Origin of the sequence: Mesorhizobium ventifaucium (genome assembly GCF_935822925.1) — a bacterium.
GTDB classification, from domain to species: Bacteria; Pseudomonadota; Alphaproteobacteria; order Rhizobiales; family Rhizobiaceae; genus Mesorhizobium; species Mesorhizobium ventifaucium.
Window position 1 is genome coordinate 55,711 of the sequence record NZ_CAKXZS010000026.1, and the last position, 54,690, is coordinate 110,400.

51 protein-coding genes, 1 tRNA gene and 2 pseudogenes (1 of these 54 only partly in view) are annotated in these 54,690 nt (G+C 63.5%); 31 read left to right on the forward strand and 23 right to left on the reverse strand.

The window, feature by feature from the left end:
- From NMG70_RS23170 to NMG70_RS23185, 4 genes and pseudogenes are all read left to right on the forward strand, one after another.
- Nucleotides 1-174: the end of a YggS family pyridoxal phosphate-dependent enzyme gene (locus NMG70_RS23170; RefSeq protein WP_254026673.1), read on the forward strand. The gene continues 489 nt to the left of window position 1, outside the view; the window shows 174 of its 663 coding nt (coding positions 490-663); its start codon lies beyond the left edge, outside the window; its stop codon occupies nucleotides 172-174.
- 89 nt (nucleotides 175-263) lie between these two features.
- Nucleotides 264-516 (forward strand): annotated as a pseudogene (locus tag NMG70_RS23175) (type II toxin-antitoxin system Phd/YefM family antitoxin).
- Nucleotides 516-917, forward strand: coding sequence for a type II toxin-antitoxin system VapC family toxin (locus NMG70_RS23180; protein ID WP_254026674.1), 402 nt, complete (start codon nucleotides 516-518; stop codon nucleotides 915-917). Before NMG70_RS23175 ends, NMG70_RS23180 begins: the two are co-directional and overlap by 1 nt.
- A gap of 135 nt (nucleotides 918-1,052) precedes the next feature.
- Nucleotides 1,053-2,102 (forward strand): aldo/keto reductase, encoded by a 1,050-nt coding sequence (locus NMG70_RS23185; protein WP_254026675.1) that lies wholly within the window; start codon nucleotides 1,053-1,055, stop codon nucleotides 2,100-2,102.
- Between the two features lie 66 nt (nucleotides 2,103-2,168).
- On the opposite strand, the gene NMG70_RS23190 is transcribed toward NMG70_RS23185, so the two are convergent.
- Nucleotides 2,169-3,077, reverse strand: coding sequence for a LysR family transcriptional regulator (locus NMG70_RS23190; protein WP_254026676.1), 909 nt, complete (start codon nucleotides 3,075-3,077; stop codon nucleotides 2,169-2,171).
- 137 nt (nucleotides 3,078-3,214) lie between these two features.
- Here NMG70_RS23190 and NMG70_RS23195 point away from each other — a divergent pair, with 137 nt between their 5' ends.
- Nucleotides 3,215-4,390 (forward strand): MFS transporter, encoded by a 1,176-nt coding sequence (locus NMG70_RS23195; RefSeq protein WP_254026677.1) that lies wholly within the window; start codon nucleotides 3,215-3,217, stop codon nucleotides 4,388-4,390.
- A gap of 39 nt (nucleotides 4,391-4,429) precedes the next feature.
- Nucleotides 4,430-5,464: an aldo/keto reductase gene (locus NMG70_RS23200; protein ID WP_254026678.1), complete on the forward strand. Its 1,035-nt coding sequence runs from the start codon at nucleotides 4,430-4,432 to the stop codon at nucleotides 5,462-5,464.
- Nucleotides 5,465-5,554: 90 nt separating this feature from the next.
- Here NMG70_RS23200 and NMG70_RS23205 read toward each other — a convergent pair whose 3' ends face one another.
- From NMG70_RS23205 to NMG70_RS23215, 3 genes are all read right to left on the reverse strand, one after another.
- On the reverse strand, nucleotides 5,555-6,439 hold the full coding sequence (locus NMG70_RS23205; RefSeq protein WP_254026679.1) for an NAD(P)-dependent oxidoreductase: 885 nt from the start codon (nucleotides 6,437-6,439) through the stop codon (nucleotides 5,555-5,557).
- A 187-nt stretch (nucleotides 6,440-6,626) separates the two neighbouring features.
- Nucleotides 6,627-7,223 (reverse strand): NADPH-dependent FMN reductase, encoded by a 597-nt coding sequence (locus NMG70_RS23210; RefSeq protein WP_254026680.1) that lies wholly within the window; start codon nucleotides 7,221-7,223, stop codon nucleotides 6,627-6,629.
- Between the two features lie 8 nt (nucleotides 7,224-7,231).
- Nucleotides 7,232-8,269 carry an aldo/keto reductase gene (locus NMG70_RS23215; RefSeq protein ID WP_254026681.1) on the reverse strand — a complete coding sequence of 346 codons (1,038 nt, stop codon included), beginning with the start codon at nucleotides 8,267-8,269 and terminating at the stop codon, nucleotides 7,232-7,234.
- 106 nt (nucleotides 8,270-8,375) lie between these two features.
- On the opposite strand from NMG70_RS23215, the gene NMG70_RS23220 reads away from it, so the two are divergent.
- Together NMG70_RS23220 and NMG70_RS23225 are read left to right on the forward strand one after the other, a co-directional pair.
- Nucleotides 8,376-9,347, forward strand: coding sequence for a LysR substrate-binding domain-containing protein (locus tag NMG70_RS23220; RefSeq protein WP_254026682.1), 972 nt, complete (start codon nucleotides 8,376-8,378; stop codon nucleotides 9,345-9,347).
- A 185-nt stretch (nucleotides 9,348-9,532) separates the two neighbouring features.
- Entirely contained in the window at nucleotides 9,533-10,357 is an 825-nt protein-coding gene (locus NMG70_RS23225; protein WP_254026683.1) for an SDR family NAD(P)-dependent oxidoreductase, read from the forward strand.
- 316 nt (nucleotides 10,358-10,673) lie between these two features.
- Here the strand turns inward: NMG70_RS23225 and NMG70_RS23230 are convergent, their stop codons facing one another.
- On the reverse strand, nucleotides 10,674-10,946 hold the full coding sequence (locus NMG70_RS23230) for an usg protein (RefSeq protein WP_065011174.1): 273 nt from the start codon (nucleotides 10,944-10,946) through the stop codon (nucleotides 10,674-10,676).
- Between the two features lie 305 nt (nucleotides 10,947-11,251).
- Between NMG70_RS23230 and acs the strand changes: the two genes are divergently transcribed.
- Together acs and NMG70_RS23240 are read left to right on the forward strand one after the other, a co-directional pair.
- Nucleotides 11,252-13,207: an acetate--CoA ligase gene (acs, locus tag NMG70_RS23235; RefSeq protein ID WP_254026684.1), complete on the forward strand. Its 1,956-nt coding sequence runs from the start codon at nucleotides 11,252-11,254 to the stop codon at nucleotides 13,205-13,207.
- On the forward strand, nucleotides 13,207-13,953 hold the full coding sequence (locus tag NMG70_RS23240; protein ID WP_254026685.1) for an MOSC domain-containing protein: 747 nt from the start codon (nucleotides 13,207-13,209) through the stop codon (nucleotides 13,951-13,953). Before acs ends, NMG70_RS23240 begins: the two co-directional genes overlap by 1 nt.
- Nucleotides 13,954-14,016: 63 nt before the next feature.
- Here NMG70_RS23240 and NMG70_RS23245 read toward each other — a convergent pair whose 3' ends face one another.
- The 3 genes from NMG70_RS23245 to NMG70_RS23255 all read right to left on the reverse strand — a co-directional run bounded on the left by NMG70_RS23245 (nucleotide 14,017) and on the right by NMG70_RS23255 (nucleotide 18,287).
- The gene (locus tag NMG70_RS23245; RefSeq protein WP_254026686.1) at nucleotides 14,017-15,285 is read right to left on the reverse strand and encodes a class I SAM-dependent methyltransferase; all 1,269 of its coding nucleotides are present in this window, start codon (nucleotides 15,283-15,285) and stop codon (nucleotides 14,017-14,019) included.
- Nucleotides 15,286-15,714: 429 nt separating this feature from the next.
- A complete protein-coding gene (locus NMG70_RS23250; RefSeq protein WP_254026687.1) occupies nucleotides 15,715-17,076 on the reverse strand; it encodes a pilus assembly protein in 1,362 nt (453 codons plus the stop codon).
- A gap of 341 nt (nucleotides 17,077-17,417) precedes the next feature.
- Nucleotides 17,418-18,287, reverse strand: coding sequence for a transglutaminase-like domain-containing protein (locus NMG70_RS23255; protein ID WP_254026688.1), 870 nt, complete (start codon nucleotides 18,285-18,287; stop codon nucleotides 17,418-17,420).
- Between the two features lie 163 nt (nucleotides 18,288-18,450).
- Between NMG70_RS23255 and NMG70_RS23260 the strand changes: the two genes are divergently transcribed.
- The gene (locus NMG70_RS23260; protein WP_254026689.1) at nucleotides 18,451-19,116 is read left to right on the forward strand and encodes an HAD-IA family hydrolase; all 666 of its coding nucleotides are present in this window, start codon (nucleotides 18,451-18,453) and stop codon (nucleotides 19,114-19,116) included.
- A 7-nt stretch (nucleotides 19,117-19,123) separates the two neighbouring features.
- On the opposite strand, the gene NMG70_RS23265 is transcribed toward NMG70_RS23260, so the two are convergent.
- A complete protein-coding gene (locus NMG70_RS23265; protein WP_254026690.1) occupies nucleotides 19,124-19,363 on the reverse strand; it encodes a DUF1674 domain-containing protein in 240 nt (79 codons plus the stop codon).
- 121 nt (nucleotides 19,364-19,484) lie between these two features.
- On the opposite strand from NMG70_RS23265, the gene htpX reads away from it, so the two are divergent.
- The 4 genes from htpX to purH all read left to right on the forward strand — a co-directional run bounded on the left by htpX (nucleotide 19,485) and on the right by purH (nucleotide 25,448).
- Nucleotides 19,485-20,492, forward strand: coding sequence for a zinc metalloprotease HtpX (htpX, locus tag NMG70_RS23270; RefSeq protein WP_254026691.1), 1,008 nt, complete (start codon nucleotides 19,485-19,487; stop codon nucleotides 20,490-20,492).
- A gap of 50 nt (nucleotides 20,493-20,542) precedes the next feature.
- Nucleotides 20,543-21,883 carry an RsmB/NOP family class I SAM-dependent RNA methyltransferase gene (locus tag NMG70_RS23275; protein ID WP_254026692.1) on the forward strand — a complete coding sequence of 447 codons (1,341 nt, stop codon included), beginning with the start codon at nucleotides 20,543-20,545 and terminating at the stop codon, nucleotides 21,881-21,883.
- A 132-nt stretch (nucleotides 21,884-22,015) separates the two neighbouring features.
- The gene (locus NMG70_RS23280) at nucleotides 22,016-23,740 is read left to right on the forward strand and encodes a heparinase II/III family protein (protein ID WP_254026693.1); all 1,725 of its coding nucleotides are present in this window, start codon (nucleotides 22,016-22,018) and stop codon (nucleotides 23,738-23,740) included.
- 91 nt (nucleotides 23,741-23,831) lie between these two features.
- Nucleotides 23,832-25,448 carry a bifunctional phosphoribosylaminoimidazolecarboxamide formyltransferase/IMP cyclohydrolase gene (purH, locus tag NMG70_RS23285; RefSeq protein WP_254026694.1) on the forward strand — a complete coding sequence of 539 codons (1,617 nt, stop codon included), beginning with the start codon at nucleotides 23,832-23,834 and terminating at the stop codon, nucleotides 25,446-25,448.
- Between the two features lie 166 nt (nucleotides 25,449-25,614).
- Here the strand turns inward: purH and NMG70_RS23290 are convergent, their stop codons facing one another.
- Both NMG70_RS23290 and NMG70_RS23295 read right to left on the reverse strand, forming a co-directional pair.
- Entirely contained in the window at nucleotides 25,615-26,994 is a 1,380-nt protein-coding gene (locus NMG70_RS23290; protein ID WP_254026695.1) for an MFS transporter, read from the reverse strand.
- 93 nt (nucleotides 26,995-27,087) lie between these two features.
- Complete coding sequence (locus NMG70_RS23295; RefSeq protein ID WP_254026696.1) at nucleotides 27,088-31,896, reverse strand: NAD-glutamate dehydrogenase; 4,809 nt, start codon at nucleotides 31,894-31,896, stop codon at nucleotides 27,088-27,090.
- Between the two features lie 135 nt (nucleotides 31,897-32,031).
- On the opposite strand from NMG70_RS23295, the gene NMG70_RS23300 reads away from it, so the two are divergent.
- Both NMG70_RS23300 and NMG70_RS23305 read left to right on the forward strand, forming a co-directional pair.
- A complete protein-coding gene (locus tag NMG70_RS23300) occupies nucleotides 32,032-32,595 on the forward strand; it encodes a peroxidase-related enzyme (protein WP_254026697.1) in 564 nt (187 codons plus the stop codon).
- A 128-nt stretch (nucleotides 32,596-32,723) separates the two neighbouring features.
- The gene (locus NMG70_RS23305) at nucleotides 32,724-33,047 is read left to right on the forward strand and encodes a YciI family protein (RefSeq protein WP_254026698.1); all 324 of its coding nucleotides are present in this window, start codon (nucleotides 32,724-32,726) and stop codon (nucleotides 33,045-33,047) included.
- A 9-nt stretch (nucleotides 33,048-33,056) separates the two neighbouring features.
- On the opposite strand, the gene NMG70_RS23310 is transcribed toward NMG70_RS23305, so the two are convergent.
- Nucleotides 33,057-33,671 (reverse strand): LysE family translocator, encoded by a 615-nt coding sequence (locus NMG70_RS23310; protein WP_254026699.1) that lies wholly within the window; start codon nucleotides 33,669-33,671, stop codon nucleotides 33,057-33,059.
- Nucleotides 33,672-33,978: 307 nt separating this feature from the next.
- A complete protein-coding gene (gene typA, locus NMG70_RS23315; RefSeq protein WP_254026700.1) occupies nucleotides 33,979-35,808 on the reverse strand; it encodes a translational GTPase TypA in 1,830 nt (609 codons plus the stop codon).
- Between the two features lie 200 nt (nucleotides 35,809-36,008).
- Here typA and NMG70_RS23320 point away from each other — a divergent pair, with 200 nt between their 5' ends.
- Entirely contained in the window at nucleotides 36,009-36,290 is a 282-nt protein-coding gene (locus NMG70_RS23320) for a hypothetical protein (protein ID WP_254026701.1), read from the forward strand.
- Between the two features lie 166 nt (nucleotides 36,291-36,456).
- On the opposite strand, the gene NMG70_RS23325 is transcribed toward NMG70_RS23320, so the two are convergent.
- A complete protein-coding gene (locus tag NMG70_RS23325) occupies nucleotides 36,457-38,025 on the reverse strand; it encodes an alkaline phosphatase D family protein (protein WP_254026702.1) in 1,569 nt (522 codons plus the stop codon).
- Nucleotides 38,026-38,305: 280 nt separating this feature from the next.
- On the reverse strand, nucleotides 38,306-39,589 hold the full coding sequence (locus NMG70_RS23330; RefSeq protein ID WP_254026703.1) for an MFS transporter: 1,284 nt from the start codon (nucleotides 39,587-39,589) through the stop codon (nucleotides 38,306-38,308).
- Nucleotides 39,590-39,670: 81 nt separating this feature from the next.
- Here NMG70_RS23330 and NMG70_RS23335 point away from each other — a divergent pair, with 81 nt between their 5' ends.
- The gene (locus NMG70_RS23335) at nucleotides 39,671-40,276 is read left to right on the forward strand and encodes a TetR/AcrR family transcriptional regulator (protein ID WP_254026704.1); all 606 of its coding nucleotides are present in this window, start codon (nucleotides 39,671-39,673) and stop codon (nucleotides 40,274-40,276) included.
- Between the two features lie 43 nt (nucleotides 40,277-40,319).
- Nucleotides 40,320-40,913 carry a hypothetical protein gene (locus NMG70_RS23340; protein WP_254026705.1) on the forward strand — a complete coding sequence of 198 codons (594 nt, stop codon included), beginning with the start codon at nucleotides 40,320-40,322 and terminating at the stop codon, nucleotides 40,911-40,913.
- Nucleotides 40,914-41,162: 249 nt separating this feature from the next.
- Here NMG70_RS23340 and ppa read toward each other — a convergent pair whose 3' ends face one another.
- From ppa to NMG70_RS23365, 5 genes are all read right to left on the reverse strand, one after another.
- On the reverse strand, nucleotides 41,163-41,696 hold the full coding sequence (gene ppa, locus NMG70_RS23345) for an inorganic diphosphatase (RefSeq protein ID WP_023800478.1): 534 nt from the start codon (nucleotides 41,694-41,696) through the stop codon (nucleotides 41,163-41,165).
- 112 nt (nucleotides 41,697-41,808) lie between these two features.
- Entirely contained in the window at nucleotides 41,809-42,315 is a 507-nt protein-coding gene (locus NMG70_RS23350) for a GNAT family N-acetyltransferase (RefSeq protein ID WP_254026706.1), read from the reverse strand.
- A gap of 117 nt (nucleotides 42,316-42,432) precedes the next feature.
- Complete coding sequence (locus NMG70_RS23355) at nucleotides 42,433-43,071, reverse strand: TPM domain-containing protein (protein ID WP_254026707.1); 639 nt, start codon at nucleotides 43,069-43,071, stop codon at nucleotides 42,433-42,435.
- Nucleotides 43,072-43,079: 8 nt separating this feature from the next.
- Nucleotides 43,080-43,883 (reverse strand): TPM domain-containing protein, encoded by an 804-nt coding sequence (locus NMG70_RS23360; RefSeq protein ID WP_436798446.1) that lies wholly within the window; start codon nucleotides 43,881-43,883, stop codon nucleotides 43,080-43,082.
- Between the two features lie 218 nt (nucleotides 43,884-44,101).
- Nucleotides 44,102-44,734 (reverse strand): LemA family protein, encoded by a 633-nt coding sequence (locus NMG70_RS23365; RefSeq protein ID WP_254026708.1) that lies wholly within the window; start codon nucleotides 44,732-44,734, stop codon nucleotides 44,102-44,104.
- Nucleotides 44,735-44,896: 162 nt separating this feature from the next.
- Between NMG70_RS23365 and NMG70_RS23370 the strand changes: the two genes are divergently transcribed.
- From NMG70_RS23370 to NMG70_RS23395, 6 genes are all read left to right on the forward strand, one after another.
- On the forward strand, nucleotides 44,897-45,139 hold the full coding sequence (locus tag NMG70_RS23370; protein WP_254026709.1) for a hypothetical protein: 243 nt from the start codon (nucleotides 44,897-44,899) through the stop codon (nucleotides 45,137-45,139).
- A 7-nt stretch (nucleotides 45,140-45,146) separates the two neighbouring features.
- Nucleotides 45,147-46,031, forward strand: coding sequence for a pyridoxal kinase PdxY (gene pdxY / locus NMG70_RS23375; protein WP_254026710.1), 885 nt, complete (start codon nucleotides 45,147-45,149; stop codon nucleotides 46,029-46,031).
- Complete coding sequence (locus NMG70_RS23380) at nucleotides 46,028-46,783, forward strand: DUF429 domain-containing protein (protein ID WP_254026711.1); 756 nt, start codon at nucleotides 46,028-46,030, stop codon at nucleotides 46,781-46,783. The genes pdxY and NMG70_RS23380 overlap by 4 nt, the downstream gene beginning before the upstream one ends.
- A gap of 172 nt (nucleotides 46,784-46,955) precedes the next feature.
- Complete coding sequence (locus NMG70_RS23385; RefSeq protein WP_254026712.1) at nucleotides 46,956-47,600, forward strand: carbonic anhydrase; 645 nt, start codon at nucleotides 46,956-46,958, stop codon at nucleotides 47,598-47,600.
- Nucleotides 47,601-47,609: 9 nt separating this feature from the next.
- Entirely contained in the window at nucleotides 47,610-48,020 is a 411-nt protein-coding gene (locus NMG70_RS23390; RefSeq protein WP_254026713.1) for a nuclear transport factor 2 family protein, read from the forward strand.
- A 95-nt stretch (nucleotides 48,021-48,115) separates the two neighbouring features.
- On the forward strand, nucleotides 48,116-50,170 hold the full coding sequence (locus tag NMG70_RS23395; protein ID WP_254026714.1) for a M3 family metallopeptidase: 2,055 nt from the start codon (nucleotides 48,116-48,118) through the stop codon (nucleotides 50,168-50,170).
- Between the two features lie 84 nt (nucleotides 50,171-50,254).
- On the opposite strand, the pseudogene NMG70_RS23400 reads toward NMG70_RS23395, so the two are convergent.
- Both NMG70_RS23400 and NMG70_RS23405 read right to left on the reverse strand, forming a co-directional pair.
- Nucleotides 50,255-50,570, reverse strand: a pseudogene (locus NMG70_RS23400) (DUF167 domain-containing protein).
- Between the two features lie 10 nt (nucleotides 50,571-50,580).
- Entirely contained in the window at nucleotides 50,581-50,871 is a 291-nt protein-coding gene (locus NMG70_RS23405; RefSeq protein WP_023800489.1) for a YggT family protein, read from the reverse strand.
- A 162-nt stretch (nucleotides 50,872-51,033) separates the two neighbouring features.
- Here NMG70_RS23405 and NMG70_RS23410 point away from each other — a divergent pair.
- Nucleotides 51,034-51,109, forward strand: a tRNA-Ala gene (locus NMG70_RS23410).
- 90 nt (nucleotides 51,110-51,199) lie between these two features.
- Here the strand turns inward: NMG70_RS23410 and NMG70_RS23415 are convergent.
- Complete coding sequence (locus NMG70_RS23415; RefSeq protein WP_254026715.1) at nucleotides 51,200-51,343, reverse strand: hypothetical protein; 144 nt, start codon at nucleotides 51,341-51,343, stop codon at nucleotides 51,200-51,202.
- Nucleotides 51,344-51,457: 114 nt separating this feature from the next.
- Between NMG70_RS23415 and NMG70_RS23420 the strand changes: the two genes are divergently transcribed.
- The 4 genes from NMG70_RS23420 to NMG70_RS23435 all read left to right on the forward strand — a co-directional run bounded on the left by NMG70_RS23420 (nucleotide 51,458) and on the right by NMG70_RS23435 (nucleotide 54,651).
- On the forward strand, nucleotides 51,458-51,613 hold the full coding sequence (locus tag NMG70_RS23420; RefSeq protein ID WP_254026716.1) for a hypothetical protein: 156 nt from the start codon (nucleotides 51,458-51,460) through the stop codon (nucleotides 51,611-51,613).
- 23 nt (nucleotides 51,614-51,636) lie between these two features.
- Nucleotides 51,637-52,419: an SDR family oxidoreductase gene (locus tag NMG70_RS23425; RefSeq protein ID WP_254026717.1), complete on the forward strand. Its 783-nt coding sequence runs from the start codon at nucleotides 51,637-51,639 to the stop codon at nucleotides 52,417-52,419.
- 211 nt (nucleotides 52,420-52,630) lie between these two features.
- Complete coding sequence (locus NMG70_RS23430; RefSeq protein ID WP_254026718.1) at nucleotides 52,631-53,545, forward strand: sugar phosphate isomerase/epimerase family protein; 915 nt, start codon at nucleotides 52,631-52,633, stop codon at nucleotides 53,543-53,545.
- 71 nt (nucleotides 53,546-53,616) lie between these two features.
- Nucleotides 53,617-54,651, forward strand: a complete 1,035-nt coding sequence (locus tag NMG70_RS23435) for an ABC transporter substrate-binding protein (RefSeq protein WP_254026719.1) — start codon at nucleotides 53,617-53,619, stop codon at nucleotides 54,649-54,651.
- Nucleotides 54,652-54,690: the final 39 nt, after the last annotated feature.

A 54,690-nucleotide genomic window follows, 5' to 3' on the forward strand; every position in this document is an offset into this window, starting at 1 on the left:
TGCATCCCGCCGGCCGACGAGAATCCCGGTCCGCACTTCGCGCTGCTGGAGAAACTTGGGCTTGAGGCCGGCGTCGAAAAGCTCTCGATGGGCATGTCCGGCGATTACGAAACGGCGATCGCCTTCGGCGCAACGAGCGTCAGGGTTGGCTCGGCGATCTTCGGCAGCCGTTAGCGGACATTTCGTAGTGGTAATTGAGCGATCAGCCTTGAGTGTCGGGCGCGTCAGGCCTATGCGTAGCCAAGCTAGCTAGGAGCAGACCAATGAACTGGCATCTTCAGGATGCGAAAAACAACTTTTCCAAAGTGATCCAGCGCGCGCAGCGAGGGACCGCAGACGGTGACCCTGCGTGGCGAGCGCGCGGCAGTGGTGCTTTCTGCCGAAGACTATGACCGCTTGTCGGGAAAAAAGAAGTCACTGGCAGAATATCTTCTGACCGGCCCGGTCTGGGATGATGATTTCGCCGAGGAGGTCAACCGTCGCTCGGATACGATGATCCGCGACATCGACTTCTGATGTACCTGCTTGATACGAACATCGTTTCGGATGTGCAGAGGCGTCTGCCCAAGCCTACCGCCTGGCTGGCTTCAGTGGATCCGGCTTCGGTCAATGTCAGTGTCATCACGCTCGGGGAGATCGAACGCGGGATCGTCAAGCTGCGCAAGGTCGATCCCGAACGGGCAACGCGCCTCGATCTGTGGCTGCGAGAGCTTCGGCGGGACAATGCCGACCGCATCCTTGCGGTTACTGAAGATGTCGCGTTGTCGTGGGGTCGCGTCTCGGCTGGCCGCACACGGGGCAGCGCCGACACGCTGATCGCCGCCACCGCGGTCGTCCACGACCTCATTCTGGTTACGCGCAACGTCGCCGATTTCGACGATACCGAGGTGACGGTCCTCAACCCTTGGACAATCTGACCTGTTCCCCACTGCGCCAGAACGTCAGGCCGCGGAACTTGGTCCAAAACCATCAGGCCGTTACGCCAACAATTGAAACGAAACGTACCGTTCCTATATTGGTCGTGTCATTCCAAAACGTCCGGAGCTTGCACCATGCGCTACAATCAACTTGGAAACACGGGGATGTTCGTCTCCGAACTTTGCCTCGGCACCATGACCTTCGGCGCCGCCGGCGAAAACGCCCAATGGGGCCTGATCGCCAGCCTCGACCAGAAGGGCGTGGACGAGATCGTGCAGCGCTCGCTCGCCGCCGGCGTCAATTTCTTCGACACGGCGGACGTCTATTCCTTCGGCGCATCGGAACGGCTTCTCGGCCAGTCGCTGCGCAATCTCGGCATCAAGCGGCAGGAGGTGATCATCGCCACCAAGGTCCATGGCGCCATGGGCGACGGCCCCAACCAGCGTGGCTCCTCGCGCGGCCACATCATGGATTCGGTCGAGGGCAGTCTCGAACGGCTGCAGCTTGACCATATCGATCTCTATCAGTTGCACGGCACCGATGCGGTGACGCCGATCGACGAGACGCTGCGGGCGCTCGACGATCTGGTTGCCAGCGGCAAGGTCCGCTATGTCGGGGTCTCGAACTGGGCGGCCTGGCGTATCGCCAAGTCGCTGGGCATCGCCGAACGCAAGGGTTTTGCCCGTTTCGAAACCGTGCAGTCCTACTATTCGATCGCCGGCCGCGATCTGGAGCGCGAGATCGTGCTGCTGCTCAACGAGGAGAAGCTTGGGCTGATGGTCTGGTCGCCGATGGCGGGCGGGTTGCTTTCCGGCAAATACGGACCCGGCGCGCCCGGCAATGGCGAGGGCCGCCGCGCCAGCTTCAATTTCCCGCCGGTCAATGAAGACCGCGCCTGGGCGGCGGTCGCCGTCATGCGCGAGATCGCCGGCAAGCACGGCGTCAGCGTCGCCACGGTGGCACTCGGCTATGTGCTGGCAAAGCCCTTCGTGATGAGTGTCATCATCGGCGCCAGCCGCATGGAGCAGCTCGAACAGAACCTTGCCGCCACTGCATTGAAGCTCGACAGCGACGATCTTGCTCGTCTCGACGAAGTCAGCGCGCTGCCATCCGAATATCCGGGCTGGATGCTTGAACGCCAGGCGGCTGGCCGGCGTCCGGCGCCCTTTGCACCGAAAAAGTAAGTCAATCTCATCTTCGATTTCGGGAGCCGGCGGGCTCTCGATCTTTTTGGGCTCCGATCTTCAGGCTCAGGTCAGCCGGACCGTCTCGACCAGAAAGTTGAGAAAGGCCCGCACTCGCGCCGGCAAATGTTTGCCCTGGCCGACGTAAACAGCGTGGGTAAGCTCCTCGTCCCCGGGGTTGAAATCCTCCAGAAGCGGGATCAGCCGGCCGTCGGCGATGTCGGGCTCCACATGCCAGCGCGCCAGCCGGGCGATGCCAGTGCCCGAGAGCGCCATCAGCCGCATCGCCTCGCCGTCGCTGACCAGCGCATTTCCGGTGATCGGGACGAGAACGGCCTCGCCGGCCGCACCGACGAAGGGCCAGCCGTCGACATGGCGCACGAAGCAGAATCCCATCCGGTTGTGACGATCGAGATCGGCCGGCGTTCGGGGCGTGCCATGCGTCCTGAGATAAGCTGGCGCGGCGACGACGATCACCCGGCTCTGCCCTAGCTTGCGCGCCACCAAACGTGATTCGCCGAGCGGCCCGGCGCGGATGGCGACATCGGCGCGCTCCTCCATCAGGTCGATGACATTGTCGGTCAAAACCAGATCGATGGCGATTTCCGGATAGCGTTCGAGAAACCGCGGCATGAGCGGGATCAGCCGGTGCTGCCCGAACGGCACGTAGCTGTTGACCCGCAGCCGGCCGCGCGGCGCAGCACCGGCCGCCGCCTCGCGCTCGGCTGTCGCCATGTCGGCAAGGATGCGCACGCCGCTGTCGAAGAAGGCCGCGCCTTCTGGAGTCAATTGGAGCTTGCGCGTCGAACGGCTGACCAGCCGCGCGCCGAGACGGGCCTCCAGCCGCGCAATCAGCTTGCTCACCGCCGACGGCGTCATCCGCAGCATCCGCGCCGCAGCCGAAAAACTGCCCGCTTCGACGACGCGGACAAATACTTCGATCTCGCCGGAGCGGTTGATGTCTGGTCTCGCCATTCGTGAATCTATTTCACAGACAATGTGCCCGACGCAAGGCTGGTTCACATTACATCGCGACACGATCTTCCGGGGCGGGGCGTGGGAGGACACGACGTCCCGTCGTCAAAACTGGCTGTCATCGAAGTGGGAACCGCATGCCTCTTGCTCTTTATGCTCTCGCCGCCGGTGCGTTCGGCATCGGTGTCACCGAATTCGTCATCATGGGCCTGCTGCTCGACGTCAGCACCGATCTCGGCGTCTCGATCTCGGCCGCCGGCCAGCTGATCTCCGGCTATGCGCTCGGCGTCGTTGTCGGCGCGCCGCTGCTGACGATTGCCACCGGCCGCTGGCCGCGCAAGACGGTGCTTCTGGCGCTGATGGCGATCTTCACCCTGGGCAATCTCGCCTGTGCACTGGCCCCCGACTACTGGACGCTGATGGGTGCCCGCGTGCTCACCGCCTTTGCCCACGGCACCTTCTTCGGCGTTGGTTCGGTCGTTGCGACCGGGCTGGTGGCGCCCAACAAAAAGGCCTCGGCCATCGCCCTGATGTTCACCGGCCTGACCATCGCCAACATCCTCGGCGTGCCCTTCGGCACCTGGCTCGGCCAAGCCTTCGGCTGGCGGGCGACCTTCTGGGCTGTAACCCTGGTCGGCATCGTCGCCTTCGCTGTCATTCTCCTGCTGGTGCCGCGCAGCCAGGCGCCTGAGAAGAGCGACCTGCGCGGCGATCTCGCTGTGCTCGGCCGCGCGCCGGTTCTGCTTGGCTTCGCCACCACTGTGCTGGGCTATGCCGGCGTCTTCGCCGTCTTCACCTATATCGCCCCCTTGCTGACCGAGATCACCGGTTTTGCGGAAGCAGCGGTGTCGCCGATCCTGCTTGTCTTCGGCGGCGGCCTCATCGCCGGCAATCTCGCCGGCGGCAAGTTCGCCGACCGCTGGCTGGTGCCTTCCGTTCTCGGCAGTCTCGTCGTGCTGGCGCTGGTGCTCGGCACGATGACCCTCGCCCTGCACAGCCGGGCGATCGCCGTCATCTATGTGGGCCTGCTCGGCGCCGCCGCCTTCGCCACCGTGGCGCCGCTGCAGATGTGGGTGCTGGAAAAGGCTGAAGGCGCCGGCCAAAGCCTCGCCTCGTCCTTCAACATCGCCGCCTTCAACCTCGGCAACGCCGCCGGCGCCTGGCTCGGCGGCATGGTCATCGCCCATGGCCCCGGCCTTGGCGCCGTCACCTGGGTCGCCGCGCTGCTGCCGCTCTCGGCGCTCGCCGTGGCGTGGCTGGCGCTGCGCCTCGGTCGTCCGACGCTCGGTGAACCGGCATCTGCCCGATCGTAGCAACCCGACGAACCCCTTAGACATCACAGGAGAAAAAAGATGGATTATCGACGTCTTGGCGCCTCGGGCCTGAAGGTCCCGGCGCTCTCGTTCGGCGCTGGAACCTTCGGCGGTTCGGGGCCGCTGTTCGGCGCCTGGGGCAACAGCGACGCGACGGAAGCGCGGCGGCTGGTCGACATCTGCCTGGAGGCCGGCGTCAACCTGTTCGACACCGCCGACGTCTATTCGAACGGCGCCTCCGAAGAAGTGCTCGGCGCGGCCATCAAGGGCCGCCGTGATGCCGTGCTGATCTCGACCAAGACCTCGCTGCCGATGGGCGACGGAGCCAACGATGCCGGCTCCTCCCGTTCGCGCCTCATCAAGGCGGTCGAGGACGCGCTCAAGCGGCTCGGCACCGATTACATCGACCTGCTGCAGCTGCACGCTTTCGACGCCGCAACGCCGATCGAGGAGGTGCTGTCGACGCTGGACGGTCTCGTTCGCGCCGGCAAGCTGCGCTATGTCGGCGTCTCCAACTTTTCCGGCTGGCAAGTGATGAAATCGCTCGGCCTGGCGGACAAGCATGGCTACCCGCGCTACGTCGCCCATCAGGTCTATTATTCGCTGGTCGGGCGCGACTATGAATGGGAGTTGATGCCGCTCGGCCTCGACCAGGGCGTTGGCGCGCTGGTGTGGAGCCCGCTCGGCTGGGGCCGCCTGACCGGCAAGATCCGCCGCGGCGAGCCACTGCCTGAAAAAAGCCGGTTGCACGACACCGCAAGCTTCGGGCCACCGGTCGAAGACGAGCAGCTCTACAGGGTTGTCGATGCGCTCGACACCGTCGCCAGGGAAACCGGCAAGACCGTGCCGCAGATCGCCATCAACTGGTTGCTGCAGCGGCCGACCGTCGCCTCTGTCATTATCGGCGCGCGCAACGAGGAACAGCTGCGCCAGAACCTCGGCGCCGTCGGTTGGTCATTGACATCAGACCAGATGAAGAAGCTCGACGCGGCAAGCGCCGTCACCGCGCCCTATCCGTATTTTCCGTATCGCCGGCAGGAGGGTTTTGCCCGGCTCAGCCCGCCAGCGGTTTGACCCCCGCGAAGGCCAGAAGCGCGGGAAACCGCCATTCGCAGGCCAGCTTCACCTGAATATCGACATGCACTAGTCTAGATCATTAGTCCTTCAAGGTGCGTCCGCGCCGGCATCCCTGGCGGCAAGCTGGCCGATGGCCGACCAATCGAGCTTTTCGCCGCCGGTGGCGAGCAGGGTGAGGAAGCGGTCCCGCAGGAGGCTCGCTAGCGGGAGCGGCACGCGCAACTCCTCGGCTGCTGCCAGCGTCAGCCGGATATCCTTCTGACCCAACGGCGCAGCGAAGCCAGCAGGCTCAAAGTTGCCATTCGCAATCAGCGCGCCATAGGTCTTGTAGACGGGTGCCGAAAACAGGGTCGACGTCAGGATTTCGAGATACAGTTGCTTGTCGACGCCGCCTTTGCTAACCAGCGCGATGGCTTCGCCGAGCGATTCGATCACCGAGGCGATCAGGAAATTGCCGCTAAGCTTCACCAGATTGGCGGCTTTCGGCGTCTTGGATACGACGACGGTCTTCTGGCCCACCGCATCGAGAATCGGTTGCACGGCGGCCATGGCATCCGGCGCTCCGGCCGCGACGACGAACAGTTTGCCGGCCGCTGCCGCATCGGGCCGGCCGAACACCGGTGCTGCAACGAAGCGCTGTCCAACTGCGGCATGATCGGCTGCGAGGCGCTCCGACAGAGCGACACTGATTGTGCTGCAGGAGATGTGCGTCGCTCCCTTCCGAAGGCTCGAGAGCAAGCCCCCATCGCCATAGACCACGCTTTCGACGGCGTGATCGTCTGCCAGCATAGTTATGACAGCCTCGCCGCGGCAGGCGTCTGAAAAATTGGCCGCCGATCGAGCACCCTTGTTGACGAGGCTCTCGGCCTTGCCGCGCGTCCGGTTGTAGACGGTCAGGCCATGCCCGGCTTCAAGAATGTTAGTGGCCATTCCGGCGCCCATGTGTCCCAGGCCAATCAAGCCGACGTCCATGATGGTCTCCTTTCAATGCGGTTCTGAGATCCGCGTTTCTCACTTGTGCCAATCCCGATCCAGAAGCTTGGAAAGGCCGGTTGGATCTTCCCCCGCGTAAAGCCCGCGACGCTCGGCCTCCATTGGAATGTGCTCCGTTGCCGCGCGGTTCCCATCGTAAGTGAACTTTTGTTAGAATGTCCCGACCTCAACCCAACGACTGGTCCGCATACTCAGCCCGACGAACAGCCGGGCAAAGGGCGATCAGGCGATCGATCGCCGACAATGCGAAGCGCAGGCTCGGTTCGTCAGTCAATCGTCCATCCCTGATCTTGTTGGTGACGTTGCCAATAACGACCTGCGGACCAAGAACGGGACGTGACTGGATGGCGAGCAGCGTCTCGTTGGCCTGCGCCTGAGCACGAACGCCGCCGGTGAAGGCCGGCGACACAGAGATGACGAGCACAGCTTTGCCGGTCAACGCCGAGTGGCCTAGCGGCCTCGATGCCCAGTCAAGCGCGTTCTTGAGAACGCCTGGGATGCCGTGATTGTACTCCGGCGTCGCGATCACGAGCCCATCGCTTTCCGCAACGGCTTGCCTGAACGCCTGCACTGTCTGCGGTGTCGAAGGTCCATCCTGGTCCTGGTCGTAAAGAGGCAGCCGCAGGTCGCCGATCTGGAGATCAACCGCCGGACTGAGCGCCGGCTGCAGGCCTCTGAGAACGGCAAGGGAGTAAGAACCTTGGCGCAGGCTCCCCGGCAAGCCGAGGAGCCGCACCTGTGTTCGTGTTTCCAACATCATCATCGGTGCAATTACTTTCCGGGCTGCAACGGGCCTGAACCGGTGCCAGTCGCTTCGATGGCGGCGGCGATCTCGGCCAAATCCTGCCCCGTCAGTTCGAGGCTTGCCGCATCCAGCCAGCCGTCCACCTGAGCCGGGCTGCGGGCACCGACGATCGCACCCGTCACCCCCGGCCAGGCGAGAGTCCAGGCAATCGCAACTGCTGCAACGCTCGTGCTGTGACGGTCCGCGATTGGTGCCAAGGCGTCCGCGAACCTCAGGTTGCGAGTAAGCTTTTCGCCGGTGAACTCCGCGTTGCGGGATCGCCAATCGTCTTTCGGCAAGGCTTGGGCACGCTCGACGGAGAAGCCGCCGGTGAGGAGGCCGGATTGCATGGGACTGTAGACGATGACCCCGGTCTGATGGGCGTGACACCAATTCAGTTCGGCCTTGGCGACCTCGCGACGAATCGCGGAGAACGGCGGTTGCAGCGTGTCGACATCGCCCAGGCTTTCGGCCGTTTCCAACTGCGCGGCACTATGATTGGAAAGGCCGACGGCCCGTACCTTGCCCTCCTTCTTCAGGTCGAGCAGCGTTTGCCAATATTCTTCCAGCGGCGTCCCATCCTCGGCCGGCCAGTGCATTTGGTAGAGGTCAATGCGCTCAACGCCAAGGCGCTTCAGTGAGGCTTCCACCTCGCGGCGGACACTTGCGGGCGCGCCGACTTTGCGGGGCAGCGCCTGGCGATCGTTTTCATCCCAGACGAGGCCACATTTGGTGAAAATGTAGGGTTGCTCGCTGGTCGGGATCTCTGCAAAGGCTTGCCGCACGACTTCTTCCGAGTGGCCGAGGCCGTAAATAGCTGCCGTGTCGATCCAATTGATGCCGCGTTCCACCGCATGACGGATCGCAGCGACCGACTCACGATCATCTTGAGTACCCCACCCCACGGCCCAATCGGCACCGCCGATCGCCCAGGCGCCGAACCCGACGCGGGTGATCTCCATGTCGGTTCGGCCCAGCCGGCGGGTCGGGAGGATCTTTTCGATATTTTGTTGAGTTGCGTCCATTAGGTATGTCCTGTCCTGTCACATAACATGCGCCCGGCTTATGCATCTTTCCAATGGATTATTCAGATGCTATTGATCTTCTCTGTAGCTTAATAGCGAGAAGATCATGGAACTCCGACAGTTGCAGCATTTCGTGGCGGTGGCCGAGGAGAACCACTTCACCCGGGCCGCACAGCGGGTGAACATCGTCCAATCAGCTCTTTCGGCCTCGATCCGAGCGCTCGAAGATGAACTCGGCGCAAAGCTCTTCATTCGCAGTACGCGACAGGTGCGCCTCACGACCACGGGCCGTGTCTTCCTCGACAAAGCGCGAGCCGCGCTTGAGGCGGTGCGCGAGGCGCGGAACACCGTCGCGGCGATGAACGGGTTGGAACAAGGCACGCTCTCCATTGGAACCGTCCAAAGCCTCCCGGCCTTTCTGGATTTGCCATCGCTGCTTGCGAGGTTCCACACGCGGCATCCAGGTATTGAGGTCCGGCTCTGCCAGGGGAGCACGACCCATCTGCTGGAAAAGATAAGAAGCGGGCGAATTGACCTAGCGTTTTTGCCTCTGTGCGAGCCTCCAGTCGGCATCACGACAACCATGATCGCCTGTGAATCACTCGTCATGATCTGCGCACTCGATCATGACCTGGCAGGCCGTGACGAGGTGTCGCTCTCTGCGTTGAAAGACGAACCATTCGTCGATTTCGAGCCGAATTGGGGGACGCGGAAACTAGTCGACCGCGCCTTTCTGGAAGTTGGCGTCGAGCGTCGTTCCGTCTTCGAGGTCAGTGACCTCGAAACACTTCTGGAACTGGTCGCGCGTGGCCTTGGGATCGCCCTTGTCCCGGAAACCATCGCTGAGGCAAGACGCTCCTCGCTCAACATCGCCCCCATAGGGCAAACGGAGATCTGCTGGGAGCTGGTCGTAGCCTACGCAGCCGGCGACGGCACGAGCCCTTATCCCCCAGACAATGCGCCAAGGGCCTTTCTGGAACTCCTGGCAAGCGCGAATAGCTTTGGCGGCGGCCTGCAGCACCAAGTCAATAAAGGTCATGCTTTTGAAACCGGCAACTCTAGCGTGTCCCTGTCTTAGCATTCGAAGTCTTAGCATTCGAAAGGCACCCAGCCCATCAATGCCCAATCCTTGGTCCGCTGTGGTTCATGCCGATTTGAATGACGAGATATATCCTGGTTTCGTTCACCGCTCCTCTGCGGAAAGGTGATCGGAGAGGCCGCTGCTGGTGCGCGTCTGCGCCGGTAACCACCAGGAGATGACCCATGCGCTTCAAAGGCAAAGACGTCCTCGTGACCGGCGGGAATTCGGGGATAGGACGCGGAATCGTCCACTATTTCCTGAAAGAGGGAGCCAGAGTTGCTTTCGCTGGCCGTGATCGCGAGAAGGGTCGCGCCGTCGAAGCGGAAGCAAGGGCAATCAGAGGCGAAGCGCGCTTTTTTCTATGCGATCTTTCCGAGGAGCATCAAGTCGAGGATCTGATCGGCCAAATCGGTCAATGGGGTCGTCGACTGGGGGTCGTGGTCAATAACGCAGGTGCTGGTTCGCGCCGGAGCGGCATCGAGCCAGGCGATGGTCCGGGAGTGAGATGGGACAAGATGCGCGGCGCCAACCTGGACTCCACCTATTTTGTGTCTTCCTATGCCATGCCGCTGATACGGGATTCTGGCGGAGGCGCGATTGTGAACATATCGTCCACGGCCACATTGCACGGCAATTGGGGGCTATACTGCGTCGCCAAAGCGGCCGTCGAAGCTCTTACGCGCTCGCTGGCAATAGAAGGCGCCCCCCTCGGGATCAGGGCGAACTGCGTCAGCCCTGGTTGGATTGCGACCGCAACCGATATGGAGGCGCCAGCTTCGGATAGAGCCGGCGATTGGACGGTGCCGCCAAGCATATTCGGCCGGATGGGCACGCCGGCCGAAATCGCAGCAGCTGTTGCCTTTCTGGCGAGCGATGAAGCTTCGTTCATCACAGGCCAGACCTTGGTCGCCGATGGGGGACTCTCGATCGTGGACTACACGTCGCATTCGCTTCTCGAGCAGCGCGGTTCAGTGCTGTTCTCAGGGATGGTCGGGAACACCGCGTAAGCAGGTCTGACGAAACAGACCCAAAGCCGACTGCCGGCCTTTCCCCAAGGCGGGTGCGGCGCTGGCAGCGCCGCCACGACCTCCACGGGAACGAGCTGCGGCCCGGACGGCGATGAGATCTGGCAGAGCTCCTTGTGCCACCGCAAAAGCCGGCTCACAACCAGCCGATCGCACAATCTCACACTCGCCCCAGCCTCAAAGACTCAAACGTCGCCGTAACCAGCCGCTCCTTCTCCTCCCGCGCCGACCGCCGCTCGACTGGCGTGATCACGTCAATCTGATGCTTCGTGATAGCACCAGTCCTAGTGCTTGCCCTTTAATGCAGCACGAACTCGCCGTCGACCTTGTGCCATTCGTTGGGCGCGATCAGCTTCTGGTGCGTATAGCTCACCGAATGCAGCGGGCCATCGAGCTTGGTCTGCCAGAACTCGATGAACCGAATCAGCACCGGAAATTTGGGAGCGATGTCGTAGTCCTGCCAGATGAAGCTCTGCAGCAGATGCGGATGATCGGGAAAGTGATAAAGAATCTTGGCCGTGGTCAAGCCATAGCCTTTGAGCATCAGGTCCATTTCGGAATGGTCACGCATCGCGGTTCCCCTGGTTGATTCTCCTTTCCTCCCAATTTGAAATTGTGCGCGCTATTTGCTTAATCGTCTATTGATATTTCGTAGTTAGAGGCCAGATTTACGACGCAAAAACATGCGGTTAGCAGCGATCGTAGTCGAGTGCTGATAGCGGCGAAAACGACGTCTGCGGCATCCCGCCGCGCGAATCCAACGTCTAATGTTGCCGTCGCCGCGGAACTGTTAATAATGCGCGCGAATTCGCGGCCGCTGCGCCGCGATGCTGCTCGGCGGCAAGCTGGCAGTTGGTCTTGGGAGGGAATGGAAAAATGTCCGAGGTTCATGTCCATCGCGTCCAGCCGGCGTGGAAGAAGAATGCGCTGATCGACAATGACACCTATTTGAAATGGTACGCCGACAGCCTGAAAAACCCGGACAAATTCTGGGGCAAGCACGGCAAGCGCATCGACTGGTTCAAGCCCTACAGCAAGGTCAAGAACACCTCCTTCGACGGCAAGGTCTCGATCAAATGGTTCGAGGATGGCGAGACCAACGTTTCCTGGAACTGCATCGACAGGCATCTGAAAAAGCGCGGCGATCAGACCGCCATCATCTGGGAAGGCGACAATCCCTACGACGACAGGAAGATCACCTATAACGAGCTCTACGCGCATGTCTGCCGGCTCGCCAATGTGATGAAGAAGCACGGCGTTAGGAAAGGTGACCGCGTCACCATCTACATGCCGATGATCCCGGAAGCCGCCTATGCGATGCTTGCCTGCACGCGCATCGGCGCCATCCATTCGGTAGTCTTCGGCGGTTTCTCACCGGACGCGCTGGCCGGCCGCATCGACGACTGCAAGTCAAGCTTCGTCATCACCGCCGACGAGGGCCTGCGCGGCGGCAAGCCGATCCCGTTGAAGGATAACACCGACAAGGCGATCGAGATCGCCGCCAAGGCCGGAACGAAAGTCGAAAAGGTCGTCGTCGTGCGCCGCACCGGCGGCAAGACCGGCTGGGTGGCCGAACGCGACGTCTGGTACCATGAAGAGATCGCGACGGTTAAGGCGGAATGCAAGCCGGAGAAGATGAAGGCCGAGGACCCACTGTTCATCCTCTACACATCGGGCTCGACCGGCAAGCCGAAGGGTGTGCTGCACACCACGGCCGGCTATCTCGTCTATGTCTCGATGACCCACCAATATGTCTTCGACTACCATGACGGCGATATCTACTGGTGCACCGCCGATGTCGGCTGGGTCACCGGCCACAGCTATATCGTCTACGGGCCGCTCGCCAACGGCGCCACCACGCTGATGTTCGAAGGCGTGCCCAACTATCCGTCGCAATCCCGTTTCTGGGAGGTCATCGACAAGCACAAGGTCAACATCTTCTACACCGCGCCGACGGCGTTGCGCGCGCTGATGGGCGCCGGCGACACCCATGTCACCAAAACCTCGCGCAAATCGCTGCGCGTGCTCGGCACGGTCGGCGAGCCGATCAACCCGGAAGCCTGGGAGTGGTATTTCAACGTCGTCGGCAACGGCAAGGTGCCGATCGTCGACACCTGGTGGCAGACCGAGACCGGCGGCATCCTGATCACGCCGTTGCCCGGCGCCACCCCGCTCAAGGCAGGTTCCGCGACGCGGCCGTTCTTCGGCGTCAAGCCGCAACTGGTCGACGGCGACGGCAAGGTGCTGGAGGGCGTAGCCAGCGGCAACCTCTGCATCGCCGATTCCTGGCCGGGCCAGATGCGCACCGTCTATGGCGATCACGAGCGCTTCGTGCAGACCTATTTTTCCACTTACAAGGGCAAGTATTTTACCGGCGACGGCTGCCGCCGCGACGCCGACGGCTACTATTGGATTACCGGCCGCGTCGACGACGTCATCAACGTCTCCGGCCACCGAATGGGCACGGCCGAGGTCGAATCCGCGCTGGTTTCGCACGAGAAAGTCTCCGAGGCCGCCGTCGTCGGCTATCCGCACGACATCAAGGGCCAGGGCATTTACTGCTACGTCACATTGATGGCTGGCGAGAAGCCGAACGAGGAACTGCGCAAGGAACTTGTCGCCCACGTCCGCAAGGACATCGGCGCCATCGCCACGCCCGACAAGATCCAATTCGCTCCTGGCCTGCCGAAAACCCGCTCGGGCAAGATCATGCGGCGCATCCTGCGCAAGATCGCCGAGGACGATTTTGCCGCACTCGGCGATACCTCGACGCTGGCCGACCCGGCGGTCGTCGACGACCTCATCGCCAACCGGCAAAACAAGCGGGCCTGATGTCCACCTCGACGGAGATCGGCACTGTCATCGAGCTCTGGCGCTATCCGGCGAGTTCGCTCGCCGGCGAACGCCAGGATGTAATTTCCGTCGGCCTTGAGACCATCGACGGCGACCGCCTGTTCGGCCTTGTCGACGCCTCTGACGGTGAGATCGCGCGGCCTGACCGCGAGGCGAAATGGCACAAGGTGCCACTCATTCGGACCCGGTTGTCGCAGGCCCGCCAACTCGAGATTGCTACACCGCAGGGCGATTGGCTGCCAGCGCCCGGAGCCGAATGTGACCGAGCCGTTTCCGCCTTTCTCGGCTTCGCAGCCTCGATTCGGCCGTTTCGCCAGAACGATGCGCCGGACTACGCCGGCCTTCTGACCGCCGAGCGTTACCGCAAGGCGCCCATCCACCTCCTGACCACCGCTTCGCTGGCGCGCCTGAAGGCGTTGCATCCGGAAGGCGCCGCCAACCCGCGCCGCTTCCGCCCGAACATCGTCGTCGACGTAGCGGCGATCGAGGAATCATTCCCGGAGACGGAATGGATCGGACGCAAGCTGGCGATCGGCGATCTGCTGCTGACCATCTCCGAACCATGCCGCCGCTGCGGCTTCACCATCATAGCCCAGGACGGCTTCGACCACGACGCGGCGATCCTGCGCAATCTGATCCGCCACAACGCGCACAATTTCGGCGTCTATTGCACGGTCGACCGGCCAGCCAGTGTCGGGGTGGGCGAGATGATGCGGTTCATTTAGGCGGTGCAGAACATTTGAGAGGGGGGTGCGAAGGATCTCGGCAGAACGCAATACGCATGCTGATCATCGATAAAGGTCCGCCCGCGTCGGCGGCAGGCCGCTTGGACCCCGCGCGCGCTTGGTGACGACGGTCTGGAAAATCTGCGCCGAGGCGCGTTCGAAAGTGATCGAACAGCCGGTGAGATAGAGCAGCCAGAGACGCGCCTTGGCTTCGCCGACCTCGGCGATCGCCTCGTCGAAGCGAGCGTGGAGGCGCTCGGCCCACAGGCGGCAGGTGCGGGCGTAGTGCTCGCGCAAATTCTCGACATCGTAGACGAGGAAGCCGTGCGCTTCGAGATTGCCGAGCGTCATGCCGATCGTGTCGAGCTCTCCGCCGGGAAATATGTATTTGATCAGCGCCTTGAATTCCGGGCCCTTGCGCAAGGTCTTCTTGATGCTGCCCTTGTCGCGCCGGGTGATGGCGTGGTGCAGATAGATGCCGCCCGGCTTGAGCAGGCGACGAATGGTCGAGAAATAGGCGGCGTGGTTGGCCAGCCCGAGATGCTCGAACATGCCGATCGACGAGATCTTGTCGAAGGAGCCGGACAGCTCGGCATAGGACTTTATCTCGATGGTGATGCGATCCTCCAGTCCCTCAGCACGGATGCGCTCGCGGGCGAACTCAGTCTGGGCTTCCGACAGCGAGACGCCATGGCCGACGACGCCGTAATTTTTCGCGGCATGGATGAGCATCGCTCCCCAGCCGCAGCCGATGTCGAGCAGCCTTTCGCCGGGCTTCAGCCGGAGCTTGCGGCAGATATGGTCGAGCTTGTCCTTCTGCGCCTGGTCGATGCCATTGGCGAAATCGGTGAAATAGCCGCAGCTATAGACCATGCGTTCGTCGAGGAAGAGCCGGTAGAAGGCGTTCGAAATGTCGTAGTGGTGCTGGATTGCTTGACTGTTCGACCCGCTGACGAAGGGATTGCGCCCGGAAAGGTCGGTCCGCGCCGTCATCTGCTTTCGCGAAAACAGCACGGCCGGCAGGTCGCGCAGGACCGCGAGCTTGGGCAACGACTTGAGCTTCGTCCTGAGCTTGCCGTGCGCAGGCAGAGCGTAGAAATCGAACAACGACCCGTCTTCCACGTCGATGGTCTTGGAGATCCACATTTCGATCAGCGTCGAGAGGTTGGGCCGGCGCATCACCTGCCAGACGATGTCCTGGTCGTTGATGGTGACCACGGGGCCGGTGGCGGGGCCGATCCGCTCGCCATTCCACAGCTTGACCGCGAAACCCGGCTTCAACGTCTCGATAACCGTTCGAACGATCCGTGCGGCTCTGTCGGCTGCCTCCATCCCCAATCCTTCCTGCCCGCTGGTGTTCCGAGAACGACTTTGCCTGTCCGATAGGATAGCCGCAAGCAGTTAGCGGCAAACGCGCACCGCATTTTCACGATGGCGCCTTGCCATTTGCAGATCGACACCCCATCATGAGCGCGTGTTCAACAAATCGAAAGGAGGTGATCCGATGTCGAGTGATTTCGTTTTCCAGAACGTGGCCTCAGCGGATTGCACTTTCGGGAAGCAGTCTTCCCGTTAAGGCGCGCGATGCGCGGCAGGCGACGCCTGGAGCGCCGCGGGTCCTTTGGACGCGCAAAGGACGCTCCAGCACTTTAAGTCACGTCGCTGCCATGGGCCGCGCCATGGACGGAAACACGGAAGGCCGCCGGCTTCGAAAGAAGCGGCGGCCTTTTCCTTGTCCGGATCCTCTCTGGTCAATGCCCTCTATTTGGTCAATGCCAGCCTTTCGATGTTGCGCGCTATGTCCTGGAAAGCCTGGTTGAGTTCCGTCCCGTTCGCGGCCTGATAGAAGTGCTTGATCTTGCCGGTATCCGGGCTCGCGCAATTCTGCAGTGTCGCCTGGGCATTCTCCTCGTTGAGATCGAAACCGATGGTGAAGATTTCGATGCCCTTGTCGCGCATGGCGGTGCAGAGCGTCTTGGCTGCCGTGCGGGTCGGTTCCTTGCCGGCATCATTATAGACGTCACCGACAGTGCTGGCATCGAAATAGGACAGGTTGAACTCGCCGTCGGTCATCAGGATCGCGATTTTGGCGACCTTTTTCGGATCCGCTTTGGCCGGCCGCTGCGACGCGTTCATCACACTGCCCCAGTTTTCCGAAAGCATGTACCAGGTCCACTGCACGCCGATATGGCCCGCGGTGCCGCCCGATGCGACAAAGTTCTTGATGACGTTCTTGAGCGCCGCGGCGTCCGCCGTCAGCGGCTTCAACGCGGCGACCGGGCAGGCAGCCGTGCCGGTCGGCCAGGCGAAGAACGACAACAGGTAATCGCGATTGACCATGCTGATGTCGGGCCCTACATCCGAATATTGATAGGTGCCCTTGCGCTCGGCGGCGCAATTGTCCGGACGCGTTAAGCCGGAGACATACTGTATAGCGCCATTGCCGGGCGCCTGCTTGCGCTGGCTGGTCGAGGCTTCGACGTAGACGCTGCTGCCGGCAAGCGCGCCGGCATTCACCGAATTGGCGTAGGGCACGATGGAGACTCGCACTCGGGGGTTGGCGGGGTCCTGACCGCCCAGGAAGCTGTCGACCGCGTTCGCTGCGGCCGTTCTCAGGTCGATTATTTTCTGGCCGGCCATTGAACCTGTGACGTCGAGCATCATCGCCACTTCGATCGTCTTGTCCGAATAGAATGCCGTCGTCGATGCGGCAATGCGCTTCATATCGCCCATGCCGAAGATTGAAAAATAGAGGCCGAGATCGACATGGATCTCCGCCTGAACCGTCTTGGCGGTCCTGTCGACGGTCAATTTGTCGAGGACGATCCGATCAGCCTGCAGGATGCCCGCTCGGCTGTTGGCATCGAAAAACGCCTGCACCGACTCGTTGGCGTCGGCCTCCTTGATCACGCCGGTGGTCAGGTCGCGTGCCGTCGAGGTCACCGCCGCATCGACCACGCCCTGCAAACTCGACTTGACGTTGTAGAGCTGGGAAACGTTGACGGCAAAGCCGACGCCCAGCGCCAGCACCGACGCGACCATGCCGAACAGAACCGCTAAATTTCCGCTGCGATCTCTGGCAAAGCCGCCGATCGCGTGAAAAGGACCCCCAAAACGCCGCATGCTTTCGCCTCCATTCGCCACGACCTCGAAGCCGTTCGAAGGCCGCATTGCAGGATTCCGGCCGGAATGGCCCCGCCAACGGATCAACACCGGCGGCTCATCGTCAAATCATTGTTTTTGCTTGGTTTCGAAATGCGGCAAGGTAAACAGCCTGTAAACGACAAGCCGCTGCCGGCAGTTTCGTTACGAAGCGCTTACCATGATCCCGAAGTCTGCCGTGGGGCACAAGAACCCGATCCCGATCCGGCACAGAGGTTCTGTGCCGAAGCGGATCAGGGACATCATATCCATGGACAGCCCGGTGATCGTAACAGCCGGACGCGTAGTTTGCGCTTGCCCTTCTATGCCAGCATTTGCGCGCTGGCGGTCCTGTCGACGCCGTGATGGGGCGGGTTGAACAGATTGCTTTCCTGCTCGTAGGTCCAGACCTTGAACAGGCTGAGCCGGTGCGGGCCGAAACTGTGCAGCAGCGGCACGTCGGTCGCGTCGCGGCCACGCGCAATGACCACGCGGCCGATCCTCGGCATGTTGTGGCGGGGGTCGAACGTGTACCACTTGCCGTCGAGGAACACTTCCAGCCACGCCGAAAAATCCATCGGCGCCGGGTCGACCGGTACGCCGATGTCGCCGAGATAACCGTTCACGTAGCGGGCTGGGATGTTCATGCAGCGGCAGAGCGTGATCGCCAGATGAGCGAAGTCGCGGCAGACGCCGACGCGCTCCTCATGCGCCTGCGCCGCCGTGCGGGTCGGGCGCGCATAGCCGTAACCGAACGACAGACGGTTGTGGACATAGTCGACGATCGCCTGCACCCGGGCCCAGCCGGATGGAACAGACCCGAAAAGCTGCCAGGCCAGATCGCTGAGATGATCGGTTTCGCAATAGCGACTGCCGAGCAGATAGCAGAGCACATCGTCGGGCAACTCCGCCACCGGCACTTCCCTGGCCAGCGTGTTGACCTCGTCGGTCTCGCCGCTGTCCTCGACGACGGCGTCGTAAAGAATGCGAAAGCCTCCCCCAGGCGCGATGAAGCGGCGGCAAGCGTTTCCATAAAGATCGTGATAGAGCCTGGTTGGCACGGAAGGCGAGGTCAGCACGCGCGTCTGCCGTTTGATGTCGGCCTGGCGCTGCTTGTGGATCTCGAGCAGCGAAATCACCGGGGTGGCTTCAGCACAGTCGATGGCGATTTCGTAGCCGAGCCGAATCAGCATCGGGCTTCCCCTCTTTTGAGTGACGGTTGGATTAACGCGAGATGGCCGGCCGTGGTTCCCTGGTCTGTCGAAAAAGGCGATCTCGCGCCTTCCCATGCCGCCGATGCGACGTTACGGTCGGTCGACAAGCTTTGGCTCCTTCCGAAACAACCTGGGATTGCAGATGTTCGCAGGCAGAAAATTCGCAGCCTTGCTGCTCGACATGGACGGCACGGTGGTCAATTCGATTGCCGCGGCAGAAAGGGTCTGGGCAGATTGGGCGCGCCGGCAAGGTCTCGACGTTGCCGCCTTCCTGCCGACGATCCATGGCGTGCGGGCGATCGAGACCATCGCTCGGCTGGCGCTTCCAGGCGTCGACCCTATGCGTGAAGCCGACGCGCTTCTGCAGGCCGAGGCGGCCGACATCGACGGTATCCTTCCGATCGCCGGCGCCGCGGCGTTTCTGGCGTCGCTGCCATCCGAGCGCTGGGCTATCGTCACTTCGGCGCCGCGCGAACTGGCTCTGCTGCGAATCGCGGCCGCCGGCATCCCGCTTCCCGCCATCCTTGTCGCGGCCGAGGACGTTTCCCGCGGCAAGCCGGCGCCGGATTGCTTCCGGCTGGCGGCCGAGCGGCTGGGCGTCGACGCGCGCGACTGCCTCGTTTTCGAAGATGCGCCCGCCGGAATAGCGGCGGCCGAGGCCGCAGGAGCCACCGTCGTGGTCATCAGCGCCACGCACCAGTATCCGTTGCAAACGCCGCATGCTGCGATCGCTGGTTATGACGGGATCGGCGTCACCGTCGACGACCGCGGCTGGATTGTCCTCGCGGCGGAGCGGGCTGCGGCTTAGGACGCCCTTAGAAATCGCTGGTCAGGCCCTTGACCTCCCAATCACCATAGCGGCCGGGTTCCCTGCCGCCACGGCCGCCGACCTCCCGGGGCATCGCGGCTTCCTGCTGGCGATAGTGTTCGCGCCGTGCTTCCGCTTCCGCCAAAGCGCGGCGGGCTGCCGGCGTCAGCGTCCTTTGCGGCGCGTCGCGACTGAGGCCGGCGTTTGCGTTGCTGGTTTCGCCTGTTTTATTGGTTTCGTCGATCATGCGATATTCCCGGATTGAAACATGGCCCAATTGAAACAAGGCCACACGTTTCCCATCATATAGCGATGAGCCGACGAGGATCGACCCTTTTTCCGGAAGGCCGGCAGAAACGGAGCAGACAATGAACACACTTCGCACCGCCATGCTTTTGGCAGCGATGACCGCGCTGTTCATGGGTGTCGGCTATCTGATCGGCGGATCGGGCGGCATGATGATCGCCTTGCTGATTGCCGCGGCCATGAACCTGTTCAGCTATTGGAACGCCGACAAGATGGTGCTGTCGATGAACCGCGCCGTCGAGGTCGATGAAAGGAACGCCCCGGAATATTACGCCATCGTGCAGAGCCTCGCCAGACAGGCCGGCCTGCCGATGCCGAAAACCTACCTGATCGACAACCCGCAGCCCAACGCTTTCGCCACCGGCCGCAACCCGCAGAATGCCGCGGTCGCCGCCACCACCGGGCTGTTGCAGCAACTGTCGCATGAGGAGGTCGCGGCCGTCATGGCGCACGAGCTCGCCCATGTCGAGCACCGCGACACGCTGACCATGACGATCGTCGCCACGCTTGCCGGCGCGATCTCGATGGTCGGCAATTTCGCCTTCTTTTTCGGCGGCAACCGCGACAACAACAATTCCCTCGGCATTATCGGTGTTCTGGTGGCGATGATCGTGGCGCCGTTCGCCGCCATGATCGTGCAGATGGCGATCAGCCGTACCCGTGAGTACGAGGCCGACCGGCGCGGCGCCGAGATCTGTGGACAGCCGCTTTGGCTTGCCTCGGCCCTTGACAAGATCGCCCGTGGCGCCGAACGCATCCGCAACCCTGATGCCGAACGCAACCCGGCGACCGCCCACCTCTTCATCATCAATCCACTTTCCGGCGAGCGCATGGACAGCCTGTTTTCCACCCATCCGAACACCGACAACCGCATCGCGGCCCTGCAGGCAATGGCGCAGGACATGGCCGGTGGCGCATCCGCGCGGCAGCCTATGCCGCGGCAGGCGGACGGGCAGAGGCCATCAGGCCCGTGGGAGAGAGCAGCCGAGCAGCCTGAGCAGCCGCCGGCCAGGCCGAGATCCAATCCCTGGGGCCGCAATCCGACCGGACCCAAGGGTCCGTGGTCGTGAGCGAAGCGAAACGCCGACACCAAATTTCAGGCGATCATGAAAACAAGGCAGTGAGCCCCGGCGAGCCCGTTGCCGGCCTCGCCGCGCGCAAGGCGGCTGCCCGGCTGCTCGCCGCCGTCATCGATGCCAAAACGCCGCTCGACGGGCTGACCGATCACGAGAACGGCCATCCGCAGTACAAGGCGCTCGACCTGCGCGACCGGGCGCTGGTGCGCGCCATACTGGTCACTGCGCTGCGCTTCCGCATGACCATTTCAGGGTTGCTGGCCCGCCGCCTGGAAAAGCCGCTGCCGCCCAACGCCACCGCGCTTTCGCATATTCTGCATGTAGCAGCGGCGCAGATCCTGTTCCTCGATATTCCCGACAGCGCCGCAGTCGACCTTGCCGTGACCCACGCCAAGTCCGATCCACGCACGGTGCGCTTCTCCGGTCTCGTCAATGGCGTGCTGCGCACGCTGGCGCGGTCCAAGCAGGCCGAACTGGCTGCAGCGCTTGCCGCCACCGACGAAGCGCCGAAATGGTTTTCCGACCGGCTGAAAGCCGCCTATGGCGTCGACAAAGCCAGGCAAATTCTCGCTGCCCACAGATACGAGGCGCCGGTCGACTTCACGGTCAAGACCGATCCTGCGCTGTGGGCCGAGCGGCTCGGCGGCATCGTGCTGCCGACCGGCACTGTGCGCGTCGAGAAACTCAGCGCCTCGGTCACTGAACTGCCCGGCTTTGAAGACGGCGCCTGGTGGGTCCAGGATGCCGCCGCCAGCCTTCCGGCCCGGCTTTTCGGCGACGTCAGGGGTTTGCGCATCGCCGATCTCTGCGCCGCTCCCGGCGGCAAGACCGCTCAGCTCATTCTCGGCGGCGCCACGGTCACCGCGATCGATTCATCGAAGAACCGGTTGGGGCGGCTCTCGCAGAATCTCGAACGGCTTGGTCTGTCCGCAGAAATTGTCCAGGCCGATCTGCTCAAATACGAGCCGGAACAACTGTTCGACGCCGTCCTCCTCGATGCCCCGTGCTCTTCGACCGGCACGGTGCGGCGGCATCCCGACGTGCCCTGGACGAAGACGGCGGCCGACATCGAAAAACTCGCCGATCTGCAGCGAAGGCTGCTCGCCCGCGCCGTCACCCTGGTCAGGCCCGGCGGACGGATCGTCTTTTCCAACTGTTCGCTCGACCCGCTCGAAGGCGAGGCGCTTCACCGCGCCTTCCTCACCGGGACGGCTGATATTGTCGACGATCCGCTCCGCCCGGGCGAGATCGCCGGCATCGATCCGTTCCTGACGCCGCAAGGCACGCTGCGCACCACGCCCGCAGATCTGGAGCTCGGCTCACCGGAACGGTCCGGGCTGGACGGCTTCTTCGCCGCCCGCATGCGCAGAGCCGGCCAACGCTGAGAATTTGAAGACTGTTTGAGAAGAATCCTGCGGAAAACAGGCTGAACTTCAACGCCGCGGTGGAATTCGCCTTCGCATAAGTTCTTGAATCATATAAGCTTGTCTTCGGATTGGGCGCTATGAGGAGGGCTATTGGCGATCGCTGCCGTCAGCACGACGCGTCTATGGACGCTTGTCGCGAAGGAGTTCTGGCGCAAGACGCGCCGGCGCCTGCGTGCCGGGCCGATCCATCGCTGGCGCTACTCCGGCCGCACACCGGAACGCGTGTTAATCGCTCCGCCGGACCTGCGCCTGGCCGACCGGCAGATCGCGCTCGAGATTTATTATGGCCGCTATCCGCTGTCGGGACATCTGGTCGAGACCGGCGGCAAGTCGCCCTTCCAGATCGCCGTGGCCAATCCCGGCTGGCAAAAGGCCCTGCACGGCTTTCGCTGGCTGCGCCATATGCGCGCCGCCGGCACCGAGCTTGCCGCCGCCAATGCCCGCGCGCTGGTCTCCGACTGGATCACTATCCATGGCAGCAATATTTCCGGTGTCGCCTGGGAGCCCGGCACGACGGCCAAGCGCGTCATTGCCTGGCTGCAGCATTCCTCGGTGGTGCTGCAGGGTGCTGAATTTCCCTTCTACCGGGCCTTCCTGAAGTCGCTGGCCATGCAGATCCGCTATCTCAGGGCGATGGCACGCGAGATGCCGGACGGCAAGGACAGGCTGCGCGCCCGCATCGCGCTTGCCTTTGCCGCTCTGTCGCTACCGGCGCCGGCATCGGCGCTGCGCGGCGCGACCCGCAACCTCGCCGAGGAGCTCGACCGTCAGATTCTGCCGGATGGCGGCCATATTTCCCGCAATCCGATGGCCGTGCTTGAAATCCTCGCCGACCTTCTGCCGCTGCGCCAGACCTATGCCAATCAGGCCGAAACGCCGCCGGCGGCGCTGATGGGCGCCATCGATCGCATGCTGCCGGCGCTGCGTTTCTTTCGCCACCAGGACGGCAGCCTCGCCCGCTTCAACGGCATGGGCGCGACCATCCACAACCGCATCGCCACCATTCTGCGCCACGACGACACCGCTGGCGCGCCATTGCTGCACGCACCGCATTCGGGCTACGAGCGCCTCTCCATGGGCGACGTCACCGTGATCGCCGATACCGGCCCGCCACCGCCGATCGCTGTTTCCAACGCGGCGCACGCCGGATGCCTTTCCTTCGAGCTGTCTTCCGGCCGCCGCCACTATGTCGTGAACGCCGGCGTCGACACCTATGGCGCCGCCGAATTCCGGCCGCTTGCCCGCGCCACGGCCGCCCATTCGACAGCCACCATCAACGACACCTCGTCGGCGCGTTTCAGCCACTCGCTGCGCGTCAACGACTTGCTCGGCACGCCGCTGATCGGCGGCCCGCAGCATGTGCCTTGCAAGCGCACCGATCAGCAAGGCATTCAGGGTTTTCTGGCTCGCCACGACGGCTATGTCGCGCGCTTCGGCTTGCTGCATGAGCGCGAACTGAAATTGTCGACGAACGGCAATGTGCTCGCCGGCAGGGATCGCCTTCTGCGGCCGGGCAATGCTGCGATCCGCAACAACGGCCGCGATTTCGTCACCGTGCGCTTCCACATCCATCCCGACATCGGCCTGCTCCAAGACGAGCACGACCGCCTGGTGCTGACCGCCGATGAAGCCGACACATGGGTGTTCACCTGCACCGAGGTGGCGCCCGAGGTCGAGGAATCCATCTATTTCGCCGGTCTTGGCGGCCCGCGCCGCAGCCGGCAGATCGTGCTGGCCTTCAAGGCATCGGAGGTTTCCGAAGTCCATTGGCAACTGACGCGGACGGCCATCGCCGGTCATTCGGCAAAAAGCTGACACTGCGATTAGCGCTGCAGTTTGATTTCCAAGCCTCATGTGCTACGGCGCGCGGACACTTTCCCAACCAGCCGTGAAAGGCCGCCAGCCCATGGCCGTCGCCGCCAAAAACATTCCCGCGCCCGACCTCGTTCCCGTTCGTCGCGCGCTGCTTTCCGTTTTCGACAAGACCAGGCTCATCGAATTCGCCAGGGCGCTGGCGGCGGCCGGCGTCGAGCTGGTCTCCACCGGCGGCACGGCAAAGGCGATCGCCGAGGCAGGCATGGCTGTGCGCGACGTCTCCGACCTGACCGGCTTTCCCGAGATCATGGACGGCCGCGTCAAGACCCTGCATCCGTCCGTGCACGGCGCGTTGCTTGGCGTGCGCGACGATCCCGAACACGCCGCGGCGATGCGCGATCATGGCATTGAGCCGATCGATCTCGTCGTCTCCAATCTCTACCCTTTCGAGGATGTCCGCCGCTCCGGCGCCGCTTACGCCTCGATCGTCGAGAACATCGACATAGGCGGCCCGGCGATGATCCGCGCCGCCGCCAAAAACCACGCCTATGTCGCCATCGTCACAGACCCCGAGGACTATGCCTCGGTGCTCAACGCGCTTGAGATGAATTTCGGCTCGCTCTCGCTGGATTTCCGCAAGAAGCTGGCGGCCAAGGCCTTCGCCCGCACCGCGACCTATGATGCGGCGATTTCCGGCTGGTTCGCCGAAGCGCTGGAGATCGAGCATCCCACCTGGCGCGCCTTCGGCGGCAGGCTCGACCAGGTGATGCGCTACGGCGAAAACCCGCACCAGAGCGCCGGCTTTTACGTCGATGGCGACAAGCGGCCGGGCGTCGCGACGGCGCGCCAGCTTCAGGGCAAGCAGCTTTCCTACAACAACATCAACGACACCGACGCTGCCTTCGAACTGGTCGGCGAGTTCGATCCGGCCCGCTCCGCCACCGTCGCCATCATCAAGCACGCCAACCCGTGCGGCGTCGCCGAGGGCGCTTCGCTGAAGGCGGCCTACGCCAAGGCGCTTGCCTGCGATCCGGTCTCGGCCTTTGGCGGCATTGTCGCGATGAACCGCACACTCGATGCCGAGGCCGCCGAAGAGATCGTCAAAACCTTCACCGAGGTCATCATCGCGCCTGCCGCTTCCGAAGAAGCAATCCGCATCGTCGCTGCCAAGAAGAACCTGCGCTTGCTGGTCACCGGCGGCCTGCCCGATCCGCGCACGGCCGGCGCCACTGTGAAATCCGTTTCCGGCGGGTTGCTCGTGCAGGGCCGCGACAATGCGGTGGTCGACGACCTCGACCTGAAAGTAGTGACCCGGCGCGCGCCGACGCCGGCCGAAACGGCCGATCTGAAATTCGCCTTTCGCATCGCAAAGCACGTCAAGTCGAACGCCATCGTCTATGTCAGAGACGGTGCCACCGTCGGCATCGGCGCCGGCCAGATGAGCCGGGTCGATTCCGCGCGCATCGCCGCGCGCAAGGCGCTCGACGCGGCCGAGGCAGCCGGCCTGGCCGAGCCTCTGACCAAAAGTTCTGTCGTCGCCTCGGATGCCTTTTTCCCGTTCGCCGACGGGCTTTTGTCTGCGATCGAAGCCGGCGCTACCGCCGTCATCCAGCCGGGCGGCTCGATGCGCGACGACGACGTCATCGCCGCCGCCGACGAGCACGGCATCGCCATGGTCTTTACCGGCGTCAGGCATTTCCGGCATTGAGCGCTTCTTGCCTTCTCCCCTTGTGGGAGAAGGTGGATTGGCGCGCAGCGCCAAGACGGTTGAGGGGTGTTGGACGGATCGCCGTCCGTGCCAAGCTGGAACACCCCTCATCCGACCGAGCTTCGCTCGGCCACCTTCTCCCACTAGGGGAGAAGGAAGAGCGCCCCTACTCCGCCGGCCGATTATCCGCCGGATACGGCGTGCGGATCAGGATCGCCAGGCCGACGCCGAGGAACAGCACGATTGCCGCCATGCCTAGCCGCGACGAGCCGCTGGCCAAGGTGATGGTGGCCACCATGAATGGCGCAGCAAAACTGGTCGCCCGCCCGGCCAGCGCATAGATGCCGAAATAGCGGCCTGATTCGGCAGCTGTGACACTGCGCGCCATGTAGGAGCGCGACGATGCCTGCACCGGCCCGAAGGCAAGCCCGATCAGCAGACCGAAAAAGATGTAGGTTTTTTCGGCCGGTGTACCGAACAACCCGCCGCTATCGACTCCGGGCATCATCCAGGCACCGAACAGCGTGTAGCCCGGCCCGGTCGAGACGATGCCGATCGTGGCAATGCTGAGCAGGACAAGCGAAATCATCACTATGGTCTTGGAGCCGAGCGCCACGTCGAGGCGTGCGGCAACCAGGCAGCCGACGATGGCGACGACATTGAGGATGATGCCGAACAGGCCGATCTCGGTGATCGACCAGTGGAACATCGCCGCCGCAAAGGCACTGCCCAACGCAAGCAACGCGTTGACGCCGTCCTGGTAGATCATGCGGGCGAGGAGAAAGCGGAAGATGCCGCTGCGCTTGCGTACTTCGCCCAGCGTCGATTTCAGTTCCGACAGCCCCTCGCGCACCGCCGGGCCAAGGGGAATGCCCTTCGCCGCATCCGGTGTGAAAAAAAACATTGGCAGGATGAACAGGAAATACCAGGCCGCCGATAGCGGCCCTGTCGCCCGTGCGTCCTCACCGAATTTCGGATCGAGCCCGAGGACCGGGTCGAGGCCGACGATCGTCTTGCCGGTTTCCGGCGAACTGGCCATGAAGGCGACGACGACGATCAGCGCGATCATGCCGCCGAGATAGCCAAGACCCCATGCCATGTTCGAGATTCGGCCGATTTCGCTCTTGGGCACCAGACGCGGCATCATCGAATCGTTGAAGACGGTCGAGAATTCCGCCGCGACCGAGGCCAGCGAAAAGAACAGCACGACCAGAAAAATGTTCGAACCGGGAGCAGCGAACCATAGCAGGCAAAGACTGGTGATCTTGATCGCGGCGAAGAGTGCGATCCACGGTTTTCGTGGGCCGGTCTGGTCGGCGATCGAGCCGAGGATCGGCGACAGAACGGCGATGGCCAGCCCCGCCGCGGCGATGCCGTAACCCCATGCCGCCTGTCCAGTCTCCGGATCGCTCGCCATACGCGAGACGAAATAAGGGCCGAAGATGAAGGTGGTGATGACCGTGAAGAACGGCTGCGCCGCCCAGTCGAACAGCATCCATCCCCAGATGCCGCGTTCCGGCGCTCGCTGCACTGCTACCTCGGCCATATGCCCTCCCACGAACGGTGCCCCCGAAGCGGGGAACCGTTTCGCTCTATAGCGCAGTTCCTGCCGGCAATCGCGCGCGATTCGGAAGACTTCTCACAGCGCCGTCAGGTCATTGATCAGCCCCGATGCCACCGACAGCCGCGACACGGTGATATCGCCGCCCTCGGTCAACGCCTGCAGCCGCTCGCGGATGCGCCCGACTCTCTCGCCGCCGGCCTCCAGCCATGCCGCCACCGGGTCCGCCGCTTCGGCATGGCCGGTGAGCGCCGCCACGGCGATGCCGCGCCTAGCTGCGCCGATCGTGTCGATGGCGCGGGAAAGCGCCAATTGATCATAGTAGTCGGACGGCGCGATCGAGCGCGCCGCATCCTCGACGCGCGGAATGCGGAAGGCATCGCTGACCGCGAAAAACGCCTTCGCGGCGGCGATGATGTCGGCATTCGCCGTTCGGGCCGTCAGCGCGATGTCTGGCACGACGCCGGCCACATCGGTCAGCGCCAGATGTTCTGCCAGCTGTTCGGGCGCGCCGCCCTTGGCCAGACCATGCCGCCGCTCCTCGATCCGCTCGCGCGAGAAGGCCGGCAGCAGCGACGTGAGCTTCGGCTCCAGTGCCTTGCGAGCGTCCTGCAACTCGGCGATCCGTTGGCGGAGCGGAGCGGTGCTGGAATCGTTCTTGAGATACCAGCCGCTGGCGACATAAGTGAGCCGACTGACGGCTTGATAAAGGTCGAGCTGCACCTGTCCGTCGATCTGGTTGTCGAGCGCGTCGATCTGGCGATAGAGCGCCGGCAAGCCAAAGCCGTCGCGCACCACTGCGAAGGTCCGGACCACGTCGGCCGCGCTGCGGCCGGTTGCTTCCTGCAGCCTGTTAACGAAGGGTGGGCCGCCGCGATTGACCAGATCGTTGGCGACGACACGGGCGATGATTTCGCGGCGCAGGCGGTGGTCATGGATTTCGGCCGCGAATTTCTTCGCCATACGGTCCGGAAAATAGCCCATCAGGTCACGGTCGAAATGCGGATCGTCCGGCACGTCGCTGGCCACAATGTCGGAAAACAGCACGATCTTGGCATAGGCCAGCAGCACGCCGAGCTCGGCCCTGGTCAGCGGCTCGCCACGCGCCTCGCGCTCGGCAAGGGCTACCGGCGACGGCAGAGCTTCGACATTGCGGTCGAGCAGGCCGCGCGCCTCGAGTGCTGCCATGAAACGGCTCTGATGGGCGATATCGGCAAGGCCGCGCTTGCGGGCAAGCGACAGCGCGAGCGTCTGCTCGTAATTGTTGGACAGCACCAGCGCGCTCACCTCGTCGGTCATCTCGGCCAGAAGCTTGTTGCGCGCTGGGCGGGTCAGCGCTCCCTTGCGCATGGCGGAAGCCAGCGCAATCTTGATGTTGACCTCGACGTCGGAGCAGTTGACGCCGCCCGAATTGTCGATGGCGTCGGAATTGCAGCGCCCGCCATTCAGCCCCAACTCGATGCGGGCCCGCTGCGTCGCGCCGAGATTGGCGCCCTCGCCGATAACCTTGGCACGCACGTCGAGCGCGGTCACCCGAATGGCATCGTTGGCGCGATCGCCGACATCCTGGTTGCTTTCTGTCGATGCCCTGAGATACGTGCCGATGCCGCCGAACCACAAAAGGTCGACCGGCGCCTTGAGGATGGCACTCATGATCTCGACCGGCGAGGCGGTCGTCTTGCCGAGGCCGATCGCCGCGGCCGCGGCCGGCGGCAGCGTGATCGACTTCTGGCTGCGCGAGACGATGACGCCGCCTTCGGACAGTTTTGTCTTGTCGTAGTCCTGCCAGCTCGAACGGGCGAGGGCGAACATGCGTCGGCGCTCGGCCATCGAAGCCGCCATGTCGGGATCGGGATCGATGAAGATGTCGCGATGATCGAAGGCGGCGATCAACCGGGTCTGCTCGGACAGGAGCATGCCGTTGCCGAACACATCGCCCGACATGTCGCCGACGCCGACAACGGTGAAGGGTGTGGTCTGGATGTCGCGGTTCATCTCGCGGAAATGCCGCTTGACCGCTTCCCAGGCGCCCTTGGCGGTGATGCCCATCTTCTTGTGGTCATAACCGGCCGAGCCGCCGCTGGCGAAGGCGTCGTCGAGCCAGAAGCCATGCTTCTCGCTGATGGCATTGGCGGTGTCGGAAAAGGTCGCCGTGCCTTTGTCGGCGGCGACGACGAAATAGGGATCGTCCTGGTCGCGCCGTACCACACCGGCTAGCGGAATGACGCCGTCCAGGCCGATATTGTCGGTGATCGACAACAGGCTGGAGACGTAATTCTTGTACGCGGATGCGCCGGCTTCGAAGATGGCGTCGCGGCCGCTGCCCATCGGCAGCTTTTTCGGATAGAAGCCGCCCTTGGCGCCGACCGGCACGATCACCGCGTTCTTGACCTGCTGCGCCTTGACCAGGCCGAGCACCTCGGTGCGGTAGTCCTGGGCGCGGTCCGACCAGCGCAGGCCGCCGCGGGCGACCGGGCCGAAGCGCAGATGCACGCCCTCGACCTCGGAACCGTAGACGAAGATCTCCCGCCACGGCCGCGGCGCCGGCAGGCCGTCGACCGCTTGCGAGTCGAGCTTGACCGCCAGCGACTGGCCCTTCTCCTTCAGATCGGGAACGAAATGATTGGTGCGCAGCGAGGCTTCGATCAAATTGAGGTAGCGACGGATGATGGTGTCGTCATCGATGTTGGGAACCTCTTCCAGCGCATCCCTGATCTTGGCCTTGAGGTGCTTGGCCGCGACCACCCCTTCAATCTGCGCCGTCGGTCCGAGGCGGGCGACGAACAGCTCATGCAGGCCACGAGCGATCTCCGGATAGCGGTTGAGCGCGGCGGCAATGAAATCCTGGCTCTGCGGGATGCCGGCCTGCTGGAGATAGCGGCCATAGGCGCGCAGGATGGTGACCTCGCTCGACCACAGGCCGGCGGTCTGGGCAAGGCCGTTATAGCCGTCATTGTCGATGTCGCCGCGCCAGACGGAAAGGAACGCGTCTTCGAACAGCGCGCCGCGGTCGCCAAGGTCGATTGGCTTGCCGTAGCTGTTTTCGAGCTCCATGTCGTGGATGAAGACCATGCCCGGCTGATCACTATTGATCATGCCGGAAGCCTCATCGCCGACCTCGAAGGTGCGCTCGCTGATAACGCGGAAACCGATGTTCTCCAGCACCGGCACCCGCCGCGACAGCGCCACCGGGCTGCCATGGTAATAGATCTTCAGCGCCGCCTGATGCGGTTCCTGGTTGGCGTGACGGTAATAGTCGATGGCGATCGGATTGGCCGCGCTGATCCTGGCGATGCGCCCGGCATCGGCCAAGGCCTCCGCCGGCGAGAAGCTGTCGCGATAGCTCCCCGAGAAGCGCGAGGCGATCGCCGTCAGCGCCGCATCGGCGCCGGTCTCGGCCGCGGTCTCGCGCAGCACGTCGTCCCAGGTCCGCACGATGGCGCGGATCGCTGCCTCGATCGTCGACTGGTCGACCTTCGGCGTCTTGCCGCCGGAACGGCCGATGATGAAGTGGACACGAGCCAGCCCGCCTTCCGGGAAGGCCGGGTAGTAGGCCGACAGCCGGCCTTCGAACACCGTCTTCAGATAGGTGCCGATCTTCTCGCGCACGACGCTGTCATAACGGTCGCGCGGCACGAAGACGAGGATCGAGACGAAGCGGTCGAACTGATCGGCGCGCACCAGCGCTCTGACGCGTGGCCGCTCGACCAGCCCCAGAATGGCTTCGGCGTGCTTGCGCAGGATCGGCACCGGAACCTGGAACAGCTCGTCACGCGGATAGCTCTCCAGCACGTTGATCAGTGCCTTGCCGGAGTGGTCTTCAGGGTTGAAACCGGATTTGGCGATGATGGTTTCGGCTTTCGACCTGAGATAAGGGATCTTCATCACCGAGCGCGTGTAGGCGGTCGAGGTGAACAGGCCGACGATGCGCAACTCGCCGGCGAGCACGCCCTTGGCGGTGTAGGTCTTGACGCCGATGTAATCGAGATAGATGCGGCGGTGCACCGACGATTTGGCGTTGGCCTTAGTGACGATCAGCGGTTCCGGCCCGTGCAGAAAGGCGCGGATTTCCGGCGTCGTCGTCACCGCTTCGGTGCCGCGCCGCAGCACCAGCACGTCGGGATCGGAGAGGATGCCGAGGCCGGGCTTTTCGGTGCGCTCCAGCGTGCCGCTCTTCTCGCCGCCGGTATATTTGAACTCGCGCATGCCGAGGAAGGTGAAATTGTCGTCGCGCAGCCATTCGAGAAAGGCGATCGCTTCAGTGACATGGGCCTTGTCGAGCGGCACCGGAGCGTAGCGGAACTCCGAGATCGCCTGGTCGAGGCGGGCCAGCATCGGCTTCCAGTCGGTGACAGCGGCGCGCACCTGGCTTAATATTTTCTTCAACCGCTCGGCCAATGCCTCGGCCTGATCGGCCGAAAGACGGGCGATATGGACGTGGATGACGCTCAGCCGCTCATGACTGTGATCGCCCTTGGCAAAGCCGCCATCGCCGAGGATTTCGTCGACGCCGCTCTTGCCGTGTCTGACGACGATGACCGGGTGGGTAACCAGCAGCGGTTCGCCGGCGCTCTCGGTGATCTCGCCGAGGATGGAATCGAACAGGAACGGCATGTTGTCGTTGACGACGGTGATTACCGTCATCGGCCTGCCCTGGCGGACGACACCGGAATCGACGTCTATGGCGACGAGGCAATCGCCTTTCTTGTGCCTGGCGACGGCGCGTCCGGCGAGATCGGCGGCGCGTTCGAGGGCGGTGACCTCATAGGCGGCGACATCTTCGGCCGGCGCTCGGGCCAGCAGATAGTCGGCAAGCCTGCCGGGTTTCTCGCTGCCCCTGGCCGTGCTTATCTTTTTCAACTGGCTTGCAGATTTCAGGCCGGCCATGTCGCTAATCCCTCCCGTCATATATTTTGCGACTATGGTAGCAGATGACCGATATTTGGCGACAAAGGTTTGACCGCTTGCGACGAAATGTCGGGATTCGCCGGTGGGTCACCGAAAATGAGGAGAAAATCCGCCATGAAAGACAAAATCATCGCACTTGACCTCGCGCCTGCGGAACAGAGCGAAGCGACGAAAGCCTATTTCGCCAAATGCGAAGAGAAGCTCGGCCTCGTCCCCAATGTGCTTTTGGCCTACGCTTTCGACGAGACGAAGCTGCGCGCCTTCACCGATATGTATAACGATCTGATGCTGGGCCAATCCGGCCTGTCGAAGCTGGAGCGTGAGATGATCGCAGTCGCCGTCTCCTCCATCAATCATTGCTACTATTGCCTTGCCGCCCATGGCGCGGCGGTGCGCCAGCTTTCCGGCGACCCAGCCTTTGGCGAGATGATGGTGATGAATTTCCGAGCCGCCGACCTTTCCGCGAGACAGAAGGCGATGCTTGAATTCGCGGTGAAGCTGACCGAGCAGCCGGCGAAAATCGTCGGGGCCGACCGTGCAACGCTGCGTGAGGCCGGCTTTTCCGATCGCGACATCTGGGACATCGCCTCGACCGCCGCCTTCTTCAACATGTCGAACCGGGTGGCGGCGGCGGTCGACATGCGGCCGAACGATGAATACCACGCGATGGCGCGGTGAGTGCGAGTCAACCGAACCGTACCTTAGCTATGGCGCATTCCCGTTGCGTCTTTGCCGGTTTGGTCCGATGATTGCCCCTGCGGCGTGACCGCATGTCGGTTCGACGCCGCTGATCAACGGAGGAGAACATGGCGAAATTTCTCTATGTGTATCATGGCTCGGGCAAGATGCCGACCGATGAGGCCGAACGGAAAGCAGCGATGGATGCCTGGAACGGCTGGTACGACAAGCTTGGCTCGGCCGTGGTCGACGGCGGCAATCCGGTTGGAATGTCGAAGACCGTGCTGCCCGGCGGCAAGGTCGAGAACAATGGCGGCAGCAATCCGACTGCCGGTTACACAATCATCGAAGCGAAAGACATCGACGATGCCGTCGACAAGGCCAAGGATTGTCCTATCCTGAGCGATCCGGGTTTCAGCGTCGAGATCGCGCCAATCATCGAAATGGGCTGACGCAACGGCTCAGGATCGAGCCGCGATCGCCGCCGCGGCACCGGCCATGGTTGTGGCGCTGACGCGGTTGGCGATCTTCATTGCCCGCTTGCTCTTCAGCAGTTTTCGCGCCTGCGCTGCCGCAATCACCCAGGCCAGATCGATGGCAACCAGGACCACCGCCATGGTCAGCGTCAGCTCGACCCAGCCGACGACCGTCACCGAGGCGAGATCGATGATGGTCGGCAGCAGCGCCAGGTAGAACATCATGATCTTGGGATTGCCGAGCGTCACCGCCATGCCGGCAAGGAACAGTTTGACCGCCGACTCCTCGCGCGGCATCTCGCCCTCGCGCGCCTCGACCGGGGCCGTCCACATCTTCCATGCGAGATAGGCGAGATAGGCGACGCCGACCCATTTCAGCACGACGAAGGCGAAATGGAAGGTCTGCGCCACCACCGCCAGCCCGAACACCGCCAGCGACAGCCAGATGCCCTCGCCGATCCACATGGCGAGCAGGAACGGGAACACGTCGCGAAAGCCCTTTGCGATGACCCGCGCCACCAGAGCGGCAATCGAGGGGCCGGGCGAGCCGGCGGCGACGAAAAGGGCGGCGGCGAAGACCAGAAGCGAGGTGACGTGCATGTGAGTGCCTTCGAGCGTCAGAGAGCCAAGGATATCCGATCGGCGGCGATTTGGCACCCTGCAGTTGCAAAGAACTTTGCCCTCTGAAGAGTCGTCGGCGCCGCCCCTCATCTGGCTGCCGCCATCTTCTCCCCGTGAACGGGGAGAAGGGCGCCGTCATCGACGGTTTCGCCACTTACCAGCGTTGCAAAGAATGAACGCCGAGGGTGCGGTCAGCGGTCTTCTCCCCGTTCACGGGGAGAAGGTGCCGGCAGGCGGATGAGGGGCAGCGCCGACCTCCTTCAAGGAGGCAAAATCGACATCGCCCTTACGCCGCGCCGACCACTTTCGCCGACTTCTCAAAACGCTTGCGCTCGTTCGGGTCGAGATAGAGCTTGCGCAGACGGATGGTCTTCGGCGTCACTTCGACCAGCTCGTCGTCCTGGATCCAGGCCAGCGCGCGTTCCAGCGTCATGCGGATCGGCGGCGTCAGCTTCACCGCCTCGTCCTTGCCGGCGGCGCGGATGTTGGTCAGTTTCTTGCCCTTCAGCACGTTCACTTCGAGGTCGTTGTCGCGTGAATGGATGCCGATGATCATGCCCTGATAGACCTTGACACCGGGATCGATGACCATCGGACCGCGGTCTTCCAGGTTCCACATGGCATAGGCCACCGATTCACCCTGTTCGTTGGAGATCAGTACGCCGTTGGTGCGGCCCGGAAGCTCACCCTTGTAAGGTTCGTAGGCATGGAACAGCCGGTTCATGACAGCGGTGCCGCGCGTGTCGGTCAACAGTTCCGACTGGTAACCGATCAGGCCGCGCGTCGGCGCGTGGAAGACGATGCGCTGGCGGTTGCCGCCTGACGGGCGCAATTCGACCATCTCGGCCTTGCGCTCCGACATCTTCTGCACGACGACGCCGGCATGCTCCTCGTCGACGTCGATGACGACTTCCTCGACCGGCTCGAGCAACTCGCCGTTGTCGCCCTTCTGCATGACGACGCGCGGCCGCGACACGGCGATCTCGAACCCTTCGCGGCGCATCGTCTCGATCAGCACGGCAAGCTGCAATTCGCCGCGGCCGGAGACGAAAAACGAATCCTTGTCCGGCGATTCCTCAATTTTCAGCGCGACATTGCCTTCGGCCTCGCGCAGCAGGCGGTCGCGGATGACGCGGCTGGTCACCTTGTCGCCCTCGGTGCCGGCCAGCGGGCTATCGTTGACGAGGAACGACATCGTCACGGTCGGCGGATCGATCGGCTGCGCATGCAGCGGCTCGATCACCGACAGGTCGCAGAACGTGTCAGCAACGGTGCCCTTCGACAGGCCGGCAATGGCGACGATATCGCCCGCCTGCGCCTCATCGATCGGCTGGCGCTCGAGCCCGCGGAAAGCCAGTATCTTCGAGATACGGCCGGTTTCGACCTGGGTGCCGTCATGATGCAGCACCTTGACCGCCTGGTTGGATTTCAGCGTGCCGGATTCGATGCGACCGGTGATGATGCGGCCGAGGAACGGATTGGCCTCCAGGATGGTGCCGATCATGCGGAACGGGCCGGGATGGACGGTCGGCGCCGGCACATGCTTGATGACGAGGTCGAACAGCGGCGCCAGGCCCTGGTCCTTCGGGCCTTCGGGATTTTCCGATACCCAGCCGTCGCGGCCCGAACCGTAAAGGATCGGGAAGTCGAGCTGTTCGTCGGTTGCGTCAAGCGCTGCAAACAGGTCGAACACTTCGTTGACCACCTCGACATGGCGGGCGTCCGGCCGGTCGATCTTGTTGATGACGACGATCGGCTTCAATCCGACCTTGAGCGCCTTGCCGACGACGAATTTTGTCTGCGGCATCGGCCCTTCGGCGGCATCGACCAGCACGATGGCCGAATCCACCATCGACAGGATGCGCTCGACTTCACCGCCGAAATCGGCGTGCCCGGGGGTGTCGACGATGTTGATGCGGGTGTCCTTCCAGTCGACCGAGGTCGCCTTGGCCAGGATGGTAATGCCGCGTTCCTTTTCGAGGTCGTTCGAATCCATGGCGCGTTCGGCGACCCGCTGGTTGTCGCGGAACGAGCCGGACTGTTTCAGGAGCTGGTCGACGAGGGTGGTTTTTCCATGGTCGACGTGCGCGATGATCGCGATATTACGAATTTTCATGTTGTGGTCTCGGGAGCGTTGCAGGCAGCAGGCCAAAAGGCGCTGCCTCTTTCGGTTGGGCGGCTCATACAGGGTTTTTCGCAATTGCGAAAGAGGAGGCGCGCCACCAAATACATGGTCACCAAATCTTAAGCGTCATGGTGTGAAATGGAATTATTAACCAAAGCGGAACCTTTCGCGGTCGGGACAGTTCAAATTTCATGAGCAAAACGGGCATCAGATACCGGCCAATCCTCGCATGGGCTGCCCTCGCCGTTCTGCTTGCGGCAGGAGTGGCAAGGTCGGCCGCGACGTTGAAGGAGGCACGTCCTGCCCCGCCGTCCGACGCACGAACGGCGGCGCAGTTGTTTGCCGACGCTCCCGATGGCGTCGACCCGGTGGTGACAGGGCCAGTTAGCGCCGCCTTCAAGCAGAGGCAGGAGGCCGCCAACTGCGACAGCGCTGTTTGGCCCAACATTCCGACCGTTTGCTATCCGGATTGACGACCGCGCTTTACCCTCCCCCTTGTGGGAAGGGTCGATCCGCGAAGCGGAGCGGGGGGGTGCGTGCCCCACCTATGTCGGCGCTTCACCCACCCCGTCTCGCCAGCTTCGCTTGCGAAGCCGCCTCGCCGACCCTCCCCACAAGGGGGAGGGTACGCCAGTCCCCTCATGCCGAATGCACCGGATCGAGCGCGACCTTGTAGAGTTCATTGTCGTCGCGATCCATCAGCCGCACCGTCATCTGTTCAGTGGCGCCGTCGATGTCGACGAGGCCGAAGAACTGCAGGCCGGCCGAGGGTGGCAGGTTCTGCCCCTGCTCGGCGGTTGGCGCCTTGATGAATTTCAGCTCCGGGCCGAAGGTCATGTCGAAATCATTGGGTCCGTACGTGCCGGCATGGAGCGGACCGGAGACGAATTCCCAGAACGGATTAAAGTCCTGGAACTGCGCCTTGTCGGGATTGTAGTAGTGCGCCGCCGTGTAATGCACGTCGGCGGTCAGCCAGACGGTGTTGGTGATGCCGGCATTCTTTATATAGCGAAGGAGGTCGGCAATTTCCAGTTCGCGGCCCTTGGCCGGGCCATTGTCGCCATTGCTGATGGCCTCGGCGCCGGCCTTTTTGGTGGCGTCGTTCCAGACGACGAGACCGAGCGGCATGTCGGCGGCGATGATTTTCCAGGTCGCGTTGGAGTTTGCCAGTTCGCGCTTCAGCCATTTCATCTGCTGTTCGCCGAGGATGCGCGATTGCGGCGTCACCGTATCCTGCATGCCGGGGCCATTGGCGCCGCGATAGGAACGCATGTCGAGGAAGAACACTTCGAGCAGCGGCCCGTAGGCGATCTTGCGATAGACGCGGCCCGGTTCCGACGGCTCGTAGCGGATCGTCGTCATTTCCTGGAAGGCGCGTGCCGCGCGTGCCGCCAGCACATGGATGTTTTTTTCCGAGTAGCGGTCGTCGGCGCTCAGGTCCTTCGAATCCGACCAGTTGTTCACCACCTCGTGGTCGTCCCACTGATAGAAGGTCGGGCAGATGGCGTTGAGCCCCAGTACGTTCTTGTCCATCATGTTGTATTTCCACTGGCCGCGGTACTCGTCCAGCGTCTCGGCAACCTTGCGCTTTTCGTCGATGAGGACGTTGTTCTTCCACTTGCTGCCACCGGGAAGGTCGACCTCGTCCTTCATCGGGCCGTCGGCATAGATGGTGTCGCCGGAATGCAGGAAGAAGTCGGGCGTATGCTTGCCGATCGTGGCATAGGTCTTCATGCCGGTGTCGTCGATGCCCCAGCCCTGGCCGGCGGTATCGCCCGACCAGGCGAACCGGATGTCGCGCTTCGAGGCCGGCGCCGTGCGGAAGCGGCCGACGATCGGCTCGGAGATGGCGTTGATGTCGGCGAGATCGGCCGCAATCATGCGGTAGAAGATGTCCTGGTCGGAGGCGAGGTCGGTGAGCAGCCGCTTTACCGTGTAATCGCTGGCCGGCGACGTATCGAGCGGCGCAAGGCGCAAGGGATTGGCGAAATTTTCCGTCGACGAGACTTCGAACATGACGCGCGAAGGGCGGTCGGTACGCGTCCACACCACGCCGCTGGTTGCGTCGACATCGCCCGACTGGATGCCATGGGTGAAGGCGGGCCGCTGATTGGCGCGCGAATAATAGGGAAGCGCGAGGCCCGATACGCCGACGAGGCCGGCGGCGCTCGCCGACGTGACAAAGGCGCGGCGTGAAATCTTGTTCATGGCTGTCTCCTGGATGGCTTAAACGTCGCCGCCAAGGTCCAGCCTCAATGTTTCACGCACATCTCGAAAGCATGAAGGTTTTATTACAATCGACAGGCAGGCGATCTCCCCCTTGAGGGGACATGTCGCCGAAGGCGACAGAGGGGGTCGTCTCGCGTGGAGCGCCGGCGTCGCTTCTCGTAGCGGAAGGCGTTGACGCTTCACGCGAGGCGACGCCCCCTCTGGCCACTTTGCGGCCATCTCCCCCTCAAGGGGGAGATTAGCGCTCAGCCGTCACAGCTCAAGCCGCTCGCGGTTCCGGCTCGAAGGCCGGACGGCTGGTGTTGATCAACAGCGAGATGCAGGCAGCGGCTATTGCCGTCATGCCGGCGATGAGGAAGGCAAGCTCGTAATTGCCCTGCAATTCACGCATGGTGCCGCCGAAGAAGGCGGCAGCCGCAGCTCCCACCTGATGGCCGGCGACGATCCAGCCGAAGACGATCGGGCCGCTGCGGTCGCCGAACGCCTCGTTCGACAGCCTGAGCGTCGGCGGCACGGTGGCGATCCAGTCCAATCCGTAGAGCACGGCGAAGATGATCAGGCTGGTCGACGAAAAGCCGGAATAAGGCAGGTAGATCAGCGACAGGCCGCGGATGCCATAATAGACGCCGAGCAGCTTGCGGGGGTCGAAACGATCGGTGAGCCAGCCCGACAGCGTCGTGCCGATCAGGTCGAAGATGCCCATCAGCGACAGCAGGCCGGCTGCTTGCACCTGGCCGATGCCCATGTCGCCGCAAAACGCGATCAGGTGCGTGCCGACCAATCCGTTGGTGGTGAAGCCGCAGATGAAGAAAGTGGCGAACAGATACCAGAACACGCGGGTGCCGGCGGCACGGCGCAGTGTGCTGAGCGTGTGGGTGAGGAAATTGCCCTGTGAGGCCGGTGGAACCGGCGGCACGTCGTCGACGTCGGCACCGTAGCGCACCATGCCGATCGAGGCCGGACGCTCCGGCACCAGCAGATAGACCAGCGGCACCAGGCAGGCGGTGGCGACCGCAATGGCGATGGCGACCGGCTTCCAGCCGCCCGACTGGGCGAGCGCCGCGAGCAGCGGCAGGAACACCAGCAGGCCGGTGGCGGCGGAGGCCGACATCAATCCCATCACCAGGCCGCGATTGGTCTTGAACCAGCGATTGACGATGGTGGCGCCGAGCACCGTAGCAACCGCGCCGGAACCGACGCCGGAGAATACGCCCCAGGTGAGAAGCAGGTGCCAAGGCTCGGTCATCAACAGGCTGAGCGCCGTCGAGCCCGACATCAGCACCAGCGACGCCAGCAGCGTGCGCCGCAGCCCGATCCGTTCCATCAGGGCCGCGGCAAACGGCCCGGTCAGGCCGTAGAGGAAGATGCCGATGGCCGCGGCGAGCGAGACGACGTCGCGCCGCCAGCCGAAACTCTCCTCTAGCGGCAGCATCATGACGGCCGGCGCCGACCGCAAGCCCGCCGCGATCAGCAGGCAGAGGAAAATGACGGCGACCACGACGAAAGCATAGCGCTGGCCAAACGGACGGGACTGAGCTATCATGTTACTGACCGGTACGTTGCAATTGCACCGATGTATACGTACCGATCGGTAACATGTCAAGCAGGCAACGGCGTATCCTAGATGAAAAGCATCGAACCAACGATGAAAGCGGAAGAAATGGCACCGCCCCGCGCGGGCGAAAAAATCCTTCGCGTTGCCCGCGACCTGTTCTACCGGCAAGGCATCAGGGCGATCGGCGTCGACGAGATCGTGCGGCGCGCCGGCGTCACCAAGCCCAGCCTCTATCGCAGCTTTCCGTCCAAGGACGAATTGGCCGCGTCCTATCTCCGGCAATACGACCTCGAGTTCTGGGACCGCTTCGACGCGGCGGTGGCTGCCCATCCCGGCGATTCGCGCGCGCAGATCGCCGCCTTCCTGACCCGCATCGGCAAGCGCACGCAAAAACCCGACTATCGCGGCTGCGGCATGACCAACGCGGCCGTCGAATATCCCGAGCACGGCCACCCGGCCCGCGTGGTGAGCGAGGCCAACAAGCAGGAATTGCGCCGGCGCCTGCGCGCCATGGCGGCGGCAATGGGTGCCGGCGACGCCGATACGCTGGGCGACGGGCTGCTGCTTCTGATCGAGGGCGCCTATATCAGCGGCCAGCTGTTCGGTGCCGGCGGACCGGCGAAGTCTGTGGCCCGGAACGCCGACCTGCTGATCGAGGCGAGCTTGAAGAAATAGCGTTTGGCGATACGCTGCGGCAGCCCGAAACGGAGTTGCCGCGATGCGTGCTCTTTTGCTGATCCCGCTTGCCCTCGCCGGACTCTGCCAGCCTGCCCAGGCCGGCGACATTTCCAGCGCCTACACCGATCTCGACTGGAAGAAGGACTGCGTGACTTACGCGCAGGCTGAGGAAGGCGACGGCGACTGGGCCAGTCTTGCCTGCTCGGGATATCGCGGCTACCCGGTGCTGATCGCCTACGACGATGCCCGGGAATCGCTGTTCTACGGTTTTCCGCCCAGCGACATGACCGCGGTCTGGGAAAGTTTTGTCGCCTTCAACTCGGCTGCCCCCAAACTCGAGTGGCGCATCGAGACGAACGGCGATCGCGCCGTCCCGTTTGCGGTCATCCATCGGCGCTCGATCAGCAATCCCGAGGCGGAGAACAAACCGACCGACGTGCTGATCGTCGTCAAGGTCGCCCAGCCGGAGACCTATGAAGGCTGCACCGTCGGCCTAGTGCTGGCCACCGGCAACCCCGGCGCCAACGACCAGGCCCGCAAGCTCGCCGACGAAAAGGCGCGGACCTTTGCCTGCGGCAAGGACCAGCGCGTGGTGATCGGCAACGTACCGGCTTTCGGCCGCGTCGATAACTGACTTCGTCATCCCTGGGCGGAGCGACGCGAAGCGGAGCGCAGACCCTGGGATCCATTCCGTGACATCAACCGAAGCGCGCAGCGGACCAGAATTCTGCACCGTTGCGGCGCTTTGACGTCACGGCATGGATCCAGGGGTCTGCGCTGCGTCGCTACGCTCCTTGCTGCGCCCCAGGATGACGAAGCTGAAGGGCTTCGGCCAACCTCAACCGGTTGCGACAGCCCATTCGGTCAACTTCAGGAGTTTCTGCTACTTGCTTGCCTTGGCCCGCTCGATCGCCTCGACGATCATCTTCTTGGCGTAGGCGGCATCGTGCCAGCCCTCGATCTTGACCCATTTGCCGGGTTCGAGATCCTTGTAGTGCTCGAAGAAATGCTGCACCTGCTGGCGGGTGATGTCGGGCAGGTGCGTGTATTCGGTGACGTTCTCGTACCGCAGCGTCAGCTTGGGCGAAGGCACCGCGATGATCTTTTCGTCGAGGCCGGAATTGTCCTCCATCACCAGCACGCCGATCGGCCGCACATTGATGACGCAGCCCGGCACCAGCGCGCGCGTGTTGCAGACCAGCACGTCGATCGGGTCGCCGTCACCCGACAGCGTGTGCGGCACGAAGCCGTAATTGCCGGGATAGCGCATCGAAGTGTGCAGGAAACGGTCGACGAACAGCGTGCCGGCCTCCTTGTCCATCTCGTACTTGATCGGCTCGCCGCCGATCGGCACCTCGATGATGACGTTGATGTCCTCCGGCGGGTTCTTTCCGATGGCGATGGCTTCAATACGCATGGCTTTTGTCCCTCTTTCGATTGGAGACCGATAGCGGGCAGCGGCGCATGGTGCAATGCGGCGAATGGTACTGAATGCAGCTGAGGGTGTTAGCGAGAGGCGCGTCGAGCCGTCATTCCCAGACGAAGGCGACCTTCTTCAGCGCCTTCTGCTCAAAGACCTCGACGCCCTCGGCGACGTCGCGGCCGCCGGCGCCGGCATAGAAGGTGAGCGCGTTTTGGTTGTCCTCCAGCGCCCACACCACCATGCCTTTCAGGCCGTGGTCTGCCAGTCGCGCCCGTGCGGCCGAGAATAGCCGGCTGCCAAGCCCGATGCCCTGATATTCCGGGCGCACGTAAAGTTCGTAGATCTCGCCCTGCTGCTTGAGCTCGCGGGCGCGATTCTTGCCGATCGTAGCGTAGCCGGCGACCTTGCCGCCGATCTCAACGACCAGGACGGTGGCGGCACGACGGATGGCGTTCGCCCACCAGTCGGCGCCGCGGCGGTTGATCATCGATGTCAGCGTGCGATGCGGGATGATGCCGGAGTAGGCGCCGTGCCAGGCCAGCAGGTGCACGTCGGCAATGGCGCTTGCGTCGCGCGGCTCGGCTTTCCTGATATCAATGCTCAGCGTCTTCATGATTGGTTAACCATAAACCCGCATTGCCCGATTGCAAGAGTCCGGTCAGCGGCTCCCAAGCTTTCGCACAGACGATAGACGTGCCGTTGACCGCCGAAAGAAGCCGTTCGTAGCGACTCAGATTTCGACCAGATGGTCGTCTAGCTCGTTGCTGTCGCCGGAAGAAACCGGGAAATGCTCGGCAAGCACCGCACCCGTCGCTTCGATCGCCTCGATGAAGCCGTCGACGAGACGATCGTCGCCGGCATGCGCGGTAAGGTCGCGGACGACGCCGTCCCAGACATGCTGGCCGACACGGCTGTCGATGCCGCTGTCGGCGATCACTTCGGCGTAGTGCTCGGCGATCGAAACGAACACCAGCACGCCGGTGCGCGCCGTGGTGCGGTGGACGTTGCGGGCGAGGAACTGCTTTATCGCATTGGCGTGCGCGGCCTGGTAGCGCAACCGCCTCGGCACCAGATGGATGCGCAAGCCGGGCAGCGCCCACAACAGGACGAGCATCGAGGCCATCGCCAGAAGCTGGGCGATGACGAAATGCGGCACGCGGATCGACAGCCACCACGCTTCCAGCCCGTAACTGACGGCGAGGCTGACGACGAGCATGGCCAGCGTCGCCATGAAGGCCGCCGGAAAGAAATAGCCGTCGCTGGCATAGGCGACCACGCAGTAGATTTCGCCGTCGGTCTTTGATTCGGCGACGCGGATCGCTTTGGCGATGCGGTCATGATCCTCGGGGCTGATCGGTCGAGTTGCCATGTTGTGTCTCACCAGCTTCCTGAAGAACCGCCGCCACCGGACGAGCCGCCGCCGCCCGAAAACCCGCCACCGCCTGAGCCTCCTCCGCCCGACGACCAGCCTCCCCCGCCGGAACTACCCGACCAGCCGGCAGATGATCGCCGGCCCGGCTCGAAGGTCATGCCCAGCCAGCGATAGCGGCCGGGGCCGAGTTTCCGGCCGAAGATCGGCGGCAGGATGGAGGCGGCGATGCTGCCGAAGAAGATGATCGCCCAGATGCTTATGAAGATCGCAAAGAACAGATCGTCGGTGTTGAATGGCGGCTGCTGGTTGCGGGTCCCGCGAGCTTCCAGTTCTTCCGGATTGCCTTCCAGCACCATGACCATGTCGTCGACAGCCTTGGCTATGCCGCCGGAGAAGTCGCCGGCGCGGAAGGCCGGCACCATGTCGTTTTCGATGATCAGCCTGGTGTGCAGGTCGGTCAGCGTGCCTTCCAGCCCATAGCCGACCTCGATGCGCATCTTGCGGTCGTTGTTGGCGACCAGCAAAAGCACGCCATTGTCCTCGCCGGCCTGGCCGAGATTCCAGGCCCGGAACAGCCGGTTGGCGTAGGGCTCGATCTCCTCGCCGTCGAGGCTATTGATTGTCGCGACGACGATCTGGTCAGAGCTCTTGGCCTCGAAATCCGCAAGCTTGCGGGTCAGCGCCGCCTCGGTCGCGGCATCGATGATACCGGCATTGTCGACGACCCGCCCGGTCAGGGCGGGCAATTCGGCGGCAAGGGCGGCGAGCGGGAGGCAGAGAAGGCTTAGGGTGATGAACAGGAATGCCAGGCTGGCGTTCCGTGGTGCCCCCCTCTGGCCTGCCGGCCATCTCCCCCACTTGGGGGGAGATTGGCAGCTTTGCCGAAGTCGACTCCTTTGCAACGTTGGAGGTTTGCGAAAGCCATGATGGCGACCGATCTCCCCCCTCGTGGGGGAGATGTCCGGCAGGACAGAGGGGGGCGCCACGGAGTGCAAGGCCAATAGGGACCACGCTCACCAGCTGTTCTTCACCCGCCCTGCTGCGTGCCGAAATCGACCTTCGGCGTCTGCATCTTGTCTTCCTCGATGGTGAAATTCGCGAACGGCTGATTGTCGCGGAACCACAGGGTCGCCCAAATCACCGACGGGAAGGTCCGCAGCGTCAGATTATACTCCCGCACCGCCTCGATATAGTCGCGGCGGGCGACCGAGATGCGGTTCTCGGTGCCTTCGAGCTGCGCCTGCAGCGCCAGAAAATTCTGGTTGGCCTTGAGGTCGGGATAATTCTCCACCACTGCCAGCAACCGCGACAGCGCGCTGGTCAGGCCGGCTTGACTGTCCTGGAATCTCTTGACCGCTTCCGGATCGCTCAGCGTTTCCGGCGTCACCGTCACCTGCGTCGCCTTGGCGCGCGCCTCGACCACGGCATCGAGCGTCTCCTTCTCATGCGCCGCATAGCCCTTGACCGTCTCGACCAGGTTGGGGATGAGATCGGCGCGGCGCTGGTACTGGTTCAGCACCTGGCTCCATGCGGCCTTGGCGTTTTCCTCCGCCGTCGGGATGGTGTTGTAGCCGCAGCCGGCCAGCAGCGGCAGCACGATCGCCATCATCAGCAAGGCTGGCAGATTGCGGAAGACGAAAGGGGAGGAAAGGGCAGGCATCGAAAAATCCCTCAACAAGACTGACGGGCGAAGCATTACCACAATCCGCGCGCAAGAACATGACCTCAACCTGGGGCGTTACTGGTGCTTTGTGATTCACTGTCAGGCCCTGTAATTGGCCGGGCGAACAGGTTAAAGTCGCTGGGAAAACAGGGCACAGAAATGGCGGGACGCCAGGACAGCGACGACGAATCGCGCCGCATCATCGAGCGCGTGGCACGTGAAACCGACCCGGCCTCGTCCGTCGAGCGGACCGCCAAGGGCGCGCGCGATGACGTCACTGCCGCAGATGCCGACCGGGCGGACCCGATCGAATATTGGGGCACGCGCATCGGCCGGGCGCTGGGGCTCATTGTCGGCATTGGCCTGTTGACCTGGCTCGTGCTTTTCATCATCCAGAGATAGGAACCTCGTGAGCACCGAAGAACACGACGCGCCGCGCGCGGTCATCGTCATTTCCAGCCATGTCGCGCGCGGCTCGGTCGGCAACCGCGCCGCGGTCTTTGCGCTGGAGACGCTGGGCTTTCCGGTGTGGGCGGTGCCGACCGTCATCCTGCCCTGGCATCCGGGCCATGGACGGGCGACGCGCATCGTGCCGCCGCTCGATCAATTCAGGGCGCTGATGGCCGATCTCGAGCGCGCGCCGTGGCTGGGCGAGGTCGGCGCGGTGCTGTCCGGCTATCTCGGCGAAGGCGGCCAGGCCGACGCCGTCGCCTCGCTGGTCGGCGCGGTCAAGGCCAAGACGCCGGACGCCGTCTATATCTGCGATCCGGTGATGGGCGATTCGGGCGGGCTCTATGTGCCGGAGACGACCGCCATCGCCATGCGCGACCGGCTGATGCCGATCGCCGACATCGCCACGCCCAATCGCTACGAGCTAGAATGGATGGCGGGAGCGCCGCTGCCCGATATCAAAGCGGTGATGGCGGCCGCCCTTGATGCCGGACCGTCGACCATGCTGGTCACCTCGGCGCCGGCGATGATGGCCGGCGGCACCGGCAATCTGCTGCTCAACGGCAACCAGGCGCTGCTCGCCGAACATCGCCTCATCGACAAGCCACCCAATGGGCTCGGCGACCTGACGGCGGCCGTCTATCTGGCGCGCATCCTGTCCGGCCAGCCGGCGATCAAGGCACTGCAGTCGACCACGGCGGCGGTCTACGAGATCCTGGCGCGCACCGCCAAGCGCGGCGGCGACGAATTGCAGCTCGAAACCGACGCCCAGAGCTTGTCGCATCCGATGGCGATGGTGCAGCTTCGCCATCTCCTGCATCCGGGGCGGGACAAAAGAGCGTGACTGTCGTCGGTGTCGACGGCTGCAAGGCCGGCTGGATCGCCGTTCGCCGCGATCCCGGCGCAGCACCCTCGGCAGCCGTTTTTGCCAGCTTCGCAGCACTGCTCGACGCGCTGCCGGCCGATGCGACAGTCGCCGTCGACATGCCGATCGGCCTGCCCGATGTTTCGCAAAAGGGCGGCCGCGGGCCCGAAGCGCTGGTGCGGCCGCTGCTCGGCAACAGGCAATCCAGTGTCTTCGCCATCCCCTCGCGCGCGGCGCTTTACGCGCATACGGACGGCTTCACCACGATCGAGGCCTGGCATGCCGCGCATCGCCAGGCAAGCGAAGTGGCCAAGGCGAGCTCCGATCCGCCGCGCGGCGTCTCGATCCAGGCTTTTGGCATCTTTGCCAAGATCCGCGAGATCGATGCGGTGCTGATCGCGCGTCCCGAACTGCGCCGCCGCGTCTTCGAATCGCATCCGGAAGTCGCCCTCTGCCGGCTGAACGGCGATCAGGCAATGCGCCTGCCGAAGAAGATCAAGGGCGCCGTCAACCCGGCCGGCATGGCGGAACGCAAGGCGCTGCTTTGCCGGCACGGTTATGTCAGGGGCTTTCTCGACCGGACGCCGCCGCGAGGCGCCGCTGCCGACGACTTTCTCGACGCCGCAGCGATGATGCTGATCGCCGGCCGCATCGCCAGCGGCGAGGCAAGGCCGTTTCCGGATCCGCCGCTCGCCGACCGTTTTGGCATCCCTGTGGCGATTTGGGCGTGAATTTCCTCGGCCCATCTAGCGGCGAGGCATTCGCATTGGCGAAAGCCCCCTTCCAGCATGGCAATTGCAGTCCTCTGCGATTCGGCATTGCTCGCGACCGGCTTTTGCCGCTAGAGCCTTTCCTGACCTAAACGAGCTGCCGCCTAACCCGGAAAGGCTCCAGACATCGCCGATGCCTCATCTCCCTGACCATCTGCTCACCGGCTACCGCAATTTCATGAACGGCCGCTATCTCGCCGAAAGCGGACGCTATCGCTCGCTCGCTCGCGAGGGCCAGGCCCCCGAAACGATGATCATTGCCTGCTGCGACTCCCGCGCTGCTCCCGAGGCGATCTTCGACGCCGGCCCCGGCGAACTGTTCGTGCTGCGCAATGTCGGCAATCTGGTGCCGCCCTATGCGCCCGACGACCAGTTCCACTCGACCTCGGCGGCGCTTGAATTCGCCGTGCAGAGCCTCAAGGTCAAGAGCATCGTGGTGATGGGCCATGGCCGCTGCGGCGGCATCCGCGCCGCACTCGACCCCGCGGCCGCGCCCCTGTCGCCCGGCGACTTCATCGGCAAGTGGATGAGCCTGATTGCGCCGGCGGCCGAGACCGTGTCGTCCAGCACCTTCATGACGGCAACGGAGCGGCAGACCGCGCTCGAGCGCATTTCGATCCGCTATTCGATCGCCAATCTCAGGACGTTCCCCTGCGTCTCGATCCTGGAAGGCAAGGGACGGCTGTCGCTGCATGGCGCCTGGTTCGACATCTCGACCGGCGAGCTCTGGGTGATGAACAAGGACACCGGTGATTTCGAGCGGCCGGAGATGACGTAGGAGGCTTGCATGGCATGCCGTTCGATCGCTTTGGCCGCAGCGGCGCTGCTGTTTTCAGTCATATCCGCCCGCGCCGACGACGGCGCGCTCATCGGCCGCTGGTATGCGGCGCTGTTGGTCGCCGATCGCACGGAATTGTCGGACCTGCTTGCCGACGACGTCCGGATAAAACTCGATGATCTCGGCGTCGTCCAGACCAAGCAGGAATTCATCGCCTCCATCGACGACTGGAAGGGCGCTGTCGCCGGGGCTGAAATCCGGCATCGGATCGAGAAGACCGAAAGCGGCGTCACCACGGTGATCGCCTGTTATGATTTTCCCAACAACGACATGCTGATGCAGGAAACCTTCGCGATCGCCGACAACCGCATCACCGCCAGTTCGCAGGCGGCGATCGCGGAAAACTGCGACGCCTACTGACCGGCCGCGATATTGCGTGCGGGAAGCCGGCGCCTTACATCGGTGACGATCCGCCTCATCCCGCCACCCAGCGAAAGCCCCTCACTTACGGAAGAATGCCCATGCCGTCCGCCGTCGACCTCGCCGCCCATCCGCTGACCACCTGGCAAGGGCCGCTCGGCCTGCCCGATTTCACCCGCATCGGCGACGGCGATTTTTCCGAGGTTTTCGATGCGGCATTGAAGGCGCACGAGGCCGAGATCGAGGCCATGGCAGGCAATACCGAGACGCCGACCATCGAGAATACGCTCGCGGCACTCGAGCTTGGCGGCGAGGCGCTCGACCATGTCTCGTCGATCTTTTGGTGCCGGGCCGGCGCCCACACCAACGAGGCGATCCAGGCGCTGGAGCGCGACATCTCGCCAAGGATGTCGCGGCATTTCTCGGCGATCTCGATGAACGAGAGGCTGTTTGCCCGCATCGACGATCTCTACCAGCGCCGCGACGCCCTGAAGCTCGATGCCGAAACGCTGCGGGTGCTGGAAAAGACCTGGAAAAATTTCGTCCGCTCCGGCGCCAAGCTCGACGCCGAGGGCAAGAAACGGCTGGCAGCGATCAATGAGGAACTGTCGTCGCTCGGCACGAATTTCGGCCAGAACCTGCTTGCCGACGAGCGCGACTGGGCGCTGTTCCTCGACGAGGCCGACCTTGCCGGCCTGCCGGAATTCCTAAAAAGCGCGATGGCCGAGGCTGCCGAGATGCGCGGCCAGAAGGGCCGCTATGCCGTCACCCTGTCGCGCTCGATCTACGAGCCGTTCTCGACCTTCTCCGAGCGCCGCGACCTGCGCGAGATCGCCTTCCGCGCCTTCACCATGCGCGGCCAGAATGGCGGCGCCACCGACAACACCGCCGTGGTGCGCGATATGCTGCGTCTGCGCGCCGAAAAGGCGAAGTTGCTCGGCTACGCTTCCTACGCCGCGCTGAAGCTCGACGACACCATGGCAAAGACGCCGGAGGCGGTGCATGCGCTGCTCGATCCGGTCTGGGAAAAGGCGGTGGAAAAGGCCGCAAGCGATCAGATCGAGTTGCAGCGGCTGGCGGCCGAGGCCGGCAGCAACGAAAAATTCACCGCCTGGGACTGGCGCTTCTATCAGGAGAAGCTGCGCGCCGAGAAGTTTGCCTTCGACGAGGCCGAGTTGAAGCCCTATCTGCAGCTCGACCGCATCATCGACGCCTGCTTCGACGTGGCGACAAAATTGTTCGGCATCAGCTTCGAGGAGAAGCAAGGCATTGCCACCTGGCACCCGGACGCACGTGTTTTCGTCGTCAGGAATGCCGACGGCAGCGAGCGCGGGCTGTTCCTGGCCGACTATTTCGCGCGGCCCTCAAAGCGCTCCGGCGCCTGGATGAGCGCGCTGAAATCCGGCTACAAGCTAGGCGATGGCTCCAAGCCGGTCATCTACAACATCATGAATTTCGCCAAGCCGCCGGAGGGCGAGGCAGCACTTTTGTCGGTCGATGAGGCCAAAACCCTGTTCCACGAGTTCGGTCATGCGCTGCATGGCATGCTGACCGAGGTCACCTGGCCATCGGTCGCGGGCACCTCGGTCAGCCGCGATTTCGTCGAACTGCCCTCGCAACTCTACGAGCACTGGCTGACCGTGCCGGCGGTGCTGGAAAAGCATGCGCTGCACGTGAAGACCGGCAAGCCGATGCCGAAGGCGCTGGTCGACAAGATGCTGGCAGCGCGCACCTTCGGCGCCGGCTTCGCCACGGTCGAGTTCACCGCCTCAGCACTAGTCGACATGGCCTACCATGCGCGGCCGGAGGCGCCGGACGAGCCGCTTCGTTTCGAATCCGAAACGCTCGAGAAGATCAACATGCCCGACACCATTGCCATGCGCCATCGCACCCCGCATTTCGGCCACATCTTTGCCGGCGACGGCTATTCGGCCGGCTACTATTCCTACATGTGGTCGGAGGTGCTCGACGCCGACGCCTTCGCCGCCTTCGAGGAGACGGGCGACCCGTTCAATCCGGCGCTGGCCGAGCGGCTCAGGAAAAACATTTATGCCGCCGGCGGCTCCAAGGACCCGGAAGAGCTCTACACCGCCTTCCGCGGCAAGATGCCGTCGCCCGAAGCGATGATGATCAAGCGCGGGCTGGTCTGAAGCGAAGGCCAATGGACCAATTGCCAACCCCGGCGACGTATGAGCAAAAACACCTCGCAGCAGGCCCACCTTAACGCGGCGCGCTTAGCCGCCACTCAGCGCCTCGATGCATCTCGCCAGCGCCGCCGGGTCGCCTGATATGCGCAGCGTCTTCAGCCGGGCCGTGCCGCCGGCGGCGACCGAGACGGCCGATCGCGGCACTCCCAGTGCCTTGGCGACCAGCCGTTCGAGCGCTTGGTTGGCGGCGCCGTGTTCCGGCACGGCGCGGACGCGCGCCTTTCAGATGGCTTCGCCCGTCTGCCGAGGTCTCGATGCCTTCGAGCCTGTCCATCGCCGCTTTCGGCGTCAGCCGGACAAACAGGTCGATGCCGTCGTTATGCGGGCGAAACGGCCCGGTCAGGGAACCGCCGTCAGACGACCAGCGGCGCCACCGTGGTGAGCAGGAACTGCCGGAGGAAGAACAGGATCAGAAGCAGGATGATCGGCGAAATATCGATGCCGCCGAGGTCGGGCAGGAAGCGGCGGATCGGCCGCAGCGCCGGCTCGGTCAGCCGGAAGAGCATGTTGCTGACGCTATCGACGAACTGGTTGCGCGAATTGACGACGTTGAAGGCGTAGAGCCAGGAGAAAATCGCCGAAGCGATGATGATCCACCAATAAATGTCAAGCGCCAGGACAATGGTCTGAATGAGGGCTATCATGCCGGTCTCCGATTGTTGCCGACATGTAGCCATTGCGGGCGAAGGCGGCAAGAGCCAGCTTCCGCGGCACGCCAGGCCGGTGGCTGGCCGTGCGATTTTTGGGCAAAACGCCGTCTTGACAGGAAACCGCCGCGCCCGATAAATGCGCCCATTCCGCTGGACGGGGCTGTAGCTCAGCTGGGAGAGCGCGTCGTTCGCAATGACGAGGTCAGGAGTTCGATCCTCCTCAGCTCCACCAGCGGAAATTTATCTCAATAAAATCAAGACGGTAGCTGTAGCAGCGCACCCCGAACACGCACTGGTGGAAGGCCGCTTTGAGCTTTAAGCCTTAAAGCTGACCATCAAGCCATTCTCGCAGATCGCGGTCCTCGTGATCTTCGGCGAGAGATGGTCTCGTCCTGACGTACCAGATCACGGCAAAACCACCGGCCACCCACACGCCGGCAAGCACGTCTACGACGATGTCAATCACTTCAAACCCCTAAGCCCAACCCACATCTAGCTCGACCGAAATCGCTCCACAAGTGCAAAATCAGGTCGTTGCCGCGGGCTGGCGCCCCGCCTGGGGGAGTCATGCTGTTGTCAGATGCCCAAATCAGCCGCATCTTTGCAGCGGCCCAACGCCAATCTGCATTTTCTCAATGGCATGGTCGGCGCCTCGCAGGCTTCGCTCGGCCGCATCGACAATGGCCTCGACATCGCTTCGAGCGCATGGTTGATCTGCTGGCGTCCATATCGGTGAAAATGGAAACTCCGGGAGGAGGAATGGAGCTTCGGCTGGAAGGCAAGGTGGTGCTGATCACCGGTGCGACGCAAGGCATCGGCCGGGCGATCGCCGAGACGCTGGCGCGTTCCGGCGCCGGCGGCCTGCTGGTCACCGGCCGCGAGCCCGTGCGTGGCAACGAAGTGGCGACGTCGCTCTCCCAGGCAGGCACGCCAACCACTTTCGTCGCCGCCGATCTGGCGGATACCACGGCGCCGGCGCGGCTGGTGGACGAATGCATCAGCCGCTTCGGACGCATCGACGCGCTGGTCAACGCCGCCGGCCTGACCAACCGCGCCTCATTCCTCGATGCCGACCTCGACGATTGGGCGGCGCTGTTCGCCGTCAATGCGCGAGCGCCCTTCTTCCTCATGCAGGCGGCCATCACGCAGATGCGCAAGCAAGGTCAGGGCGGCGCCATCGTCAACATCCTGTCGATCAACGCGCATTGCGGCTCGCCCGAACTTGCCGTCTATTCGGCCACCAAGGGCGCACTCGCGACGCTGACCCGCAACGCCGCCAACGCGCATCGTTTCGACCGTATCCGCGTCAACGGCATCAATGTCGGCTGGACCGACACGCCGGCCGAACGCATCATGCAGGCCGAGACGCTGGGGCATGGCCCCGGCTGGCTCGACGCCGCCAACGCGTCGCAGCCTTTCGGGCGCCTGCTGGCGGCTGACGAGGTCGCCAACCTCGCTGTCTTCCTGCTCTCCGACGCCTCCGGGCCGATGACCGGCGCGCTGATCGACCAGGAGCAATGGGTGGTGGGGGCGAACCGGTGAGGGCTTCCCGATCGCCGGAAACGCCAGGCCCGGCAGTGATTAGCCGGCTTGCTTTCACCGGCCAAAAACCGTCCTACGACCGGACAGCGCTGGCCCGGGGTATCGCCGATACCGTCGTTCGTCAGACAGGTTTGCGCATTGCCGGCGGCCACACGGTTGAAGCGGCCCGCACAATCGGCATAGTAGGTCGCCACGACCACGGGAGGGCAATATGAAGCTCGGACTGCTCACCGCACCGTTTGCCGATACCCCGCTCGGCGAGGTCGCCGACTGGGCAAGTTCTGCCGGCTTCGAGGCGCTCGAGATCGCCTGCTGGCCGAAATCCTCAGGCGCTGCTCGGCGCTATGCCGGCACCAGCCATATCGACGCCGCCTCGACCTCGGCCTCGCAGGCGAAGGAAATCACCGCCGCACTGGCGGAAGAGAACCTGTCGATCTCGGGCCTCGGTTTCTACCCCAATCCGCTGCATCCCGATGCCGCCCACCGCAAGGCCGTCGCCGATCATTTGAAGAAGCTGATCGTGCTGGCGAGCCATATGGGCGTGCCGGTGGTCAACACCTTCTGCGGCGGCGACGCCTCAAAAACCATTGATGCCAACTGGCAAGAGGCACTCAAGGTCTGGCCTGATATCCTCGCCCATGCGCGCGACAACGGCGTCAAGCTGGCTTTTGAGAACTGCCCGATGATCTTCAGCTATGACGAATGGCCGGGCGGCCACAACATCGCCTATTCGCCCTATATCTGGCGCCGCATCCTCGAGGCCTGGGGCGGCGATGTCGGCATGAATTTCGACCCGTCGCACCTGGTCTGGCAGATGATCGACCGGGCCCGCTTCATCAGGGAATTCGGCCCGTACATGCTGCATGTCCATGCCAAGGACCTGATGATCGATCATGATGGGCTTTACGAGCGCGGCATCCTCTCGGCCGGCATGGGCTGGCAGGTGCCGCGCATGCCGGGACTTGGCGATGTAGACTGGAATGTAATCTTCTCCGGCCTTTACCGCGCCGGCTACGACGGATCCATCATCATCGAGCACGAGGACCGGCGGTTTGAGGGGAGCGATGAAAACGTCAAGCGCGGCTTTCTGCTCGCCCGCGACGTGCTGCGCCCCTTCGTGAAATGAGCCCCCTTTTCGAACTGAACTGAAAACCCCCTTTTCGAACTGAACTGAAAACAATGTGGAGGAAGACTGAAATGAAAAAATACCTGGCAATGGTCCCGCTGCTTGCCGGCGCGGCGTTTCTGGCTTCGGTGGGCGTCTCGTCGGCTGAAGCCAAATACACGATCGGCGTCTCCAACACGGTGCAGGGCAATGGCTGGCGCGAGGAGATGATCTGCGCCATCAAGGCGCAGGCGCTCGCCTCCGGCGAGGTCACCAAGCTCAACATCGCCCATCGCAACACCGACGCCGCCGGCCAGCTCGAGGACATCCGCAACCTGATCAGCGCCAAGGTCAACGCCATCGTCGTCAACCCGGCCGATCCGGCCGGCATCAAGTCAGCCCTCGAGGAAGCCACCAAGGCCGGCATCGTCGTCGTCGCCGTCGACCAGGCGGTCACCGAGCCCTCGGCCTACATCATCTCCAACAACCAGGAACAGTACGCCTATCTCGGCGCCAAATGGCTGTTCCAGCAGATCGGCGGCAAGGGCGACGTGGTCTATATGCGCGGCGCCGCCGGCGCCTCGGCCGACAGCGACCGCGACAAGGGTTTTAAGAAAGCGCTTGCCGAATTCCCCGACGTCAAGGTCGTGCATGAGGTCTTCACCGGCTGGCAGCAGGACCAGGGCAAGCAGCAGATCCTCGATTTCATCGCCACCGGATCGCCATTCAACGGCATCTGGACCTCGGGCATCGACAATGTGATCGTCGATGCGCTGGTCGAGTCGCAGACGCCGCTGGTGCCGGTGGTCGGCGCCGACAATGCCGGCTTCGTCGGCCAGCTGAACTCGGTCGAAGGCCTCGTCGGCGCGGCGGTGACCAACCCCGGCTCGATCGGCGGCGCCGGCGTGACACTGGCCCTGCAGATCCTGAACGGCAACAAGCCGGCGGAGCAGACCGTGCTCGTCGAGCCGCAGCTGTGGGAGAACGTCACCGCGGAGGGCAAGGCCAAGCTGAAGAGCGCAGCCGATCCGTCGCTGAGCCCGGAATGGCCGGTCTCGATCTCCATCCCGGAGTGGACCACCTACACCAAGGAGCAGATCATCGCCTGCAAGGGCCCGGGCGAGTAATTCGCTGGTTTGAATTGGCTGGCGCTCTACGGCGCCCCC

What these genes read in the sequence shown, in the direction of transcription:
- NMG70_RS23230 (WP_065011174.1), bottom strand. Translation starts at nt 10,946, where the DNA reads ATGCGTGACCATTCCGAAATGGACCTGATGCTCAAAGGCTATGGCTTG.
- NMG70_RS23395 (WP_254026714.1), top strand. Translation starts at nt 48,116, where the DNA reads ATGCCCATGCCGTCCGCCGTCGACCTCGCCGCCCATCCGCTGACCACC.
- NMG70_RS23185 (WP_254026675.1), top strand. Translation starts at nt 1,053, where the DNA reads ATGCGCTACAATCAACTTGGAAACACGGGGATGTTCGTCTCCGAACTT.
- NMG70_RS23425 (WP_254026717.1), top strand. Translation starts at nt 51,637, where the DNA reads ATGGAGCTTCGGCTGGAAGGCAAGGTGGTGCTGATCACCGGTGCGACG.
- NMG70_RS23250 (WP_254026687.1), bottom strand. Translation starts at nt 17,076, where the DNA reads ATGCGGCGTTTTGGGGGTCCTTTTCACGCGATCGGCGGCTTTGCCAGA.
- NMG70_RS23350 (WP_254026706.1), bottom strand. Translation starts at nt 42,315, where the DNA reads ATGAAGACGCTGAGCATTGATATCAGGAAAGCCGAGCCGCGCGACGCA.
- NMG70_RS23420 (WP_254026716.1), top strand. Translation starts at nt 51,458, where the DNA reads ATGCCCAAATCAGCCGCATCTTTGCAGCGGCCCAACGCCAATCTGCAT.
- NMG70_RS23245 (WP_254026686.1), bottom strand. Translation starts at nt 15,285, where the DNA reads ATGGAGGCAGCCGACAGAGCCGCACGGATCGTTCGAACGGTTATCGAG.
- NMG70_RS23310 (WP_254026699.1), bottom strand. Translation starts at nt 33,671, where the DNA reads ATGCACGTCACCTCGCTTCTGGTCTTCGCCGCCGCCCTTTTCGTCGCC.
- acs (WP_254026684.1), top strand. Translation starts at nt 11,252, where the DNA reads ATGTCCGAGGTTCATGTCCATCGCGTCCAGCCGGCGTGGAAGAAGAAT.
- NMG70_RS23300 (WP_254026697.1), top strand. Translation starts at nt 32,032, where the DNA reads ATGAAAGACAAAATCATCGCACTTGACCTCGCGCCTGCGGAACAGAGC.
- NMG70_RS23330 (WP_254026703.1), bottom strand. Translation starts at nt 39,589, where the DNA reads ATGATAGCTCAGTCCCGTCCGTTTGGCCAGCGCTATGCTTTCGTCGTG.
- purH (WP_254026694.1), top strand. Translation starts at nt 23,832, where the DNA reads ATGGCCGTCGCCGCCAAAAACATTCCCGCGCCCGACCTCGTTCCCGTT.
- ppa (WP_023800478.1), bottom strand. Translation starts at nt 41,696, where the DNA reads ATGCGTATTGAAGCCATCGCCATCGGAAAGAACCCGCCGGAGGACATC.
- NMG70_RS23255 (WP_254026688.1), bottom strand. Translation starts at nt 18,287, where the DNA reads ATGCTGATTCGGCTCGGCTACGAAATCGCCATCGACTGTGCTGAAGCC.
- NMG70_RS23390 (WP_254026713.1), top strand. Translation starts at nt 47,610, where the DNA reads ATGGCATGCCGTTCGATCGCTTTGGCCGCAGCGGCGCTGCTGTTTTCA.
- typA (WP_254026700.1), bottom strand. Translation starts at nt 35,808, where the DNA reads ATGAAAATTCGTAATATCGCGATCATCGCGCACGTCGACCATGGAAAA.
- NMG70_RS23320 (WP_254026701.1), top strand. Translation starts at nt 36,009, where the DNA reads ATGAGCAAAACGGGCATCAGATACCGGCCAATCCTCGCATGGGCTGCC.
- NMG70_RS23265 (WP_254026690.1), bottom strand. Translation starts at nt 19,363, where the DNA reads ATGATCGACGAAACCAATAAAACAGGCGAAACCAGCAACGCAAACGCC.
- htpX (WP_254026691.1), top strand. Translation starts at nt 19,485, where the DNA reads ATGAACACACTTCGCACCGCCATGCTTTTGGCAGCGATGACCGCGCTG.
- NMG70_RS23205 (WP_254026679.1), bottom strand. Translation starts at nt 6,439, where the DNA reads ATGGACGTCGGCTTGATTGGCCTGGGACACATGGGCGCCGGAATGGCC.
- NMG70_RS23435 (WP_254026719.1), top strand. Translation starts at nt 53,617, where the DNA reads ATGAAAAAATACCTGGCAATGGTCCCGCTGCTTGCCGGCGCGGCGTTT.
- NMG70_RS23290 (WP_254026695.1), bottom strand. Translation starts at nt 26,994, where the DNA reads ATGGCCGAGGTAGCAGTGCAGCGAGCGCCGGAACGCGGCATCTGGGGA.
- NMG70_RS23325 (WP_254026702.1), bottom strand. Translation starts at nt 38,025, where the DNA reads ATGAACAAGATTTCACGCCGCGCCTTTGTCACGTCGGCGAGCGCCGCC.
- NMG70_RS23355 (WP_254026707.1), bottom strand. Translation starts at nt 43,071, where the DNA reads ATGGCAACTCGACCGATCAGCCCCGAGGATCATGACCGCATCGCCAAA.
- NMG70_RS23385 (WP_254026712.1), top strand. Translation starts at nt 46,956, where the DNA reads ATGCCTCATCTCCCTGACCATCTGCTCACCGGCTACCGCAATTTCATG.
- NMG70_RS23260 (WP_254026689.1), top strand. Translation starts at nt 18,451, where the DNA reads ATGTTCGCAGGCAGAAAATTCGCAGCCTTGCTGCTCGACATGGACGGC.
- NMG70_RS23335 (WP_254026704.1), top strand. Translation starts at nt 39,671, where the DNA reads ATGAAAAGCATCGAACCAACGATGAAAGCGGAAGAAATGGCACCGCCC.
- NMG70_RS23215 (WP_254026681.1), bottom strand. Translation starts at nt 8,269, where the DNA reads ATGGACGCAACTCAACAAAATATCGAAAAGATCCTCCCGACCCGCCGG.
- NMG70_RS23200 (WP_254026678.1), top strand. Translation starts at nt 4,430, where the DNA reads ATGGATTATCGACGTCTTGGCGCCTCGGGCCTGAAGGTCCCGGCGCTC.
- NMG70_RS23180 (WP_254026674.1), top strand. Translation starts at nt 516, where the DNA reads ATGTACCTGCTTGATACGAACATCGTTTCGGATGTGCAGAGGCGTCTG.
- NMG70_RS23305 (WP_254026698.1), top strand. Translation starts at nt 32,724, where the DNA reads ATGGCGAAATTTCTCTATGTGTATCATGGCTCGGGCAAGATGCCGACC.
- NMG70_RS23210 (WP_254026680.1), bottom strand. Translation starts at nt 7,223, where the DNA reads ATGATGATGTTGGAAACACGAACACAGGTGCGGCTCCTCGGCTTGCCG.
- NMG70_RS23365 (WP_254026708.1), bottom strand. Translation starts at nt 44,734, where the DNA reads ATGCCTGCCCTTTCCTCCCCTTTCGTCTTCCGCAATCTGCCAGCCTTG.
- NMG70_RS23430 (WP_254026718.1), top strand. Translation starts at nt 52,631, where the DNA reads ATGAAGCTCGGACTGCTCACCGCACCGTTTGCCGATACCCCGCTCGGC.
- NMG70_RS23405 (WP_023800489.1), bottom strand. Translation starts at nt 50,871, where the DNA reads ATGATAGCCCTCATTCAGACCATTGTCCTGGCGCTTGACATTTATTGG.
- NMG70_RS23240 (WP_254026685.1), top strand. Translation starts at nt 13,207, where the DNA reads ATGTCCACCTCGACGGAGATCGGCACTGTCATCGAGCTCTGGCGCTAT.
- NMG70_RS23225 (WP_254026683.1), top strand. Translation starts at nt 9,533, where the DNA reads ATGCGCTTCAAAGGCAAAGACGTCCTCGTGACCGGCGGGAATTCGGGG.
- NMG70_RS23340 (WP_254026705.1), top strand. Translation starts at nt 40,320, where the DNA reads ATGCGTGCTCTTTTGCTGATCCCGCTTGCCCTCGCCGGACTCTGCCAG.
- NMG70_RS23370 (WP_254026709.1), top strand. Translation starts at nt 44,897, where the DNA reads ATGGCGGGACGCCAGGACAGCGACGACGAATCGCGCCGCATCATCGAG.
- NMG70_RS23295 (WP_254026696.1), bottom strand. Translation starts at nt 31,896, where the DNA reads ATGGCCGGCCTGAAATCTGCAAGCCAGTTGAAAAAGATAAGCACGGCC.
- NMG70_RS23195 (WP_254026677.1), top strand. Translation starts at nt 3,215, where the DNA reads ATGCCTCTTGCTCTTTATGCTCTCGCCGCCGGTGCGTTCGGCATCGGT.
- NMG70_RS23220 (WP_254026682.1), top strand. Translation starts at nt 8,376, where the DNA reads ATGGAACTCCGACAGTTGCAGCATTTCGTGGCGGTGGCCGAGGAGAAC.
- NMG70_RS23190 (WP_254026676.1), bottom strand. Translation starts at nt 3,077, where the DNA reads ATGGCGAGACCAGACATCAACCGCTCCGGCGAGATCGAAGTATTTGTC.